At 35.8% G+C, this 57,671-nt stretch carries 49 protein-coding genes, 1 tRNA gene and 1 pseudogene (1 of these 51 running past the window's edge); 24 read left to right on the plus strand and 27 right to left on the minus strand.

Going from position 1 to position 57,671, the window contains the following annotated elements; translation table 11 throughout:
• Positions 1-93: 93 nt before the first annotated feature.
• Complete coding sequence (locus BHE19_RS06680; protein WP_070906427.1) at positions 94-495, minus strand: helix-turn-helix domain-containing protein; 402 nt, start codon at positions 493-495, stop codon at positions 94-96.
• Positions 496-798: 303 nt separating this feature from the next.
• Here BHE19_RS06680 and BHE19_RS06685 point away from each other — a divergent pair, with 303 nt between their 5' ends.
• From BHE19_RS06685 to BHE19_RS06700, 4 genes are read left to right on the plus strand one after another with little or no spacing between them, the layout of a single operon-like run.
• Positions 799-2,154: a polymer-forming cytoskeletal protein gene (locus BHE19_RS06685; protein WP_070906428.1), complete on the plus strand. Its 1,356-nt coding sequence runs from the start codon at positions 799-801 to the stop codon at positions 2,152-2,154.
• Between the two features lie 30 nt (positions 2,155-2,184).
• Positions 2,185-2,562, plus strand: coding sequence for a nuclear transport factor 2-like protein (locus BHE19_RS06690; protein ID WP_070906429.1), 378 nt, complete (start codon positions 2,185-2,187; stop codon positions 2,560-2,562).
• 43 nt (positions 2,563-2,605) lie between these two features.
• On the plus strand, positions 2,606-3,217 hold the full coding sequence (locus BHE19_RS06695; RefSeq protein WP_070906430.1) for a hypothetical protein: 612 nt from the start codon (positions 2,606-2,608) through the stop codon (positions 3,215-3,217).
• 6 nt (positions 3,218-3,223) lie between these two features.
• Positions 3,224-3,661 (plus strand): GNAT family N-acetyltransferase, encoded by a 438-nt coding sequence (locus tag BHE19_RS06700; protein ID WP_070906431.1) that lies wholly within the window; start codon positions 3,224-3,226, stop codon positions 3,659-3,661.
• Positions 3,662-3,743: 82 nt separating this feature from the next.
• On the opposite strand, the gene BHE19_RS06705 is transcribed toward BHE19_RS06700, so the two are convergent.
• Positions 3,744-3,926 (minus strand): bacteriocin-like protein, encoded by a 183-nt coding sequence (locus tag BHE19_RS06705; protein ID WP_070906432.1) that lies wholly within the window; start codon positions 3,924-3,926, stop codon positions 3,744-3,746.
• Positions 3,927-4,110: 184 nt separating this feature from the next.
• On the opposite strand from BHE19_RS06705, the gene BHE19_RS06710 reads away from it, so the two are divergent.
• The 7 genes from BHE19_RS06710 (at position 4,111) to BHE19_RS06740 (ending at position 9,423) form a co-directional block, all read left to right on the plus strand.
• Entirely contained in the window at positions 4,111-4,851 is a 741-nt protein-coding gene (locus BHE19_RS06710; RefSeq protein ID WP_070906433.1) for a LytTR family DNA-binding domain-containing protein, read from the plus strand.
• 102 nt (positions 4,852-4,953) lie between these two features.
• Entirely contained in the window at positions 4,954-5,514 is a 561-nt protein-coding gene (locus BHE19_RS06715; protein ID WP_070906434.1) for a hypothetical protein, read from the plus strand.
• 76 nt (positions 5,515-5,590) lie between these two features.
• Positions 5,591-6,040, plus strand: a complete 450-nt coding sequence (locus BHE19_RS06720) for a GNAT family N-acetyltransferase (RefSeq protein WP_070906435.1) — start codon at positions 5,591-5,593, stop codon at positions 6,038-6,040.
• 15 nt (positions 6,041-6,055) lie between these two features.
• On the plus strand, positions 6,056-6,427 hold the full coding sequence (locus BHE19_RS06725; protein WP_070906436.1) for a hypothetical protein: 372 nt from the start codon (positions 6,056-6,058) through the stop codon (positions 6,425-6,427).
• Between the two features lie 77 nt (positions 6,428-6,504).
• Positions 6,505-6,684: a hypothetical protein gene (locus BHE19_RS06730; protein ID WP_017497703.1), complete on the plus strand. Its 180-nt coding sequence runs from the start codon at positions 6,505-6,507 to the stop codon at positions 6,682-6,684.
• A 127-nt stretch (positions 6,685-6,811) separates the two neighbouring features.
• Entirely contained in the window at positions 6,812-8,071 is a 1,260-nt protein-coding gene (locus BHE19_RS06735) for an MFS transporter (RefSeq protein WP_123923402.1), read from the plus strand.
• Positions 8,068-9,423 carry a hypothetical protein gene (locus BHE19_RS06740; RefSeq protein WP_070906438.1) on the plus strand — a complete coding sequence of 452 codons (1,356 nt, stop codon included), beginning with the start codon at positions 8,068-8,070 and terminating at the stop codon, positions 9,421-9,423. Before BHE19_RS06735 ends, BHE19_RS06740 begins: the two co-directional genes overlap by 4 nt.
• 261 nt (positions 9,424-9,684) lie before the next feature.
• Here the strand turns inward: BHE19_RS06740 and BHE19_RS06750 are convergent, their stop codons facing one another.
• The gene (locus tag BHE19_RS06750; RefSeq protein ID WP_070906591.1) at positions 9,685-11,046 is read right to left on the minus strand and encodes a hydroxymethylglutaryl-CoA synthase family protein; all 1,362 of its coding nucleotides are present in this window, start codon (positions 11,044-11,046) and stop codon (positions 9,685-9,687) included.
• 321 nt (positions 11,047-11,367) lie between these two features.
• Between BHE19_RS06750 and BHE19_RS06755 the strand changes: the two genes are divergently transcribed.
• From BHE19_RS06755 to BHE19_RS06770, 4 genes are all read left to right on the plus strand, one after another.
• On the plus strand, positions 11,368-12,033 hold the full coding sequence (locus BHE19_RS06755) for a succinate dehydrogenase cytochrome b subunit (protein ID WP_017497708.1): 666 nt from the start codon (positions 11,368-11,370) through the stop codon (positions 12,031-12,033).
• Between the two features lie 11 nt (positions 12,034-12,044).
• Positions 12,045-14,045 (plus strand): fumarate reductase/succinate dehydrogenase flavoprotein subunit, encoded by a 2,001-nt coding sequence (locus tag BHE19_RS06760; RefSeq protein ID WP_017497709.1) that lies wholly within the window; start codon positions 12,045-12,047, stop codon positions 14,043-14,045.
• Positions 14,046-14,143: 98 nt separating this feature from the next.
• Positions 14,144-14,890, plus strand: coding sequence for a succinate dehydrogenase/fumarate reductase iron-sulfur subunit (locus tag BHE19_RS06765; protein ID WP_017497710.1), 747 nt, complete (start codon positions 14,144-14,146; stop codon positions 14,888-14,890).
• A 114-nt stretch (positions 14,891-15,004) separates the two neighbouring features.
• A complete protein-coding gene (locus tag BHE19_RS06770) occupies positions 15,005-16,030 on the plus strand; it encodes a hypothetical protein (protein ID WP_070906440.1) in 1,026 nt (341 codons plus the stop codon).
• Positions 16,031-16,074: 44 nt separating this feature from the next.
• Here BHE19_RS06770 and BHE19_RS06775 read toward each other — a convergent pair whose 3' ends face one another.
• Complete coding sequence (locus BHE19_RS06775) at positions 16,075-18,378, minus strand: family 20 glycosylhydrolase (RefSeq protein WP_070906441.1); 2,304 nt, start codon at positions 18,376-18,378, stop codon at positions 16,075-16,077.
• A gap of 189 nt (positions 18,379-18,567) precedes the next feature.
• On the opposite strand from BHE19_RS06775, the gene BHE19_RS06780 reads away from it, so the two are divergent.
• Positions 18,568-19,344, plus strand: coding sequence for a DeoR/GlpR family DNA-binding transcription regulator (locus BHE19_RS06780; RefSeq protein WP_017497712.1), 777 nt, complete (start codon positions 18,568-18,570; stop codon positions 19,342-19,344).
• Here the strand turns inward: BHE19_RS06780 and BHE19_RS06785 are convergent.
• From BHE19_RS06785 to BHE19_RS23025, 11 genes are all read right to left on the minus strand, one after another.
• A complete protein-coding gene (locus tag BHE19_RS06785) occupies positions 19,341-20,411 on the minus strand; it encodes a dipeptidase (RefSeq protein WP_070906442.1) in 1,071 nt (356 codons plus the stop codon). The two genes, BHE19_RS06780 and BHE19_RS06785, sit on opposite strands and share 4 nt — an antisense overlap.
• 123 nt (positions 20,412-20,534) lie before the next feature.
• On the minus strand, positions 20,535-21,650 hold the full coding sequence (locus tag BHE19_RS06790; RefSeq protein WP_070906443.1) for a D-TA family PLP-dependent enzyme: 1,116 nt from the start codon (positions 21,648-21,650) through the stop codon (positions 20,535-20,537).
• Positions 21,651-21,653: 3 nt separating this feature from the next.
• Positions 21,654-22,301, minus strand: coding sequence for a bifunctional 4-hydroxy-2-oxoglutarate aldolase/2-dehydro-3-deoxy-phosphogluconate aldolase (locus BHE19_RS06795; RefSeq protein WP_070906444.1), 648 nt, complete (start codon positions 22,299-22,301; stop codon positions 21,654-21,656).
• Between the two features lie 9 nt (positions 22,302-22,310).
• The gene (locus tag BHE19_RS06800; RefSeq protein WP_070906445.1) at positions 22,311-23,342 is read right to left on the minus strand and encodes a sugar kinase; all 1,032 of its coding nucleotides are present in this window, start codon (positions 23,340-23,342) and stop codon (positions 22,311-22,313) included.
• 223 nt (positions 23,343-23,565) lie between these two features.
• Positions 23,566-24,033, minus strand: coding sequence for a RidA family protein (locus tag BHE19_RS06805; protein ID WP_017497717.1), 468 nt, complete (start codon positions 24,031-24,033; stop codon positions 23,566-23,568).
• Between the two features lie 4 nt (positions 24,034-24,037).
• Entirely contained in the window at positions 24,038-25,357 is a 1,320-nt protein-coding gene (locus BHE19_RS06810) for a GntP family permease (protein ID WP_070906446.1), read from the minus strand.
• Between the two features lie 155 nt (positions 25,358-25,512).
• The gene (locus BHE19_RS06815) at positions 25,513-27,042 is read right to left on the minus strand and encodes a SusD/RagB family nutrient-binding outer membrane lipoprotein (RefSeq protein WP_070906447.1); all 1,530 of its coding nucleotides are present in this window, start codon (positions 27,040-27,042) and stop codon (positions 25,513-25,515) included.
• A gap of 11 nt (positions 27,043-27,053) precedes the next feature.
• Positions 27,054-30,209, minus strand: coding sequence for a SusC/RagA family TonB-linked outer membrane protein (locus BHE19_RS06820; RefSeq protein ID WP_070906448.1), 3,156 nt, complete (start codon positions 30,207-30,209; stop codon positions 27,054-27,056).
• Positions 30,210-30,573: 364 nt separating this feature from the next.
• Entirely contained in the window at positions 30,574-32,073 is a 1,500-nt protein-coding gene (locus tag BHE19_RS06825; RefSeq protein WP_070906449.1) for a SusD/RagB family nutrient-binding outer membrane lipoprotein, read from the minus strand.
• An 18-nt stretch (positions 32,074-32,091) separates the two neighbouring features.
• Positions 32,092-35,328 carry a SusC/RagA family TonB-linked outer membrane protein gene (locus tag BHE19_RS06830; protein ID WP_083342479.1) on the minus strand — a complete coding sequence of 1,079 codons (3,237 nt, stop codon included), beginning with the start codon at positions 35,326-35,328 and terminating at the stop codon, positions 32,092-32,094.
• 161 nt (positions 35,329-35,489) lie between these two features.
• Positions 35,490-35,618 carry a hypothetical protein gene (locus BHE19_RS23025; RefSeq protein WP_262487639.1) on the minus strand — a complete coding sequence of 43 codons (129 nt, stop codon included), beginning with the start codon at positions 35,616-35,618 and terminating at the stop codon, positions 35,490-35,492.
• Positions 35,619-35,858: 240 nt separating this feature from the next.
• On the opposite strand from BHE19_RS23025, the gene BHE19_RS06835 reads away from it, so the two are divergent.
• Positions 35,859-36,626 carry a nitrilase family protein gene (locus BHE19_RS06835; protein WP_070906450.1) on the plus strand — a complete coding sequence of 256 codons (768 nt, stop codon included), beginning with the start codon at positions 35,859-35,861 and terminating at the stop codon, positions 36,624-36,626.
• Between the two features lie 15 nt (positions 36,627-36,641).
• Here the strand turns inward: BHE19_RS06835 and BHE19_RS06840 are convergent, their stop codons facing one another.
• Positions 36,642-37,085 carry a cytochrome c oxidase assembly factor Coa1 family protein gene (locus BHE19_RS06840; protein ID WP_070906451.1) on the minus strand — a complete coding sequence of 148 codons (444 nt, stop codon included), beginning with the start codon at positions 37,083-37,085 and terminating at the stop codon, positions 36,642-36,644.
• Positions 37,086-37,108: 23 nt separating this feature from the next.
• Positions 37,109-38,803, minus strand: a complete 1,695-nt coding sequence (locus BHE19_RS06845) for an Ig-like domain-containing protein (RefSeq protein WP_070906452.1) — start codon at positions 38,801-38,803, stop codon at positions 37,109-37,111.
• A 174-nt stretch (positions 38,804-38,977) separates the two neighbouring features.
• On the opposite strand from BHE19_RS06845, the gene BHE19_RS06850 reads away from it, so the two are divergent.
• The 4 genes from BHE19_RS06850 (at position 38,978) to BHE19_RS06865 (ending at position 42,941) form a co-directional block, all read left to right on the plus strand.
• A complete protein-coding gene (locus BHE19_RS06850) occupies positions 38,978-39,982 on the plus strand; it encodes a hypothetical protein (RefSeq protein WP_083342480.1) in 1,005 nt (334 codons plus the stop codon).
• The gene (locus tag BHE19_RS06855) at positions 39,942-42,299 is read left to right on the plus strand and encodes a hypothetical protein (RefSeq protein ID WP_070906453.1); all 2,358 of its coding nucleotides are present in this window, start codon (positions 39,942-39,944) and stop codon (positions 42,297-42,299) included. Before BHE19_RS06850 ends, BHE19_RS06855 begins: the two co-directional genes overlap by 41 nt.
• Positions 42,300-42,315: 16 nt before the next feature.
• Complete coding sequence (gene mce, locus BHE19_RS06860; protein WP_017497728.1) at positions 42,316-42,720, plus strand: methylmalonyl-CoA epimerase; 405 nt, start codon at positions 42,316-42,318, stop codon at positions 42,718-42,720.
• A gap of 147 nt (positions 42,721-42,867) precedes the next feature.
• Positions 42,868-42,941 (plus strand) — tRNA-Ile (locus BHE19_RS06865).
• Between the two features lie 209 nt (positions 42,942-43,150).
• On the opposite strand, the gene BHE19_RS06870 is transcribed toward BHE19_RS06865, so the two are convergent.
• From BHE19_RS06870 to BHE19_RS06880, 3 genes are read right to left on the minus strand one after another with little or no spacing between them, the layout of a single operon-like run.
• Complete coding sequence (locus BHE19_RS06870; protein WP_070906454.1) at positions 43,151-45,646, minus strand: TonB-dependent receptor; 2,496 nt, start codon at positions 45,644-45,646, stop codon at positions 43,151-43,153.
• Positions 45,636-46,592, minus strand: a complete 957-nt coding sequence (locus BHE19_RS06875; protein WP_070906455.1) for a FecR family protein — start codon at positions 46,590-46,592, stop codon at positions 45,636-45,638. The genes BHE19_RS06870 and BHE19_RS06875 overlap by 11 nt, the downstream gene beginning before the upstream one ends.
• Before the next feature lie 2 nt (positions 46,593-46,594).
• Positions 46,595-47,176: an RNA polymerase sigma-70 factor gene (locus BHE19_RS06880; protein ID WP_070906456.1), complete on the minus strand. Its 582-nt coding sequence runs from the start codon at positions 47,174-47,176 to the stop codon at positions 46,595-46,597.
• A 126-nt stretch (positions 47,177-47,302) separates the two neighbouring features.
• On the opposite strand from BHE19_RS06880, the gene BHE19_RS06885 reads away from it, so the two are divergent.
• Positions 47,303-47,875: a hypothetical protein gene (locus tag BHE19_RS06885; protein WP_070906457.1), complete on the plus strand. Its 573-nt coding sequence runs from the start codon at positions 47,303-47,305 to the stop codon at positions 47,873-47,875.
• A gap of 222 nt (positions 47,876-48,097) precedes the next feature.
• Here BHE19_RS06885 and BHE19_RS06890 read toward each other — a convergent pair whose 3' ends face one another.
• From BHE19_RS06890 to BHE19_RS06910, 5 genes are all read right to left on the minus strand, one after another.
• Complete coding sequence (locus tag BHE19_RS06890) at positions 48,098-48,568, minus strand: hypothetical protein (protein WP_123923405.1); 471 nt, start codon at positions 48,566-48,568, stop codon at positions 48,098-48,100.
• Between the two features lie 12 nt (positions 48,569-48,580).
• Positions 48,581-48,895 (minus strand): hypothetical protein, encoded by a 315-nt coding sequence (locus BHE19_RS06895; RefSeq protein ID WP_070906459.1) that lies wholly within the window; start codon positions 48,893-48,895, stop codon positions 48,581-48,583.
• Positions 48,896-49,117: 222 nt separating this feature from the next.
• Positions 49,118-49,582: a hypothetical protein gene (locus BHE19_RS06900; RefSeq protein ID WP_070906460.1), complete on the minus strand. Its 465-nt coding sequence runs from the start codon at positions 49,580-49,582 to the stop codon at positions 49,118-49,120.
• A gap of 15 nt (positions 49,583-49,597) precedes the next feature.
• On the minus strand, positions 49,598-51,373 hold the full coding sequence (locus BHE19_RS06905; RefSeq protein WP_070906461.1) for a hypothetical protein: 1,776 nt from the start codon (positions 51,371-51,373) through the stop codon (positions 49,598-49,600).
• Between the two features lie 222 nt (positions 51,374-51,595).
• Positions 51,596-51,892, minus strand: a complete 297-nt coding sequence (locus tag BHE19_RS06910) for a hypothetical protein (protein WP_070906462.1) — start codon at positions 51,890-51,892, stop codon at positions 51,596-51,598.
• 142 nt (positions 51,893-52,034) lie between these two features.
• On the opposite strand from BHE19_RS06910, the gene BHE19_RS06915 reads away from it, so the two are divergent.
• A complete protein-coding gene (locus BHE19_RS06915) occupies positions 52,035-52,304 on the plus strand; it encodes a helix-turn-helix domain-containing protein (RefSeq protein WP_233430734.1) in 270 nt (89 codons plus the stop codon).
• Positions 52,305-52,329: 25 nt separating this feature from the next.
• Positions 52,330-52,428, plus strand: a pseudogene (locus BHE19_RS22580) (transcriptional regulator); the annotation flags it as partial.
• A 122-nt stretch (positions 52,429-52,550) separates the two neighbouring features.
• Here BHE19_RS22580 and BHE19_RS06920 read toward each other — a convergent pair.
• Both BHE19_RS06920 and BHE19_RS06925 read right to left on the minus strand, forming a co-directional pair.
• Positions 52,551-54,734 carry a TonB-dependent receptor plug domain-containing protein gene (locus BHE19_RS06920; protein ID WP_070906464.1) on the minus strand — a complete coding sequence of 728 codons (2,184 nt, stop codon included), beginning with the start codon at positions 54,732-54,734 and terminating at the stop codon, positions 52,551-52,553.
• Positions 54,735-54,877: 143 nt separating this feature from the next.
• A protein-coding gene (locus BHE19_RS06925; RefSeq protein ID WP_070906465.1) for an Ig-like domain-containing protein crosses the window boundary here: on the minus strand, positions 54,878-57,671 show its final stretch. It continues 3,521 nt past the right edge of the window; only the last 2,794 of its 6,315 coding nucleotides appear in the window; the start codon falls outside the window, past its right edge; its stop codon occupies positions 54,878-54,880.

Below are 57,671 nucleotides of genomic sequence, written 5' to 3' on the forward strand. Positions count from 1 at the left end.
TTTGCAGATTTTTCTTCGTTGAATAGAGTAACTTTTTTACACAAAAAAACCGAAGCTAATCCAGCTTCGGTTTTTTCATTTATGAATAAGTTTCTATTTCAACAGTTTTTCCAAAAGAACCACTTTCTCCCTTTCCGCTTCAACTAATCTTTCGTAAAGTTTTTTATTCTCTTCGTAAGATTCAATGAGTTTATCAAGCGGATTAAAGGTGCAATTGTTGTTTTTTATAGAAGAAGCATCATTATGATAAGTGTTCCCAATAATATTAAAAACAGCTTCTTCTGTAAAATTCTTAATTACTTCGGCAGGCACACCTAAAGCTTCAGCGATTTTTTTTAGTTTTTCGTCGTCAACACTTTCGCTTCCTTCAATAATAGAGATCGATTGCTGAGTGGTGCCAATTGCTTGCGCAAGAGCTTCCTGTTTCATATCTCTCAATTCTCTAATTCGGCTTATGTTTCGGCCGATATGTCTGGGTTTTGGTGCTGTGCTCATAATTCAAAGATATTTAAAATTCTTTTACATTTTTTGGTTTTGGTCGAAAACAAGTATTCACTTGTGAGATACATTTTGTAAATTGTTTTCCAATGTTGTAAATATATAACTTTTCTTACTGTTTTTTGATTATGAAGAAATGCGATCCTTGTCATCTCGACGCAGGAGAGATCACATTAGAAATTCCGCAATCAAGGTCGCCAATCTTTGCCGATCAACGTGTGTGATTTCTCCTTCGTCGAAAGGACAATATTGCGTAATATTGTATAATCGAGTGTAAATAATAGCCCAATAAAGTATAAAATGCATCACCCAGGTTTCAAATTAATAACAATCAAAGAAGTCAAATCGCAATATCCATTTTTAACCGATCGAGAAGGTTTCGATTATTTTGAGGAATGGGAAGAGGAGGATTTCTTTTTGGTTGCATCCGAAAGTGTAAATTTTGAAGGCCACTTTTATTTCGATCTTTATGAGAATAGAGAGAAAAAATGGCTTGCCGGGGTATTAAATCTTCCCTTAAAAGAAATGGAAGATCTTAGAATTGAAGGAGTCTTAATAAATGGAAATCTTTCTGTAAACGGAACGATTATAAATGCTGAAGGCGATTACGGACCTTATGTTCTTATTAAAGGAGATGTAAGTTGTCAAAGCATGTTATTGGGAGGTTCGTATGTCGAAATTGAAGGCAATGTTACAGCCAAAGAAGTAGTGATGACTTCTTATAATCATGGTAATTTTAAATGTTCAGGCTGTATTGAAGCTCCGGTTTTTATAGTCGAAGATCATTATACCACAGTTGCGGATCGTAAAAATGACTTGTTTTATTATAATGATAAAACAGACGACATGGATCCTGAAAATGAATCGGAATATGATGAGGAAACTGACGAAGAAGTTATTTCAGCCGAATTGCGAAAACACCTTAATAATCCTCTAATAACCACTTTTGAAGAACTGAAAAGAGAGTTGGAGGAGGGTGAGTTGGTTTTAAAAGAAAGTAATCCGTTGCCGAAAAACCAGGAATACTGGAAAAAGAGAGTTTTGTCAAATTACAGAGATTTAAAAATAGTTTCGCTCCAGTTTAAAACAGCAGCATTGTGTGAGATGGCATTAAATATGACCCATCATGCGTTACCGTTTGTGGAAGAAGATTTTATTACGCCTGAAATTTGCGAGAAATTAGTAAGTAAAGATGGTTTTGCGCTTCAGGTAATTCCTGATCCATTTATAACCGAAGAACTTTGCTGGAAAGCGGCTCAAAGCGGAACATTGGTTTCATTGATTCCGGAGCGTTTTTATTCGGAAGAATTAATTATTACGACTTTTAAAAAGGGTAAACACGAACCCAATATCAATGATGTTCCTGCGGAATTTATCACCGATAGTTTGCTCTCCGCATATGCGAAAATTGGTAAAGGATTGTGGCTCGACAAGATTTGCAAAGAAAACGGAAAGGATAAATTAGCCATTTTAAAAAGTGTCATCGATTCCGGAATACAGCATCTTGACACTATTTTTGGGAATCACTTTAGTAAAGAAGTTGTTGATTATGCGGCTTCTATTTACGATAACGAAGAAAATAAACCGGAATGGGATAACTATGTTCAAAAATATAAGGTTAAATTCGAGCGTCTTGGGTTGAATCAGTTTTTTTAATCAAGCTTTAAGTATAAAATAACACAGATTATGATTGATAGAGAAAGAATAATTAAGAATTACGTTGAAGGTTACAATCAATTTGATATTGATAAAATGACAACTGATTTTAGTCGGGATATTGTTTTCGAAAACATTCAGAACGGTGAAGTAAATATGACTTTAAACGGACTAAATGAATTTAAAGAACAAGCCGAAAATGCGAAAGCCTACTTTTCCGCCAGATCACAAGTAATTACTGTATTGAATCATTTTGAGTCTAAAACAGAGATTGAAATTGATTACCATGCTGTTTTGGCGATAGATTTTCCTAACGGAATGAAAGCGGGAGAAGAATTAAACTTGAAGGGGAAATCTGTTTTTGAATTTTTAGATAATAAAATTCTAAAATTGAGAGATATTAGCTAATTCTAAAACTGGAGAAAAGAATTCAAGAGATTAGATTTATATTATGGACAATGAAAAACTAAAAATACTAAGAAATGAAATTTCAATTCCATTAAACCAGGCGATTAGACTTCTTAAAAAAAATAATGATGACATTGAATTATGTGAGCGAGAATTTCATAATGATAATGTCAAGACAATCAGTATAAAAACAGAGTGTGATTATGATGTTGCAAAAGAGAATTATGAGTTATGTAATTACGATGTTGTAAAAACAGTCGAAAGAATTAATCAAAAACCAATTATCATAACAACAGGAAAAGCAACAGATTCTAAAATAGGCTTTGTTTTATGGCCCGAAAATGGAAAAGGTGAATTCTATAAAACTGTTAAGCGAAATGATGCTTTTATTCCAACAGAAGATTTTGATCTTTTTTTGAAAGAGTTTCAATCTGTTTTCCCCTTGCGAAATCCGTGGAATGATATAATTGAAGATGAGTTTGATAAAACTGGTCATAATTTTTTTGATCATAAAACGATCAGATTGATTGTTGAAAAAATAAAACTTATAGAAAATGAAAATGAAAAGGAGAATGCTTTTTTATTGGAAACAATAAATTGGTTAAACGATAAATTAGTTTATGCTGAATATATTGTGGTTTACGGTAATTTATAGAAGACGATGAAATCAAATACTAAAATCAGAAAAGTAGAAAAACAGGATTTAGATTTTGTTTACCAAGCGATAAACGAACTCGAAAATGAAGTTTTAGATTTTGAAATTTTTAAGGAAATATTCAATGAAAACATTTCAAATCCTAGAAATGTCTATCTAATTGCTGAAAACGAAAATGAAGGTTTAGGATTTATTAGCTTTCACACCCAAAATCTTTTGCATCATTGCGGTTTGGTAGGTGAAATTCAAGAGTTTTTTATTCATCAAAATTATCGCGGAAAAGGCATTGGAAGGCAACTAATAAATGAGATTTTGCAATATGCCGATCGGAATAATTTGAAAAGTATTGAAGTTACGACCAATAAAAGACGGGTTGAAAACGTGTTGATTTACGAAAATCTTGGTTTTGGTTTAACGCACAATAAGTTTACGATTTATAAGTAAGCATTTTGGCGATGAAAAAGACTGAGTATAAAAAAACTGCTATTTTGTTGATAGCAGTTTTAATAAATTGAGGAGTATGTTGTTAGGATAGTCCGTATTCCATACAAGTGCTGTTTGATACTGTTTTATATAAATACCAGCCACATGAGTTTTGTCCGATAGGAGTAACTTGTTCACCGTTGCATAAAGGATATGCTATACATTTTCCGGTACCGGCATTAATGGATTTTAATTCTTCTTTGGTTAATTTTTGGAAGTTTTTCATAAATGGTTTTTTGTTTTTTTGATTTTCCTACTCTATAAGTTTTTCGGATACCACTTTGATAAAAATATGAATTATTTTTAAATAAATACTTACAAAGGGAAGTTTTCGATTCGGAGTGATTTTTATTTGATGAAAGTTGGGTAAAAGTTTAATATTGTAAATTAATAATTTGCCTAAAGAAAAAATGCAGCAATTAAATACGTCCATAAAACATCATTTGATAGTTGGCGCACTAATTAGTGTTTGGCTGTTTGTTTTTGCTTTCATCATCAGACCATTTGACGACGGAACGATAAATTTTAAATCATGGCTTTTAATTAGTTTAGGTTTTAGTGTTTTGGCATTTTTATGTTATTCAATTGTTGGATTTGTTCAAAAGAGTATTTACAAGAAGATATCCAAATGGAGCGTTAGTTTAGAAATCGCAAGTATAGTTTTCTTTTATTTGATTTATCTTTTTGGAACTTACACCTATTATAAAAGTCCAATTTTGAACGGAGGATATACTTTTACAGCATTTTTCTCGATTATTTTTATCAAAGTCGCCCTGATTTTAACTCCTGTAATTGTTTTGGTAAGACGTTATTTGCTTAAACTGATTCCGATAAAAGAGGATTTTTTGGTTATTAAAGGAGAAAACAAATTAGATGTTTTAAAAATCAAAAAAGCAGATTTGGTTTGTATTTCAAATGCTCAGAATTATGTAGAGATTTTTTATTTGGAAAACAATCAGCTTCGGGCAAAATTGATTCGTTCTTCACTCAAAAAAGTGCAGGAAGATTTTGATTTTTTGCTTCAAATTCATCGTTCGCATTTAATAAATCCATTGCATTTTAAATCCTGGAGCGATCAAAATACGATTGTACTAACCCAAATTGAACTTCCGGTTTCTAAGAGTTTTAAAGGAAATTTATTAGCCTTGTAAATTTCGTACCTAAAACGCTATGTTTTGTACCTAAGTCAGTAAAATAGGTGTTTAAGCTGGTTTTTCGTTTTAGTTTTGTTTTCTCAATTTTTACAATAAATTATGAAAACAAAACATTTTTGCCTCATTGGACTGCTCTTTTTCGGGAGTAGTTATGTACTATTTTCTAAAGTTTTGCCAGACATTCAAAGTCCAATCGATTTTGCACATTGGTTCAATCTTATCGGAGCTTGTTTTTTAGTCTCATTCAATAAGGTGTTTCCTAGAAACAAGTTGAATACTGCAGCCTCTTTTATAACAACGTTGGGAGTTATTGCACACATTGGCCTATGTACGATTGATTTTATAATGTCTAGTTTTGGGGATAACGATGCCGCCAGAGAAGTATTAAGTACCCATATTAGTAATACACCTTTGGTTTTATATCCGTTTATTATTATTGGACCTTCGTTGCTTTTTATAGGTTTGGCGATTCACTCTTTAAATTTTATAAGAACTCATTTGATCTTTGTTTTAATGGTTGTTCTTGCTGCACCTACAGTTGGTTTTTCATTTTTCGTTTTAAAAAATGGCGTTTGTATGTTGTTGAGTTGTATTGTTTTTCTGTTAGGATTAGGTTTGCTTCTTTATAGAAAAGAAAATCCAGAAACAAATGGAGTATAAGACAATTGGGAAAGAGTCTTCTGGTAGATTAGAACTTCTGTTTTAATTCATATCTTCGCTTTCATCTTGTATAAAAATGAGGATAGAAAAAGCAAATACAACCGATAGCGAAATTCTAACACAAATAACCAAAAAGTCAAAAGCTTATTGGGGATATTCGGCAGAACAAATTCAAAAGTGGGAGGTGAATCTTACTATTTCTCCAGATTATATAAAAGAGCATGATGTGTTCAAATTGGTAAAGGATAAGGTAATAATTGGTTATTATTCTTATCTTTTTGAAGATGAAAAGAATGTAAAAATGGATAATTTATTTATCTTGCCTGAATATATAGGGAAAGGTTTTGGAAAATACCTGTTTCTCGATTTTTTAAATCGAATGAAAGAGGTTGAAATTCAAACCATTCAACTCGATTCAGAACCAAATGCTGAAGGTTTCTACTTAAAAATGGGGTTTGTAAAAATCGGAGCATTCGAAACTTCGATAAAAGACAGGTTTATGCCCATTATGAAAATGAAATTATAATAAATCAAATTAAAATTGAAAAACTATACAAAATACCTGCTTTCGCTCTTTCTGGCTTTTGTCGTGATTGTGAATGATGGTGTTTTAGTTTCTCCCTCAAAATCGGCAGATTATTATCAATCTTCGTTTGTAATTCTGAGAGCTGAGTTAGATTTTTCTAATTCTCGTTTATATAAATTTATTCCATCTGCTTCACGGGTAAGGACGCAGTTTTCGGTTGTTTTAAAGTATCTCGATTTAAGAGATGTTTTTAGTCTTCAAATTAGAGGAGCTCTCAATCTTCAACTATTTCTTTTTCAAAAAGTAAGTTCGTTTATAAAGCAGTCTGTTTTTGTAAATGAAATGATGGCTTCGGGCAACTTCAGAGGAAGTTTAGACATTATTTAAGGAATTTATTTTCTGAGTTTTTATGCTGATTAAGGCGTTAAACGACTCAAAATGTCTAATCATTTATTATTTACCAAATGTATAAACCTAATAAAACACGTTTAGAGCCATCTAAGCGACCACTTCTTTATGGGGTAAAGAGAAAACTAATTTTAATAATGACCGCTTTCATGCTCGGAATGGCAAACGGAATGCATAGCGAAGATTCTCAACTAAAAGGCAATCAGAATTATACGGAACAGCATAAGAAGGATTGATTGTTGACTTTTTATTTTTAACTTAAAATACCGTGTGTTTTCTTGGAAAAAAATAAAAAAACACACGGTAAATGTTAATTTTTTTAATAGTTTTGGGCAAATTCCTACACAATTTTTAACTCCGTTTATGAATAAAAAGACCAAGTTTTTTAAAAACGTATTATTACTTCAGTTTATCCCCGTTTTTTTATTAGGTATTTTTATACTCTCTAATCCGAAAAGTCAAAAAGTAATCAGAATTAGAGAAATTCATCCTTATGAGTTTAATTATGGTGAATTGCTGCCTTTAATTTCTTTTGCTGTCTGCTGTATCGTTGCCCTTTTTACTTTGTTTCCAAAAACTCCAGAAGATGATGAAGAAATTGTAAAAAGAAAGCGTAAACAGAACTTTTGGAAATTTGCTTTCTATTGCAACGTTTTTTTATTGTTGGTCATTGGTATATTTTCAGTATTGGTTTTTCAAAAGGATGCTTTAATTATAGATCAGCCGGTTCATTTTTATGCAATTATATTTTCTAGATTCCTGCTTGTTATTGTAATTAGTTTGGTTGTTGCCTCTTTTTTATTAGCGGCTGGTATTTATTGGAAAACAAATAAATCATTAGCTACGGCTATTTTGGTATTTAGTTTCTTAATTCTAACCGTTTCGAGTGTTTTTGAATTGGCATTTGTTTCAGTATTTATAGAAAATTCAGAAAGACATTTTATTGCTAAAGGACAAAAACAAACAGGAAATCAAGAAGAAGTTTATGAAGATTATGGCGAGAGCGACGAAGGTGACGACGAAAGCGAAGACACTGCAGTTTTGTTGTATGATTCATGGATTTCTTTAATTGAGAATTGGGGCGGAACAAAAGGAGAGCATAATTTTTTTGGTGTTAGACAATCGATAGATTATAGTATGCAAAATCATATTGCAGAAAATGAAAATTATTATCTCGTACAATTCATTGATAGTTTAAGAAATAAGCCAGATAAGCTTTATTCTGAATTTGAAATGTATAAACGAGTATTTTATAGTGCTGTATCGGATGAAACTTATCAAGAAGCTAATTTTGATAAAATAGTAAATGGATTATTATTAGCCTATGAGGATATTGGAAGTCAAAAAGATAAATTGATTGAAATATATCGAGTTATGGGAACTGAGCAAAAAAATGGTCCGTATCAAGAAGAATATTTTTTAAAATTTGAAAGCTATTTTTCTCAGGAAACCATTCAAAAGATTAAAGATTTAAAAACTTCTGCAGATCAAGATGATTATACTAAAGCAGATTTGATGTGGTTCTATGGTTTTTGGGTCAGAAGAAATAATGAAGGGAATTTAAAAGAAGTAGCCTTGATTTTAAAAGAAATAAAAGAACATTATGAAAATTCTGAAGAATGATAAAATCTTATAAAATAATTTTAATCGTTCAGTTTTTTGTACTTATCGCATTAGGTTTTACCTTTTCTAAGGTAGAGTATGGGGAGTTTTTTCCTATAATTACAAAAATTCCATTATTCTTAATTGGCTTTTTTCCTCTTATTTTATTGGGAGTTTCTATTCTAGTACAGCGATTAGTAATAACAGTTATTTATTCGGACTTATCAAAAAATCATTCTGAAAAAGAAGGTGAAGATAAATTTTGGACCATTTCTTTTTTTACCTATGTAATTTTTGCGAGTTTTATGTTTTTAACTTCTCTCATTTGTATTGCTTTAAGTTTCAGAAGTGCAGCAGAAGAGTATAAAGTTTTTATTTTAAAGCTCTGTATTTTCGTAGTTCTTTTAATGGTAGTAAGCTTAATTATTGGTCTTTTTTTTAAGGTAAAAGAAAAGGTTAATGAAGTAAGTAAAATGCTTAGTTCTTTAATGGTTTTTCTTTCGCTAATTCTTTTTGGAGGAGCTTTCTTTATTGGGGTTGGAAGCATGGCTACTCCGGAATGCTATTTAAATGTAATGTTTGACGCTATAAAAGTAATGCCGTTAGTAGATGAAAGACTGGCTTTAGTTGATAGCAGTACTGTAGAGGAAACTGAAGTAATTGGAAATGGAGTGAAATATGTAGAGGATTATTATGGTTTTATAGATATGAATACCTCTAATGTAAAATCTACTGGATTTTTGAGGAATCGATATGATGAAGAATATAGCGATTCTAGAATAAGTAACGAGATAAAATTTTTCTTCAGAGATTTTTTGTATTTAAGGAAAAATCAGTCTTTAACAGGTTATAGAAATGAAACTAAAATTGGGTTACATATTGATGAATATGTATATGAAACTAAGCTTCTCACGGATAAGTTAAGAGAGAATCCTGATGAACTTAGAGATGCATATGAAAGTTATAGACCGATTTTGTTTGCGCTCTTATCAAGAAATATATACAACGATTCAAATCTAGATTTACTTATAGAGGTCTTGATCTCGAGCAGAGATGATATTTCTCGTGCTGAAAATGAAAATAAGGGTGAAATTGAAGTAATAGATATGATTTATAAAACAATGATTTATGGTGCTGAAAAAGAGTTTCCAAATCATCATTTTAATGAAATCAGCCCTTTTGTTTCAAAAAAAACGTGGGGTTTGATTACTAGAAATTCTAAGCAAAATACAAAAACTGACTACAAAAATAAAGCGACAGCAGTTTGGATTTACAGCTTTTGGGCAAGAAGAAGTCAGGAAGGAAACATGGATGTCGTTTATGCAATATTGAAAGATGTTAAACAGCATTATCAAGTTTTTGATTCTCAATGATTTTTATAAAAGACTGCTCCACGTAGTTAAAAAGGTTTCTGTAGCTTTTGACAAAGTTTTTAGCGCAATCTTGTCATTTCGACCGAAAGGAGAAATCTTCGCGAGTAATTCTACAAAGATTGGTAACATTCTAATCGCAGCTATTTGCGAAGATTTCTCCCTCGTCGAAATGAGAAACTATCTGTATAAAACCAAAAAACCGAAGCAAAAGTTTCGGTTTTTTTATTGGAGTTTGGAATTTCTTTATTAGAATTTAAAAAATTAATCAACCCACTTATAATATCTCGCCCCAATCAAATTTGGGATCTCTTTTTCGATTCGGTCTAGAGTCCATTCGTTTTTTGGAGTTCTGACGCTTTGTTTTTGTTCTTTTTTGTGAAGGCTTTCGTAAATATTGAAATCAATTTCTACACTTTCTTCCAGATTTTCAAAAAGCTTCACGTTTGCCAGTGCAGCTTTCCATTCCGGCTGGATTGTACCTTCAAAAACTTTCGATTTCGATCCGCTTCCGTAAGCTAAGAATCCAAATTGAGTTCCGGCGATTTCTTTATTGGTGTCATAAAAATGAGCCAAAGTCGATAACAATCCCATGAAAATAGAACCCGTATAAAGATTACCAATTAAAGACGAAGCCAATTCAGCAGGTTGTAATTTCTCGGTGACAAAATTTCTATATTCTTCAGATTTTGCAACTTCCTTAATTTTAAGCTGATAATCTGCAGACTCAATGTTTTCTGAAATGATTTTTTCGGCACTGTCTAAAGCGTAAATTTCAGATAACATACGTCGTCCCTGAAAAGAATAGGGAAGGTGCATGATGATGCTGTTCCAGGAATTGTATAAAGTTTCTGTAGTATTTTTTAGTTTCTTGAAGGAGAAATAAGCATTACGGGTACGATCCATATAACATTGGTTGGAGTACTGGCCGTCGAAAACCGGTTGGTCTTTATGGATTTCTATTTCGGCTTCTAAATTATCAAACCAAAGATCGTTGTTGGTGTTTTTGGTGATTTCTTCTTTAGAGAGGGTTCGGTACGGTTTAAAGAAGTCAAAAACTCCTTTTGTGCTGGTTGCCCAGTTTTCGTCAAAAGCGATAATTCTGGGGTTAGAAGTCACTAACATTGCAACTGCTCCGGCACCCTGGGTATATTCTCCGGTAGAGTTTAAATCGTATTTGGCAAAATCAGTTGTTACGACAATTGCTTTTTTGGCCGGATTCAATTTTACGAAGTCAATACAATTTTGCAAAGCGTCGACACCGCCAATACAGGCAAAAGTAAAATCGACTACATCACATTCCGCCAAAGTATTTTCTCTAAATTTTTGCTCCATCAAACTAATTAAAAAAGAACTGATCGGTTTAGAGCTGTCGATACTGCTTTCTGTTCCAACATAGATCCTGCTAATTTCGTTTAGGTTGATATTGTGATCCAGAATAAGTTTCGTTAAAGCATTGGCTCCAAAAACTACCGGATCCTGATGAACATCGGGTAAAGTCATTTTAATTAGTCCAAGGCCTTTTTCTAATTTTTCGGGTTCAATATTTCTGGCAGTCGCCAAAGTTTTTATAGGTAAATGTATGTTGGCTACATCAAAAGAAATAGCGTCAATTCCTGTTTTCATTGTCATTTTTTTTGAAGCCGATAAAGGTAAAATTATGCTCTTAAAATTCCCTTGTTTTCATTCAATAAAATTCGGGCTCGCTTTACTTTTGAGGAAAACAGAGCAAAATGGGGTGAAAAATAACAATTTGGTAATTATATAAAAACTAGGAATTCGTTAAAATCACTTGCGAAAAATTTCTATTTTCTTGTTTTTAAATAATTTGCAATAATATCACCGAAAGCTCTTTAAAATCATTATAAATAACAACGAAATGGTTGTAGTTCATGTCTAATTGCTTTATTTTTGTCTAATTTTTTAAAACAAACTACTTTAACACTTATGGCACAATCTGCACTATTGAATGCTTCCATCTTAAAGAAAGTGGCTATGGCTCTTTCGGGAATATTCTTAATCACGTTTTTAGCGCTGCATGTTTCCTTAAATTTTATTTCTATTATTAGTGAAGATGTTTTTAACGAAGCTTCTCACTTTATGGGATACAATCCGCTGATTCAATATGTAATGCAACCTGTTTTGGCAATCGGAGTAATTTTCCATTTCGTAATGGGATTTGTATTGACTGCTCAAAATAGCGCAGCAAGACCAATTGCTTATGCAAAATACAACGGAGCTGCTAATGCTTCTTGGACTTCGAGAAACATGATTATCTCAGGCTTAGTTATTTTGGCTTTCTTAGGATTGCATTTCTATGATTTTTGGTTTCCTGAAGTTACTTACAAATATATTGCAGGTACAGCACCGGACGCGACAAGATATTATGGAGAGCTAGTGCATAAGTTTCATGATCCAATCCGCACAGGTATTTACTGTATCTCATTTGTGTTATTAGGATTTCACCTTTGGCACGGATTCAGTTCATCTCTTCAATCCGTTGGGATGCACAATAAGTATTCTCGATTCTTAAGTAAAGTTGGTTATGGATTTGCGGTTGTAGTACCGGCACTTTTCGTTATCATCGCATTATTTCATCATTTCAATAATTAATATCAATTATAATGGCATTAGATTCAAAAATTCCAAATGGTCCAATATCGGACAAATGGACAAATTATAAAGATCATATTAATTTAGTAAACCCTGCTAACAAACGTAATTTAGATATTATTATCGTTGGAACAGGTTTGGCTGGAGGTTCTGCTGCGGCTACTTTGGCTGAGTTAGGATATAACGTAAAAGCTTTCTGTTTTCAGGATTCACCACGTCGTGCGCACTCTATTGCTGCGCAAGGTGGTATCAATGCTGCAAAAAATTATAAAGGTGACGGTGACTCTGTTTACAGATTATTTTATGATACTGTAAAAGGAGGTGACTACCGTGCACGTGAGGCAAACGTTCATCGTTTGGCTGAAGTTTCTGCTAATATTATCGACCAGTGTGTGGCTCAAGGGGTACCATTGGCTCGTGAATATGGTGGATTATTGGACAACCGTTCTTTTGGAGGAACTTTGGTTTCCCGTACTTTTTACGCACAAGGACAAACCGGACAACAATTATTGTTAGGAGCTTATTCTGCAATGAACCGTCAGATTGGTCGTGGAAAAGTAAAAATGTACAATCGTCACGAAATGCTTGACATTGTAATTGTTGACGGAAAAGCGAGAGGTATTATCGCTCGTAACCTTATCACAGGAGAAATTGAAAGACACTCTGCTCACGCGGTAGTAGTAGGTTCAGGAGGATACGGAAACGTGTTTTTCTTATCTACAAATGCTATGGGAAGTAACGCAACAGCAGCTTGGAAAATACATAAAAAAGGAGCGTTTTTCGCGAATCCTTGTTACACACAAATTCACCCAACTTGTATTCCGGTTTCAGGAGATCACCAGTCAAAATTGACTTTGATGTCTGAATCGTTACGTAATGACGGTCGTATTTGGGTTCCTGCAAAATTAGAAGATGCGAAAGCAATTCGTGAAGGAAAGAAAAAAGCAACTGATTTATCTGAAGACGAAAGAGATTATTTCTTAGAAAGAAGATATCCTGCTTTTGGTAACTTAGTACCTCGTGACGTTGCGTCTCGTGCTGCAAAAGAAAGATGTGATGCCGGTTTTGGTGTGAACAAAACAGGAGAAGCGGTTTACTTAGATTTCGCCGCTGCTATTAAACGTTACGGTGCTGAGGCTGCTCACGTAAAAGGATTGAATGAAAATGACAGTGCTTTAGTAACTAAATTAGGAACGGATATCGTAAAAAGTAAGTACGGAAACTTATTCCAGATGTACTTGAAAATTGTTGACGAAGATCCTTATGTAACGCCAATGATGATTTACCCTGCGGTTCACTACACTATGGGTGGTACCTGGGTTGATTATAACTTAATGACTACCATTCCGGGATGTTTCTCAATCGGAGAATCGAACTTCTCTGATCACGGAGCAAACAGACTTGGAGCTTCTGCCTTAATGCAAGGTTTAGCAGATGGTTATTTCGTATTGCCTTATACTATCGGAGATTATTTGGCTCCGGATATTAAAATGGGACCTATTTCTACAGATTTGCCAGAATTCGTAGAAGCAGAAAAAGGAGTAAAAGATCAAATCGAGAAATTTATCAATAATAAAGGAACTCATTCTGTAGATTATTTCCATAAGAAATTAGGGAAAATCATGTGGGATAAAGTAGGTATGGCTCGTAATGCAAAAGGTTTAGCCGAAGCTATCGAAGAAATTGCCGCTTTACGTGAGGAGTTTTATAAAGACGTAAAAGTACCTGGAAGTGCTAACGAATTTAACCAGGAATTAGAAAAAGCAACTCGTGTTGCCGATTTCTTAGAATTGGGAGAGTTGTTCGCAAAAGATGCTTTACACCGTAACGAATCTTGTGGAGGTCACTTCCGTGAAGAGTATCAAACAGAAGAAGGTGAAGCACTTCGTGATGATGAGAACTTTGCATACGTTGCAGCTTGGGAATACAAAGGAAAACCAAGTGACGCAGTATTACACAAAGAACCTCTGGTTTACGAAAACATCAAATTAGTACAACGTAGTTATAAATAGGGTTTAGTCCAAAGTCCTAAGTCCAAAGTCTTAAAGTATTAAGCTTTCGATTTTTGACTTTATGACTTTAGACTTTAAGACTTTTAAACTTATAGAAAATGAAACTTACATTAAAAATATGGCGTCAGAAAAACGCCCAAGATAAAGGAGGGATTGTTGAATATCCTATTGACGGAATTGAACCGGATATGTCTTTCCTTGAAATGCTTGACGTTCTTAACGAACAATTGATCAATAAAGGAGACGAACCGGTAGCATTTGACCACGATTGTCGCGAAGGAATTTGCGGAATGTGTTCTTTGTTTATCAATGGAGAAGCACATGGACCAGACAGAGGAGTTACTACTTGTCAGTTGCACATGCGTATGTTCAAAGATGGTGATACGATTTTTATCGAGCCATTTAGAGCAAAAGCTTTCCCGGTAATTAAAGATTTAGTAGTTGATAGAAGTTCTTTTGACAGAATTCAACATGCAGGAGGATTTATCTCTGTAAATACTTCAGGAAATACAATTGATGCGAATACAATTCCTATCAACAAAGACGATGCAGATAAATCTTTTGATGCTGCAGCTTGTATTGGTTGTGGAGCTTGTGTTGCAACTTGTAAAAACTCATCAGCAATGTTGTTCGTTTCTGCAAAAGTATCTCAATATGCTTTATTACCGCAAGGTAAAGTTGAAGCAGTTGACCGTGTTTTAAATATGGTTCACCAAATGGATGCTGAAGGTTTTGGTAACTGTACAAATACCGGAGCTTGCGAGGTAGAATGTCCTAAAGGAATCTCTCTTGAAAATATCGCACGTATGAACCGTGAGTATTTAGCAGCAAGTTTGAAAGGATAATTTAAAACGTATCTTTTTAGTTATATAAAAAAGCATCCGCTATATGGCGGATGCTTTTTTTTTGTACTATTTTCACATCATATTAATATATAATACTTATAACAAAATTATTAAATGAAAAGAATTTTACTGTTTATTATGCTGGCTTTCAGTGTTGAAAATTATGCGCAGGTTGCTGTTTCTCCATCTTATAGAGGGGCAGATGAAGAATTTGAGAATGGAGAATTGGAGAAATTTAAGAGTACAACGACGATTTTTGTTTTGCCTCAGTTAAATAGCAAAGAATCATATGAAAAAATTTTAAAAGAAGTTTGGACAGTTACCCCTTTTAAAGTGGTGGAGTATAAAGACTTTAAAGAGTTAGATTACCTGGATGGAACTTATTCATTTGCAAAGCTGGAAGGAGATGTAAAAGTAAGTTCAAAGGGAGGTGTATTTGTTCATACTAATTTAGGATTAAAAATTTTTGATAAAGAAAAATTTGATAAAGGGTTTAAAAAGATAAAACCTGATGCTAAAAATTACGATATAAAAGTGAATGGTGTTTATGAGGGGGCTACAAGCTACATCGCAAAATTTCCCCTTTCTGTTAAGCCTGCTTTTCTGCTTGACGCCATGAAAGCACTAACTAGTGAAAAAGCAGCTATTATTTATAACCGAATGTATACTGAAAGCAGTTTTACTAATACTAACCTTGGAATGTTGAAGAATTATTTTCAGAACATTAATGAGATGATTGGTAAAGGAGGGCATTGTGGACTTTATGATGATTATGTAAATCCAGAGGTGAAAAATTTAAAAGAAAGTACCCTTTATATTCCTGAAGCATATATGATGGAATTTAATTCTTGGAAAGGTACAGAAAAACTTAGAGACGAAAAAGATCTTAAAGAGTTGGTAGAAGATTATAAATATAAATTTCAGTTTATAAGAGACGAGGATCTGGAGAAAAAGATTTTGAATAATGAGGAGATTTATTATTTGAGATATGTAAGTATGAATGCAAACAAATATCTGCAAGTTGTAAATGCCAAAACAGGTTTGCCGGCCTATTATTTTTATGGTATTGCGACCTATAATTTAAAGGATAATGATTTTGAGAGAATCAGTAAGGCTGTTTCCAAATATAGTTCGAAATAATACAAAAATGCATCCGTCCAATGGCGGATGCATTTTTTATATCCTTATTCGTAATAGAATTGCGAAGCGCTTATTTCCTGTTTTTCTTTTCCTTCGGGCTGGATGAAACAGTTTAAAGTGGTTCCGCCTACCTGATCAAAATAGCTGATGTTGAACTTGTGAAACCCTTTTTCAAGTTTTACGGCTCCGTAGGCCTCGTTGAGCCAATGTATTCCGTCGTTATTTACGATCAGTTCATTGTCGATAAAAAGCTTTGACCCGTCGTCTGAGAGCGTTGAAAAGGTATAATTTGCAGTTTCCGGTACGTAAATATATCCGTCGAATTTTAGGCCAATATAGCGCTCTTTTTTCGTTTTCCACTTTTCACTGCTCACAGTGCCTTCAAAGATCCCCGAATTCACAGGTTTTGCTAATTCTAAGTCCTGAACCTGCTGAAATAAGGTTCCGATAAAGTATTCGTATTTTAAACCTTGTTTGGTTGGTTTTACCGCTAAAGCAGGTTTTAAATCCGGATTTCGAATTATTATCTTGTTGATAGAACTTTTTCTTCCACCTGGGCTAATCTGAACTGTTTTTACGGTTCTGAATTCTCCTTTTGGAATGTGTATCGTGACAGGTTTTTCATAAAGGTTTGCGGTTTCATCCGGATTATAGCCATCAATCGTGTAGAAAATCTGTCCATTTTTAATGGTAGGTTTTAGATCCAGTACATATTCGGAGGCAATTAGAGCCGTTTCATTTGCTCCAAACGGTGTTGGGACTTTGTATAATCTTTTCTGTAATTCCAGTTTTTCTAAATGATGAGGCATGCGATTCAGAACAAAATTATCGTAATTTTTATTTTGTGGTGCTGTCCAGGCAGTTTCTGCCAAAGCAAACATTCGGGGATAAAGTTGATAATTTAGTTTGGCAGGGCTCGTTAAATATTCTGACCATAAATTAGACTGTACACCCATGATGTATTTTTGTTCGTCAATCGTTAAACTGTCCACCGGAGTCGGGTTGTAGTTGTACATTTTTTCGACCGTGACTAATCTTCCCACTGTTAAAGGTTCATTTGGAGAATACGCCTGATTGTAATCCAGATACAAAATGTGCTCCGGATTCATGATGACAAAGTGTTTTTGTTTGGCAGCGGCAATTCCGCCCGATTCTCCGCGCCAGGACATTACTGCTGCGTTTGGAGTTAATCCGCCTTCGAGCATTTCGTCCCAACCAAGAATTTGTCTTCCATTATTGTTCAGGAATTTTTCTATTCTGGTGGTAAGATAAGTTTGTAATTCATGTTCGTTTTTCAATCCTAATTCTTTGATCTTTTTTTGACAGTTTGGACATTCTTTCCATCTGGCTTTTGGGCATTCGTCACCACCAATGTGAATGTATTTGCTAGGGAATAACGCCATGACTTCGGTTAAAACATCTTCCAGAAAAGTAAAGGTTTCTTCTTTTCCTGCACAGAAGATATCTTCAAACACTCCCCAGTATTCAATAACTTTATAAGGACGATCGGGAAAACAGGATAAATTTGGATAAGCGGTAACGGCTGCAGTGGCATGTCCCGGCATTTCGATTTCGGGGATCACATTGACATAATGTTCTTCAGCAAATTTTACCACGTCCTTGATTTCTTCCTGAGTATAAAAACCTCCATACGGATTTCCGTCAAAAAAATAAGGGAATCTTTCGAACTTGTTTCCTACTAAAGTCTGGGCTCTTTTGGAGCCTACTTCAGTTAGCTTCGGGTATTTTTTAATTTCAATTCTCCAGCCCTGATCGTCAGTTAAATGCCAATGGAAATTATTTAATTTATAACTGGACATCTGAGCGATAAAATCTTTTATAACGTCAACACTAAAAAAGTGACGGCAAACGTCTAAATGCAGGCCTCGGTAATCGTATCTCGGTTCGTCTTCTATTGTAACACAAGGAAGTTTTATTTCCTGATTTTTAGGTTTGTTCGGGAGCATGTGCAGTAAACTCTGAACTGCATAAAATAGACCCTCTTCACTTCCGGTAACGGTTATTTTTTTTGGAGTGATGACAATTTTGTATCCTTCTTTTTTTAGAGAGGAAGCAGGATTTTGTGTTATGAATAAAACATCGATAGTGCTTTTTTTCTTTGAGGTGTTAGCATTTATGGCAGACTCCAACAGCTTTGCCGTTTTTTGTTCTTTAGCGCTGTATTTATTCTTTTCAAACAGTACTTTAATTTGTCCGTTGAAACGAATACTGTCTCCGGTTGCCTTATAAAAATTGGGAGCCGGAATGATTGAATTATTAGTTGAGGAAGTTTGAGCACTTCCAAAAGAATAACAAAATAGTAAAAGAAGAAAAACACTTTTTTGCATGGTTACTTTTTGAGTTTGTTAAACAAATATAAGGTTTGTTGGTTGAGTTGCATTTTTTTTGCAAAATCGATTTGCATTTAAAAGTCTTTATAATAGATGAATTAACTTTTTTATTACATTGTATTGTAATTTGTTTCGCAATAATATTGCATTAATTGTTTACATTTGCTTTACTAAAAATGAACTTGCATGAATAATGATAATGAAGTGGTTAATTACACCAAGGAAGAACGTAAAAATCTTATTTTAAAAGAGATTAACCTGCACACCCGTGTAAGTTTTGAAACCCTTTCGGCTAAATTATTTGTTTCAGAAGATACTGTGAGACGAGATATTAATGAACTTGAATCAGAATCTTTATTGATAAAAGTAAAAGGTGGTGCGATGACAAAAGCCTATCACCATTCTTCTTCCAATCAGACTTATGCAGGTGAAGCAAAACAAACCATTGCACAGAAAACTTTAGGTTTACTTCGTGATGGTATGGTTTTATTGCTTGGTGGAGGAACAACCATCAGAGAGTTTATCCGATTGATTCCCGACACTTTAAATCTGACTATTTTTACCGTTACTGTTTTATCAGCGGTGGAACTTCTGGACAAACCCAATGTTAAAATTATCATGATTGGCGGCAGCATTTCGTCGTACAGCCAAATGTGTGTGAGCGGCGATGTTTACAATCAACTGGCTAATATTAAAGTCGATTTGTTAATATTAGGAACCAATGCCTTAGACATCGAAGGCGGCTTTTCGGATTCTGACTGGGAAACAGTCCAGGTTAAAAAAGCAATGATTCAGGCTTCTGAAAAAACAGCCATTCTTACGATTTCTGAAAAACTGGATACGGTTTTAAAAATGAAAATTGCCAACTTATCCGAAGTTGATTATGTGGTGACGGAAGTAGATCCCGATCACGAAAAACTACAGGCGTATAAGAAGGCAGTTCCCAGTTTAGTCTTTGTTTAATCCCAGTTTTTTAGTAAAAAGTTGATCCAGTTTTGATGAAAGATTTTGTTTAAATCTTCGTCAGTATACCCATGCTTTTTAAAGATCAGAACTAGTTTCTGCAAATCGGCAATAGTGTTTAAGTCGTGCGGAGATTGCTCTGTACCAAAAGCACCATCAAGATCAGAACCTACACCAATATGATTGGCATTTCCGGCCAATTGGCAAATGTGATCCATGTGTTTGAAAACAGTTTCGAGATTGCAGTTGGTTTCCTGTGGGGTCGAAACTCCTCTCTCCCAATTCGGAACCAGCATCCAGGCATCTAAAGCACCTCCAATAACTGCTCCACGCGAAATCAAGGCCTTGATCATTTCGTCGCTGTACTGACGGTTGTGATCTACCAGACTTCGGCAATTGTTGTGGCTTGCCCAAACAGGTCCGTTGTAGTGGTCTAATGCCTGCCAGAAAGCATCATCACACAAATGAGTGGCATCCAGAATAATGTTCAAGCGTTCCATTTCTTTGAGTAAATCAAGTCCGTTTTGCTGCATTTTTCCGGTGGTATCCGTTCCGTTTGCGTATCGGCCGGGGCCATAATGTGCGGGTCCGATAGCGCGTAATCCGTACTGATATGCTTTTTCCAAGTAAGAAATATCAATAATAGAATCAGCGCCTTCTAAACTTAAAATATAGCCAATCGGCTTTTTATCATTTGGGGTTCCGTCATTCCATAAATCGATCTGCTGCAGTAATGATTTTTTGTCTGTAATGGGGGTTATTTCTCCGGCTTCTTCCATGGCTTTGTACCAGGCGAGCTGCCCTTGTGTTTGTGCCCACGCCTGATCAGCAGAGTTCCACCCGGGAATAAGGCTGTCGGGTTTTACAAATCGTGCAATTTGAGTGGCAACTACAATTCCAATATTTCCTTTTCGCAAATCAGGAAAAGAAACAGTGGCACGTTCGCGATCGGGTTTGTCTGTCATGCCTTTTTCTAAATGGCGTAAAGTGGGAACATCGTTTCGTAGGTCTCTGTTCCATTCCATCGCATTCATGCTAAGGTCTAAATGGGCGTCTATTATAAACATAGTATTTTAAGGTTCTGAGGTTCTAAGGTTCTGAGGTTTTCTACAAGGTCTATAGTCTTTTTTCTTTTCTCTTGGTTCTATTCTCTTTCCGCTTCGTTCTATTTTCTATTCTTTTTTCTGCGACTAGATGTTAATTTTTCTACTGCGGGCTGTAATGAGCCACTGATCACAAATATGCTGTTCGCTATTGACTACCTGAACGGAATCATACAATGCACAAGTGGGACAAACGTGGTAGGGCTGCGCATAAATGGTATCCCCAATCGCATAGTTGTTTTCACCACGATTTTCGATGACCAAATGCTCTTCAGAATGTGAAATTGGGATTAGGTTGTCATCATTTAAAATGACCAGTCTTTTATCGATAGGGTTTTCAGAAGCGACTGCTTTGTACCCAATGTCGATACAAAAAGTAGTATTGGTTGGTTTTGAGATGATGGTTCCAACGATTACCAAAGCCGGTTCGAAATTTTGCTCCGGTAAGTTAATTTGATAGTTGGAATCCCAGAAGACAAAAGTTCCCGGACTACATTCTACATTTTTCTGTGTGGCGTAAAAAGGAAAGGTGTTAGATCCTCCGGCTACAATTTTTAATTCATAACCCAGTTTTTTCTGTAGAGCTTCGATTTCTTCGTTTATGCTAAAGAAGATATTTGAGGCGACCGAATTTCGATGTTCAACATCTCCTTTCAGATGACCATCATACAGATGAATACCTGCAAAATGAATATTTTTAAGCTTGATAATTTCATCAATCAGCGCTTCCCAGTTTTTAGAAATTGAAATTCCGGTTCTGTTCATCCCGGAGTTCAGATCCAGGTAAAGGGTAAGTTTTAGGTTGTTTTTGTGTGCAGCGATATCCAGTGCTTTTGCCGATTCGTAATTGTCAACAATGGTTGAAAAAGTGGTAGCAGGATATTTTTTAAGTAACGAAATCCATCGCTCTTTTTTATTGCCTACAGGCTGATAGGCGAGAAGTACGTCTGCAATTTCGTGTATGGCAGCAAGCTCTGCTTCGGCAATGGTCGCACATTTAACTTTGTTGATGTTATAGGTTTTAAACAAGTCCAGAATCTCTCCAATTTTATGGGTTTTGATGTGTGGCCTTAATTTCTGAGTATCGCCGTTCACAGATTCTATCAGACGTTCAATGTTGGTCTGAATACGATCTTCGTAAACGGCCAAAAATGGGGTGTCTACACGGATTTCGGAGCTAATTTTCCACCAATTGTTTTGCATAACTTAGTTTCTTGTTTTTTTGACAACTTCAATTAAATTCTGAAAAGCCTGAAGCGACTGCTCATAATTTAAATCGAGCATCATTTCTTTTGTAAATAAGTTAGAACCAATTCCAACGCAAACCACTCCCGATTTGAACCATGATTTCAGGTTGCTTTCTTCTAAGGTTACGCCGCCGGTCGGCATTATTTTTAAATTTGGAAAAGGGGCTCTGATGGCTTTTACATATCCGGGACCACCAATTTTATCGGCTGGAAAAAGTTTTACAATTTCGGCACCTAATTTATTGGCGTGGAGTATTTCGTTTAAGGTCGCGGCTCCGGGAATCCAGTAAATATTGTTTTTGAAACAGTAGTTCCCAATTTCCGGATCGGTATGTGGACAAACGATACAATCTGCTCCTAACTGATGAAAGGTTTCGGCATCCTGAACGCTTAATATTGATCCAACGGCTATCTTAACCTCTAAATTATTTGCTTTTTTAAAATGGATCATTTGGCTAAAAACTTCTTTAGCATCAGTTGCACGAGCAGCAAACTCGATAATTTTTATGCCAGCATCAGCCGCCGATTGCAAAACTATTTGGGCTGTTTCAATGTTGATTTGTGTCACTAACGGAAGTACACCTTGCGTTTTTAATATGCTGTACATGTTTTTGTTTTATCTGTTAATTCTGTTACTTGAGCCATTTTTAATAAAATGATTTACTTCATCAGGAGTGCTTATCGCGAAATCTCCATGAATACTTTGTTTGATGACACCACAGGCAGTTGCCCACTCGATGCAATCCTGACCGGATAATTTATGAGTCAGTCCGTATAATAATCCTGCGTTGAAGGCATCACCGGAACCTATCTGATCTGTTACCGCATGAATTTTATGTTCAGATGTCTGATAGAAATTGCCTTCATGAATGAGTAATCCTTTGTATAAATGTGCCGGCCCGTCAGACTTTCTGAAACTCATGGCGAGTGTTTTTAGAAAAGGCATTTTTGCTTTTAACAATTCGAATGTTTTCTGAAAACGATCGGCATCCGATTCTTTCGCATCGGTTTTGATTCCGAAATAAATTTCAATCGCATCTAAATCGGCGACTGTAATGGTGCTGTATTGAAGCAGATCAGGCATGACTTCTGACGGATGTTTTCCGTATTGCCATAATTTGGAACGGTAGTTAAAGTCGGAAGAAATAGGGAGGCCTTTTTGATGTGCCGCGAGAATAGCTTCTTTACAAACCAGAGTTGCTTCATGCGAAACTCCCGGACTTATTCCGGACCAATGAAAATGGGTTACATCGGCCAAAGCCAGGTCCCAGTTAATCTGATCTTTTTGTATGGTTGCAAAGGACGAATTGCTTCGGTCGTAAATCACTTGTGATTGTCGGATTTGATTTCCGGCTTCGACAAAATATAAACCTAAACGGTCTCCGCCATAAACACATTTGGAGGTGTTTACTTTGTATTTCTGAAGTTCGTTTACAGCCAATTGCGCTAAGTCATTTTGAGGTAATCGGGTAATGTAATCGGTAGGTATTCCAAGTTGGGAAAGCAAAACACAAACATTTGCCTCGGCACCGCCCACGTAAACTTTTATTTCGTTGGCTTGTGTAAATCGATTTCCGTTGGCAACATTCATCCGGAGTAATAATTCACCGAAAGTTGCGATTTTTGTTTGTGAGGTATTTGTATTCATGTTTTTTGTTTTTTTGCCACAGATTATATGGATTTCAAGGATTTATTAAAGGTACGGCTAATTTTTTTTAGCCCACTACTCGAGCGATAGCGGACAGGCGAAGCAATTCACGAATTTTTAATTTACTGCCGTAGTGGTGAAATTCATAAATTGTTTCGTTTGTTCGTCACAACGGACGGAAAAATAATCCTTTTTAATCCTGTAATCTGTGGCATAACTTTTTTTAATATAATTCGAAAACGGCTTCAACCTCAACAGGAATATTGTCCGGTAAAGAGCCCATTCCTACAGCGCTTCGTACTCCAATTCCGTTTTCGGGTCCCCAAACTTCAGCAAATAATTCACTGCAGCCGTTTATAACGTACGGATGTCTTAAGAACTCGCCATTGCAGTTTACCATTCCGAGTACTTTTATCACTTTTTTTACTTTGTTCAGGCTTCCAAAATTGGTTACAATTGTAGAAAGCATGGTTAATCCGACTTGCCTTGCTGCTAATTTTCCTTCTTCGATGTCCATGTCATCGCCAATTCGGCCAATGATTAAGGATTTGTCGTCTCTAACTGGCCCGTGACCTGAAAGGTATAAATATTTACCATCAACTAAATAGGGTTTGTATATTCCTAAAGGCTGTGGTGCCGGAGGAAGAGACAATCCAAGGGTTTCAAATTTTTCTTGTGGTAATAAATTCATGATATTAATGTATTATAGAGTTTAAAATAAAAACGAAAATGATTCCTAAAACAGATACTAAGGATTCCATAACGGTCCATGATTTGAAAGTATCTTTCAGGCTGATGTTAAAATATTCTTTGAACATCCAGAAGCTTGGGTCGTTTACGTGAGAGCACATTAAACTTCCTGCTCCAACAGACAGTACTAACAGGTTAGGATCAAGTCCGGCAGTTTGTAATAAAGGCAATAGAACCGTGGCGGTCATTAATCCGGCCGCTGTTGCTGAACCTACGCAAACACGAATAATTGCTGCCATCATCCATGCCAATAGATAAGGATGAATGTTTATTTGTGTTAAAGCTGTAACGATGGTTTCGTTTACGCCACTTACAATCATGACTTCTTTCAGACCGCCGGCTCCTCCAACAATTAAAACGATTAAGGCAACATCTTTTATCGCAACAGCATAGTCTTCCATTACAGAGGTGATGCTGCGGTTCATTCTGACACCTAAAGTATAAGTACAGATCAGTAACGAGATCAGCATGATCATGCTAGGTTCACCAATTGTTTTGCAGATATCAGCCAGAGTTTCATTTTTAGAAATCATAGGTGCTATCGAAGTCACTGTTAATCCGAAAACCGGAAATAAAGCAGAAAACAAACTCAGAGAAAAACTCGGAAGTTTGCCTTCGTTTACAACTTCTTCAACATTTAAGATCTCGTGATCCGATTCGGTTTTGATGTTTTTGAGTAAATTCGAAAACAATAAACCTGCAATAAAAATGGTTGGTATGGCAATGATAATTCCATAAACTAAAACGAGTCCAAGATCGGCATTAAAAATACTGCTTAATGCCATGGGTGACGGATGTGGGGGTAAGAAACCGTGTGCTACTGAAAGCGACGCCAGCATTGGAATACCTAGATATACTTTTGACAGCTTAAATTGATGGGCTACTGAGAAGATTAAGGGTACTAACAAAACAAAACCAACACTATAAAATAGAGGTATCCCAACAATAAATCCGGTAATCATTAAGCCAAGGCGAACGTATTTTTTACCCGTCCATCCCATAACCGTTTTGGCAATGACATTGGCGGCGCCTGATGAAACGGTAAGTTTACCAATACAGGTTCCGAAAACAATAATCAGCGTAATAGATCCTAACATTTCGCCCAAACCTTTTTGTACAGTTTGCGATAAAGTGTTTATTGGCAGGCCTAAAAAAAGGCCCGCTAATAAAGCTGTTATGATAAAGGCAATAAACGGATTGATTTTAAGCCAGGCGATCTGGATGATTAAAAACGCAATGCATGCCGTAAGAATTAAAATGCTCATTTATCTATTTGTATTATTAACTCCGTTGCGAGTATTTCGTATACATTTTATCAAACACATAGTGACCAGGTGTTACTGCAAGTGGAACTCCTTTTCAGGATTGCAGGAGCTATGGCTCTATGTGTTTAAATCAATTGTATCAACGGTTATTGTTTTTATTTATCCCACCAGATTCTTGTTGTAAAAGCATCAGCTCCCTGACGTTTTACCGCATCAGCTAAGTTACTTGAATTCACCGAATATTCACTTACCGGGTATTTGATACGTCTCGGAATGGTTCCGTTTGTAACATTTCCGGGAAAGTTTATCGGCACTAATGCCGGGTATCCGGTTCTTCTCCAGTTGGCATAAATTTCCTGCTCGTCTACAAACAATGCAATCCAGATCTGGCTGTGTATCTGACTCATTTTTTGATCAAAAGTTCCCGCCACATTATAAGGATTCAACGTTAGGTAAGGAGTTGCGTCGGTAATGGCATAAGCCGCACCGTAAATTCCCATGTTCAGGAAAGATGCTTTTACCGCTTTTTCGTATAGATCTTTATCGGTTTCAGCGGTGTACCATCCTCTTATGGCTGCTTCGGCCAGGTAAAGATTAGTCTCGGCATTGCTCAGGATCATCATCGGAGCATCGTATCGGAACACAGTACTTTGGTTTGGTTCAGAATAAGTGCCTTGTTCCGCTGGTGACGGAGCAGTTTTAGTTCCGTTAGGAAAACCTTTTTGTACAGCAGGATCTGTATTTTGTACCGTTCCCTGCCAAACACCAGAATAAACACTAAGTCTTGGGTCAGCTGTAGTTTTTAGTACATCGATGAAAGTTTTGGCCAGTTTTCCGCCTTCTGTGTTTTTTTGTCCGAAGGAGTCCTTGGCAAAATCAAGACTTCTGGAGTCAATACCGGCAGGATTCCTGTTGAAATCATTTGGGCCATCTGTGTATTTAATCAGTGCATTGTCAGCTGCGTTTACGATTACTCCGCCGGTAATGGCTTTTGTTACCCAGGTTTTGGATAATGCAGGATCAACTTTTGAAAGTCGTAAACCAAGACGAAGTATTAAAGAGTAAGAAAACTTCTTCCATTTGGCGATATTGCCTTCATAAATAAAATCGGCTTTACCAAAACTTGCTTTGGCTGGATCTAAGGCTGCTGCCGCTTCATCAAGTTCTTTTAGTAAGTCCTTGTAGATGAATTCCTGACTGTCATATTTTGGAAGAAAATGTTCGTTAGTATAAGCTTTTGATGCCTCGGTATAAGGAATGTCTCCATATAAATCGGTCATACGGTGGTAGATATAGGCTTTCCAGATTCTTGCGATATTGAGTTTGTTGCTCTCGACCGGATTATCTTTTAAAGTGTTAATTACCGTTTGGATTTCATTGACTGCAGTTGGATAACCTCTGTTGAAGTAAGCAGAATAGTAAGACTCGTTGTTTAAGTACTTGTCTCCCACACCTGATGCTTCTTTATAGGTCGCATAATGTTGCAGCATACCACCGCATTGCAGCACATTTGTAAAGAAGTAATTGTTGTTTAAACCATCAAGCTGTGACTGACTAAAAATAAAAGTCGCATTTGGTACTTCAACAGAATTGGGGTTGGTGTTGATTTCTTCAAAATCTTTGGTACAGGCTGTCATACTTCCTAAAAGTATACCTGCCATATATAAAATGGTTCTCTTTTTCATGGTTTTGTTCTTTAAAATTTAACATTTAAACTTAGTCCGAAACTTCTTGTTCTAGGTACTCCAAATTGTTCTATACCCTGAGCATTTCCTGCACTAAACACAGATTCAGGATCCACATTTGGAGTTTTCTTGTAAAGAATGAACAGGTTTCTTGCAATAAAAGAAACTGAGGCTCCCTGAAGTTTGGATAAAAAACCGAATTTTTCAATTGGCAGTTGATAGCCAATAATCACTTGTCTTAGTTTTATGAAACTGGCATCGTAAACGAAATAAGAAGATATGTTTCTTAAACCGTCATAATAAGTTCTTAGATCTGCCGGCGCAATAACCATATTTACAGGATTCCCTTTAGGATCAACACCTGAAATTGGCAATCCGTTCTCACGACCTTCCAGTGTCATTTTGGTCAACCCCATACGGGTTCCGTACAAGTCTGTTCCGGAGTATAAATCTCCACCAAATTTACCGTCAATTAAAAAGCTGAACGATACTGATTTGTATTTAAATTCATTACTGATACCTGCCGACCAGGGATGAACACCCTGACCCAATTCTTCAAGAGGACCTTGTGCGACAGTTGCGGTATTGCCGCTTACATTATACACTGTGTTGCCATTGGCATCTTTAAGAGGTTTGTAACCTTTTATAGTACTGTAAGGACGGCCAACGTCGCTGTTCACGGTGACATATCCGTTTACAGAAGTTGCCATAGTAAGCGAATTTAATTGACCTGTAAGTGATTCAACGGTGTTCTTGTTATAAGATCCGTTGATGCTCGCTTCCCATGAAAAGTTATCGTTGTTAATGATTTTTCCGCTCAGTAAAAGTTCCACTCCGGTATTTTTCATTTTTCCAAGATTCAGTAAAGCGGTTCTTGCTCCTGAGGCGTTGGAGATGGTAGTTTCTACAATGTCATTTGTGGTTTCACGGTTGTACCAGGCAAAATCAAGATTTAAGCGATTGTTGAAGAATCCCATGTCTGTTCCAACCTCCACAGTTGTTGAAGTTAATGGACTTAGTGTCGAATTTGGAACTCTTGAACCTGTTGTACTTTGTAAGTATTGACCGTTATGTCCGCCCTGAATCATAGAGTAGGATTGGTTTAAGGCGTATGGGTCCGGAGTAGCTCCACCAACTTGTGCCCAGGAAGCTCTTACTTTGCTAAATGAAATCCATTCCGGCATTTTTACAATGTCTGAAAGAATTACGCTTGTTCCTACTGACGGATAGAATATCTTATTGTTGTCTTTTGAAAGGGTAGAAAACCAGTCCTGACGACCTGTGAAGTTTAGGAAAACCACATTTTTGTAATCTAAATCTGCGGCAGCGTACACAGAATTTGTTTTGGTTTTTCCGTAAGGATAGGCATAGGTTATGGTGGCTAAGTTGGTTAAAGAGTAGAAGTCGTCTAATACAAAATTTGATCCGTCTATTCTCACTTCATCTCTTACATTGGTACGGGAGTTAACTCCAAGCAAAGCATTCAAAGAGAAATCTTTGTATATGTTTTTCTTAGTGTAGTTCAGAATGGCTTCAGAGTTTAAATTGGATAATTTAACTTTTGATCCCTGTCCGTATCCAACAGGATTGTTTAAACTTGTTTTAGGAATATAGGCGTAAAAATCGTAATTCGTATAGTCTTGTCCAATTCTTCCCTGAAGGAATAATTCAGGAGTAAAGTTCACTTTTACGTTTAGCATACCGATAAAGCGGTTTTTAGTATCGCTGTTTTTAATTTTATTAACGGCGAAGTAAGGGTTGGTAGCCACTGCAACGGGATTCCAGGCTATCTCTCTGCCATTCGCATCATAACCCGGAGAAAGATTTCTAATGTCGACTGTATTGCCGATCATATAAGTTGCCCAGTTCGGATTTGCTTCTGCATCAGATACTGTAGTTCTGTTCTCTGTTTTGTCGATATTGTATTGTGCGACAACGTCAAATTTTAACCAGTTTGTTACGTTAACATTACTTGCTATGTTGACACTTTTTCGATTAAAAGAAGTATTAGGTACAATACCCTGATTGTCCATATTCATAAAAGAAAGACGTCCGGATGCTTTGTCGGTTCCTCCTGATAAAGCAAGTGAGTTGATAAAAGTAGTTCCGGTTTGGTAGAAGTTTTTAATGTTATCTTTTTGAGGAGAGTAAGGTCTTTTTACACCGTCGAACTGAATTACGTCTGTCCCGTCCATTTTAGCTCCCCACGACCAGCGTCCGTATTCTATAGCCTTTGCTTGAGTTAATGGCTTTTGTCCTGCATCTCCGGATCCGTATTCATATTGCCAGTCCGGTTTAATAGCTGGAGTTTCAAAAGTAAAGGAAGTGTTGTATTCTGCACCAATTCCTTTTTGAGCTGATCCTCTTTTAGTCTGAATTAAGATCACACCGTTTGCAGCATTTGCACCATACAGTGCGGCAGCGGTTCCTCCTTTTAGTACCGTGATGCTTTTGATGTCATCTGGATTGATAACAGAAGTACCATCACCACGGTCTACGTTAATTCTTGGTGATCCCGGTGCATTTCCGGTACCCGGTAAGTTTAATTGTGTATTGTCTATTGGCAGGTCGTTTACAACGTACATCGGTTGATTGTTTCCGTTTAAGGAACCATTTCCACGAATTACAACTCTGGTTGATCCGGTTGGCCCTGTTGCAGTACCACTCACGTTTACACCGGCAATTTTTCCTGCAAGGGCACTGGTGATATTCGTTTCTTTGGCTTTTGTAAATTCAGTTCCTTTAAGTTCGGTTACAGCATAAGAAATTGCTTTTGTACTTTTTTTAACTCCCAGTGCAGTTACTAAAACCTGTTCGAGTACATTTTCGGCAGGTTTTAAACTTATAACTACATCTGTGATCTTATCTAGTTTATACTCTAAAGTTCCGTAACCCATGTAAGAAATGATGATGTGAGTTTCATTTTCCGGAACATTTAGTTTAAATTTTCCTGTTTCATCGGTTATAGTAGCTGTTTTCGTATTGCCTTTGGCGTAAATAGTAGCTCCGGCAATTGGCATTCCATCGTCCTGACCAATGACTTGGCCCGAAATTTCAATCTGACTGCTTTTTTGTTCAAAGAGATGCGTTTTAATTGCAGTCTCTTTTGCATTTACTGAGAAGATTACTCCCCCAATAAATACTAATGAAATTAGCTTTGCTTTCATAATACTTTGGTTTTCATGTTTTATTTTGGTTTTTATTGGCGATCAAATATATAGATAATTTCTATTAATTTGCATTTTTTTTGCACAAAGTGCATTTTTTTTGCAATATTTTTTTCTGAAGTGTTTTTATAATCCAAAAGAAATGAGGTTTCTAAAGGTGTTCTGAGAAAATTTTGCAGAATGAGTTTTTTTGGAAAGAATTTATTTTAATCTTAAAATTCGTATTTTTAGAATAAGCAGTTTGGGGAATTCGGTTCGTTTTGGATCGCGGTAGCCTAAAAAAATACCATCCATAATTCAAGATGAATTACGAATGGTATTAGGATCAACATGAAAGGATTTGTGTTTGATGTTATTTAGTAGTTTAATCTACATCCCACCAAACTTTAGCAAGCCAGCTGTTATTGTTGTATTTGGCACCTGCCGCTAAATAATTCTCCTTGTTACTTGTGGATTCTTCAGGAGGATAAGGCATTCTGGTAGGCATAACTCCGTTTGTGGTTGATCCTACATTTGTTATTTTGACCAAAACCGGAAAGTTTGTTCGCCTGTGATTGCTGTAAGCTTCCATTCCGTTTAAAAATAAAGTGAGCCATTGTTGGGTTGCAATTTCCTCCAGTTCTTTTCCAGGAGTCAGGTTTTTTGTCGCTAAGAAGGCGGTAATGGCATTGTTGTCGATAATGGAAGCGTCTTTAAAAATAACCCATTGTCTGATTCCGGCTTCCATTCCTTTTTTATAAAGATTTTTGGTGTCGCCTGTATAGAGATTTCTAAAAGAAGCTTCTGCTAAAAGCAGTTGTGTTTCTGAATAAGTAAGATGCAGGTATGGAGCGCTGTTTTCGTATAAATAGGGCTGCAATCTTGAAATATTGCTGCCACCGCCCGGGAAATTGTAGCCGTACATGTTCGGATTAATAGCCACATAATTACCGTTAGGAGCAGGTAAGAACCATATTTTTTTTCTCGGATCGTCTCCCAATGCATCAAATAGGGTGGTAGTAGGACGGTCTGTTAGTTCGTTACCTTTTAAGGCATGAGACAGTCCGTTGCCGTTGTTCACCGCTCCAACTGTTTCCGGAAGAGTGGCGTCGTGTTTCATGTAGCAATTATCATCGTTGCTTGTGAAAATACCATTTGCAACTGCTTTTTGAATTTGCTCTTTGGCGAGGGCAGGATCTACTTTTGAAATTCGCATCGCGCAGCGCAGTCTTAAGGAGCTGATCATTTTTTTCCATTTAGATACATCCCCTGCATAAAATATATCTCCTTTTATGGGATCGGTTCCAGATTGTATCTGGTTGTAAGCCTCATCTAAAACTTTAAAAAAGTCAGTGTAAATATCTTTTTGACTGTCGTATTTCGGATAGAAGATATTTTTGTAGTACCCCAAACCGGCTTCAGAGTAAGGAACATCTCCGTATAAATCTGTCAGACGTTGAAAAGCCATAACTTTCAATGTTTTTGCGACCGCATTTAAGTTGGTGAATTCTGCTTTTCCATTGGTTCTTTCATTGAGATCTATAACGTTGCGTATCAGTCCGCCGCCATAATTTGCATTCCAAAGCGCTCCCTGGTATTCGGTACTGCTTGCGTAGAAAGAGCCAAAAGTTGCTGTTGCCCAGGCAGCTCCAAGATGCTGAATGAAGCCTTCTCCGTAAATAAGATTGGCTCTCCATTGTTCGAAGATTGCGCCTGAGAAGGAAGCTTCAACACCGGTTAATTGTGCTGAAGGAGCTATGGTTACGAATGATTCAGGATTGGTATTGGTTTCCCTGAAAAGTTCATCGTCGGCACAATTAGTTGTGCTAAGGAGTACTATGGCACCGAGCGTATATTTTGCTAATTGTATTATATATTTTTTCATTTGAATCAAATTTGAGGGTTAGAAGGATAATTGTAGATTAAAACCATAAGATCTTCGATAAGGCAAAGAACCGTATTCAAAGCCTTGTCCATTTCCGTTAGTGTAAGTAGATTCCGGATCGATGTTTGGAACTTTAGAATAGATATTCCACAGATTTCTACCAATTACCGAAAATTTAAATCGGTCAAGTCCGGTTCCTTTTAACCACTTTTTAGGAAAATCGTAACCTATAGAGGCTTCTCTAAGTTTAACGTAAGAAGCATCGTAAACAAAAGGTTCTGGTGTAGTATTATCTCCATACAGACTTCTCCAATATGTTTGAGGGTTAACATAACGTGTGTTGTTCTGGTATCCGGTTACATTACCGCTACCGTCCTTGATTTCAGTTACACCTTCTACAATAAGTCCGGCAGTTGGGGTTAATTGCCCTATTTCATTTAGTGTTTTTCCGGCTGCAAGTTGTGCGGCAACCCAGGCATTATATCCGTCTCGGCCTTCAATGGTTTCGTCTGATAGTCCATTGTAAGCTGCATAAGCATTCGTCATAGAGTATACTTTACCTCCAAATTTCATGTCGAAATTGGCTCTAAGGCTAATTCCTTTGTAAGAAAACTCATTGGTAACGCCTCCAATCCAGTCCGGAGCAGTTTTTCCTAAGCTTTCATAACCATCGGTTAACAGTGGAAGTCCGTTTGCTCCTATGATTATTTGGCCATCAGGCGATCTTTGGAATTTTCTTCCGTAGATTTCCGTAGAACTTTCTCCTACTTTGGCCACAATTTGTGCTCCGGCCCATCGTGCATTCGAGATCACCTGAAGGTCGGTTTTGTCGGTTAATTCCAGTAGTTTGTTTTCGTTTTTCGCAAAGTTTAAGGTAATGTCCCAATTGAATCCATCAGGATTTCTGAAAATTCCGGCGGTTATTAAGGCTTCGAAACCTTTGTTTTCAACGGTACCTGCATTGGCATTGGCACCCACAAAACCTGACGTTTGTGAAGTATTTAATACAATTAACTGGTTTTTTGTTTTGGTATAATAATAAGATAAATCAAGTTGTAAACGGTTTTTAAAAAAACCTAAGTCAATTCCCGCTTCGTAGCTTGTAGTGAATTCTGGCTTTAAGGTGTTGTTTGGAATGATACTGTTGGCTACTGAACCAATGGGATTTCCTAACAGCGGTTTCGTTTGTATGTTATAGTTAAGTGCTGTACTGTATGGTGCTTCCAGGGCTTTTGCAGTTCCTGCCCAGGAAGCTCTGATTTTTCCAAAAGTTAAAACATCACTTTTAATGTCGAAACCATCCGTAAAGATAAAGCTGGAGGATACCGAAGGATAAAAGTAGGAATAATTATTGTTGTTAGAGGAGCTCACGGCCGAGGCTAAGGTTGAATTCCAGTCATTACGCCCAGTGAAATCTAAAAATAAATAATTTTTGTAATTGGTTCTTAAGTACGAGTATACGGAACGTACCAGAATTTCGTCGTTTGTTTTCGGATTTAGAATGCTGGACTGGAAGTTGGCTTGTTTGTTGATTCCGTTAGTAATCATATCCGTAAGCGCAACTCCGGAAACGATTCTTTGAGAATTTCTTTGATTGGCTCCAACACCAAAGGTTACGTTAAAATCGCCAAATGATTTCTGGGCATTCAATAAGGCTTCTGTATTGTATTCCTGAAAGGTGGTGTTGCTGTTTATTAAAGATCCATTTTGTCTGGACAACCAGGTGCTTCCGGCGTTGACAAAATCGGAACTTTCAAATGTAAAACGGTCAATTCCGGCTCTTGCGGTAGCGCTTAACCAGCTGGTAAGGGTATAAGTAGCACTGAAATTACCTAATATTCTGTTCTTTTTGGTTTCATTTTTATTTTCGTTTATAACAAAATAAGGATTTAACCTGTTGGCGTCTGCGTTCCATGGGTAATATACGCCATTTGGATCTTCATAATTTTTTAACCAGGCCTGATCAATATTTGGGGCTATTGCAGCTACAGATAATCCGAGATTTCCGGCATCGTCTGATAAAGAAGGCCTGTTGTCTGTGTTTTCTGTAATATAGCTAAATTTAGCATCTAATGTTAGTTTTTGTATCTGAGAGTTAACCCCTAACGTGAAAGTGTTTCTTTTCAGACCGCTTTTAGGAACGATGTCAGTGGCATCAAGATTAGAGTAATTTAATCTAAAGCTGGTGTTGTCACCTCCTCCTGATAAACTAAAGCTGTTGTTTACGCTTACTCCGGTTCTGAAAAAATCTTTAATGTTGTCTTTTACATTTTCATAAGGTTTGTAAGAGCCGTCAAAAATTCTTGTTGTAGTGTTGCCGGCCGACCCGAATTTTGGTCCCCAGGCACTGGTAGTGGCATTTTTTCCATTCGCAATGTCATTTGGATTTGGAAGTACTCCGTTGGATCCTGTACCGTATTCTCTTTGGAAATCTTTATAAGTTGTGTTGATTTGGTCAAAGGTAGTTGTGCCGTTATATTCGGCTTTTAAAGAGCTTCTTTTCCCCTTTTTGGTGGTAATAACGATAACTCCATTGGCGCCACGTTCGCCGTAAAGCGCACTGGCTGCTCCTCCTTTCAGAACCGAAATGTTTTCGATATCATCCATGTTTAAACTCGATAGCCCGTCTCCATTGTCTGCCCCTTCTGAATATCGTCCCGATTTAGAATCGGTTATTGCGGCCAGTCCTGTATTTCCTAAAGTAACACCGTCAACCACAAATAAAGGCTGATTGTCACCGCTAATCGATCGGTTTCCTCTGATCACAATACGGGAACTACCTCCAAAACCTCCTGTGGTTTGAGAAATGTTAACCCCTGCTACTTTTCCGTATAAAGATTGAGCGACACTTAGGGTAGGATTGTCTGCCAGATCTTTTCCTTTTACGTCCTGAAAAGAATAACCAAGTTCTTTTCTTTCTCTTTTGATGCCTAATGCAGTAACGACTACTCCCGAAAGGGCTGTTGCGGCAGCTTCTTTTAGTTTTATGTTGAGGTTGTTAGAATTGCCTATTAGGATATTTTGTGGTTCTAATCCTAAAAAAGAAATCGTAAGTGTTTTTCCTTCCTGTACGTCGATAGAGAATTTACCGTCAAAATCGGTTGTGGTACCTCTTTTTTCTTCTTTTATGCTTATGGATGCTCCCGGTATCGAGATGCCATTAGTATCGGTCACCGTTCCTTTGATGGTTTTTACTTGCGCCTGGGTGACCTGTATCGCAAAAAAGAACATAAATAATAAAATAGTTTGTTTCATTCTTTGGGTTTTTAGTTAGTTGAGGTTTATTGATTGATTGTTGTTTTTTTGTTTCACTGGTGAGGTGAAAGAATTTCTTAATTCGTTTCCTGAAGACGAATTATTACAAATAGAATCCTGTTGCTTTTACTACAGTTTTGGTCTTTACTGTAGCTTTAGTATTATGCTTTAAAGAACAAGGAGCCTACTTGTGGTATTTTAGCGCTTTGCTTTTTTATTGCAAATGATTCATGACTGTTTGTAAGAATCATTGTTGGCGGTGCGCCCTTTAAAATTGGGTGTTTTTTCATAATTAAGTGTTTTTTAAGATGTTGTGTTTTTTAATCAGCGGTCAAATATATATAAATTATATTCATTGTTAGCAATATTTTCGCATAAATTATGCAAGATTTTTGCATAATTTTTTCAGATAATGTTTTTTTATTCTGAAAAATCCGATATTTACTAGGCTTGTGGCTCTTTGTAAGAGGGTTTGTAAAACTCAAATCTTGTTTAGGCTTTTTGTTTTAAAAAAAAGGTATTTTTACCATATGAAAATCGCACTTATACAATCAAATCTTTACTGGGAGAATGCTTTAGAGAATAGAAAGCAATTTGAGGCCAAAATCAATTTAATCGATGCTGACGTTAATTTGATCGTGTTGCCGGAAATGTTTTCAACGGGATTTACGATGAATGCCGCAGCTGTTGCCGAAACGATGCAAGGGGAGACTATCTCCTGGATACAGTCTTTGGCGAAACAAAAAAATGCAGCTATTGTGGGCAGTCTTGTTATTGTTGAAAACGAGAAGTATTACAATCGAATGGTATTTGTTTTTCCGTCAGGTGAAATTCAATATTACAACAAGCGCCATTTGTTTTCGCTTGCAGGAGAAGATCAGTTTTATACCAGAGGAGATGAAAAAGTAATTGTGAATTATCTGAATTGGAAGATTTGCCTGCAGGTTTGTTATGACTTGAGATTTCCTGTTTTTGCCAGAAATGTCGAAAACTATGATTTACTGCTGTATGTGGCCAACTGGCCAAAAGTAAGAACCAACGCCTGGGATGCTTTGCTTAAAGCCCGTGCGATCGAAAACCTCAGTTATGTGATTGGGGTTAACAGGGTAGGGCTGGACGCCAATAATTTTGAACATACTGGCCATTCGCAAGCGGTGGATTTTTTAGGAAATTATATTCTGGAACCACAGGAAACGGAAGATACTTTTGTGGTGGAATTGGATGAAAATTCGATGTTAGAAACCCGAAAAAAACTTGATTTTTTAAGCGATAAAGATGTGTTTAGAATTGATTTTTGATTCTAATTCGAAAGCTTATTTTTGAGGTTCTTCTAAGACGATAATTTCGTTCTTAGGATTTTTGGTACGGACAGCAATTTTTTGGTACACCCATTCTGTTCCTTTTTTGAAAGCAGAAATGTTTAGTTTACCCTTTTTTTTGGCTCCGTTGACTCTCACGGATAAATTAACGGTATTGTGATTGTTGGAATACATAACGTTTCCTTCCAGAATAGCCAGTTTGTCGATAGGTTCAATTGTGCCAATATTTTCAAGTATGCTTGGGTTTTTATTCGCTTTTTCAATTGCTTTTTCAAAAAGCAGCTCGTCTGAATAAGCTTTGGCGATATCAGTAATGCTATCTTGAGAGGTTGATGCAGCTAAAATTCCAATTAAAAATAGACATAGGAAGGCGGAAGGTAAAAACCATTTCCAGTTTCTTTTGAACCAGCTTTCTTTTTCAACCAAATCATTTTCCATAGCGCTTGTTTAGGAATTAAAATTTAGAAGGCTTTCCTTTTTTTCTCCTCGTCTTTTTTCTTTTTTTCTGCTTGTTTTTTCTCTACTTCAGGATTGAACGGAATACTTAAATCAATAGCCTGATCGACATCCCAATTGGTGCGGACATCTACTGGGGTTTGGTAATAAAATACTTCTTCGGCGTACTTTTTATTCAGGAAGTCTCCTGAATCATAAATTTTGTTCTTATTGTCGTCGTAGATTATTCGAATCGTAAATTTATCAGGAACTAATAAATTGAATTCAATTTTAGTCTTGCCTTCAGAATAATCACTGGCGTATACAACATCTCCTTTTGCGTTAGTCACTTCAACAATAATTGGAAAACGTTTTACATTTTTTAGGTTAAGAACCAGGTTTCCATAATCGGCAGGTTCTTTTGTGCTTAGTTTAATAGCCAGAGTGTCATTGGTTTTTTCGTAAAAATCAGTCAGTGCACCCGGAAAAAATGTTATGCTGTATTTTTCAACAGGCTCTTTTTTGAAATCAACATAGAGTTTTTGCTCAAATTCATCGTATTCTGTAGTAAAATCTACGGCAGTTGAATCTTTGTTAACCAATCGAATTTTTGATTTGTCAAATTTTACCAGCGGGGTAGTTGATTCTAAGGTAAATCGATCACGGAAATTGATGGTTCCGTTTTGAACAGCAGTTATGTTTAAAGTGTCTTTCTTTTGGTCTTTAATTTTTACACTAAATCTTTTGTTGTATTTTTCTTTACTAACCTCTACTGCCAACGAATCTGCTTTAACTTTTAGAGGTTTGTACCAAATTTGCAGAGAATCCTTTTTAGGAAATGCGGTAACAATTGTTTCCATGGTGTCGTTCCCGTGTTTCAGGACCACTTTAGGTTTCGAAAGTTTAAAGTTTTGCTTGCTTTCATAAGGAAGGTATAGTCTGTTTCCTGAGGCTTGTACAGGTTTTACAGCTTTAAACGGAAGAACTTCTTTGAATAATTCCAATTCAAAAACAGTATCGTTCGGAACGGTAATGTAGTGTTTGATAAAACCGATTTTATCATCTTTAGGGTTGTATCTGTTGTTGCTTCCTTTGTCTTTCAGGGCCATCAACAGGTATTTTCCGGCCTTTAAATTTTCTAATTTGAAAGTACGTAAACTGTCCAGCGTATTGGTAATGTAGCGCGGACTTTGCTTGTAAATTAAAGAATCCTGGTAGGTATCGTTTATTTCATAAAGCATTACCGAAACAAAATTATCTACATTTTTCTCATAAGCATCTTTAATTTGTCCGCTTATCGAAAGCGAATCAATAGAAGAACCTGTTGAAAAAACATATTTGAACTGGTTTATCGAGTTTCCTTCGTTGTTGTCTGCTATACTTTGCCCAAAGTTAAAACTGTAGGTAGTGTTCGGCAGCAAAGTGTCTTTTATTTTAATCGTGATCACTTTACTCGGTGTCGTAGGTAAAATCAACGGCTCATGTTTCATTGGCGGCGAAACAATAAGCTGCTTGTTGAGGTTTTTAAGTTTTACATACTCGTCAAAACCCAGAATAATTTCGTTGCCTTTAAAATCAGTACTGAAATTTTTAGGCGAGCTGTATTTTAAAACCGGAGCCAGTGTGTCTTTTAGTCCGCCGGTAATGCTGCCGCGTTTGGCACAGCTTAACATAAAAAAGACCAGTAAAAATGCAATATATCTAAAGTTGTTTTTCAACATAACGGTTTCTGAATTTGATTGCACAAAATAACAATTATATTTGCTTTAATTGAAACTTTTTAGCCATTTATTAGGATTTACAGCTTTTGCAAATTGCTGTTTTTTTTAAAATTGAAAACCATAACAGCGAAGAATTTCTTACTTTTGGGTTTAAAATGTAATTTTTCCTAAGTTTTGATCAAAAGATTTTTTATTGGTTTCTTAATTCTTTTCCTGATTTCCTGTAGTAAGAATGAAAAGCCGGTTGTTGCTTTTTATTACTGGAAAACCATTTTGAGATTATCTGAAACGGAGAAGCTTGCTTTGAAGGACAATGAAGTCACGAAGCTTTATATCAGGTATTTTGATATTGGCCAGCATCCCCAGACCAAAGAACCCATTCCGCTTAGTCCGATTCGTTTTCAGGATGCCGTAACCAAGTTCGAAATTGTACCCGTAGTATTTATTCAAAACAAAGTGATGCTGTCTTCTTCTCTTGATGTGGAGGATCTGGCACAGAAAACAGTTCGTTTGATTGAAGAAATCAGCACGAAGAACAAAATTAAATCTCAGGAAATTCAGATCGATTGCGACTGGACCCTTAAAAGTAAAGACAACTATCTTAAATTTATTGAGAGCGTTAAAAAGCTTTCCGGAAAAAAACTTTCCGCAACAATTCGCTTGCATCAGGTGAAATATTTTAAGAAAACTAAAATTCCGAACGTAGATTCCGGAGTTTTGATGTACTACAATATGGGGTCAATTGCTCCTGATTCTTTAAATTCGATATACGATCAGAAAATTGCAGAACGCTATTTAAAAAGTCTGAAAAAATATCCGATGCATCTCGATTTTGCCTTGCCTATATATTCGTGGGGAATTCATATCCGAAACCAAAAAGTGATTGGTTTGCGCTCTAAAATGAATGTAGCTGAACTCAAAAAGGATCCGAATTTTCAACAACTGAGCGGGATCTTTTTTAAAGCAAAAAAATCCAATTATAAGAATGGCGTTTTTTACGAAGAAAATGACCTCTTAAAAATGGAGACAATTACGGCAGAAGATTTAAAACAAATGGCGGAAGAACTGGGCGAGAATACCGCGCAGCAGCCAAAAGAAATTATATTTTACGATTTAGACGAATTCAATTTAAAAAACTATGAAAAGAATATTTTTGAACAAGTTATTTCTTGTTTCTAGTGCGGTTTTACTTTTTGCATACGGAGTAATTTATGCCTGTGCAGATGGCGATTGGGATTATTTTGGATCGTACAGTTCTAATTTTACTCCCGAAACTTTTGCAGACAATTCGTATAGACCGCTTTTCCTGTCGGGTGGGATTTTCTACGGAATTGGTTTTGATACCGAGCACAATTCCCGTTTCAATAAAGATATTAAGTCCGATTGGGGAACGTATCTTAAAGGGAAAATCGATACCACTACCGTAAATTATTTTTTAATTGGAGACGAAAAACCGGATTATTACTCGGAGAATAAAAGTGCGATAAAAAACAAGGAAGAAATTAAAGATCTTCATACGTTTTATAAAAGCAAAAAGGAAAATAAATCCTCTTTGAAATGGGGGAAAAAGATCTCCCTGAAGGATGATAAAGTAAAAAGCTTTGTCGAGTTTTTGTATCTGGCGCAAAAAATAGAAACCGTTTCTATTAACAGAGATTATTGGAGTTACGATCCGGTGGAGGCAAAAACGTTCAACGATGCCAAAATGATTCAGTCGATCGAGAATGTGTACAACACGACTTCGGATCCTTTTATGAAAAACAGATATTGGTTTTTGACCATGAAAGCTCGTTTTTACAGCAACAACAAACAAAAAGCCGTTGATTTTTTTAATAAAACAGAAAAATCGGTTCCTAAAAATGTGCTGTATTACCGAGCACTTTCCTACGTGGCAGGAGTGAATCACAAGCAAAATAAATTTGCAGCTTCAAACTATTTGTATGCACAGGTTTTTGATAAATGCCCAGAATTGAGAACCGTTACGGCTTATTGTTTTAGTCCGAAAAATGAAACCGACTGGAATAAAGCGTTGACGATGGCTAAAAATAATAAGGAAAAAGCAGCGCTTTGGGCTGTTCGTGGTTACTACAAAGACGAAAAACAGTCCATTGAAAAAATCTATGAATTAGATCCTAAAAGCGAACATCTGAATTATCTGGCAACACGATTAGTGAACAGACAAGAGGAGGCGATAAACAATTCGTTTCAGAAGGATGGAGGAGAAAATCAGTCTATGAAAAAACTTAGTGTGGCTGAAAACAAAACTGAAAACCAGGTGAAGGTGGATCAAAAAACATTGGATTTAATTGCTAAAATTTCAGCAGCAGGAAATACAGACCGACCTTACTTGTGGGATTTGTCTCTGGGGTATTTGCAGACTTTAAAAGGAGATTATGCCAATGCAGATAAGAATTTTGATAAGGCGGTGAAAACGCTTCCTAAAACAGAACTGGCAGGAATGCAGCTTCGTTTGCTTCGTTTTGTAAATAATTTGAGCAAAATAGATAAACTTACGGATAAAAACGAAAAAACAATTCTCGCCGATTTAAACTGGCTGTATTTTGAGCTTCCAAAGAATTACAAAGGGCAGGAATTTCGTTATCAGAATGCTTCTTCCTGGAGCAGAAGTTATTTGTCAACGCTTTACAGAGAAAAGGGGAATCCGGTAATGGCTGAAATTTATGGCGAATCGCGTTACAGTTATTGGAACGATGGAAATTCATTTTACGACAATGAAAAAGTTCTATTAGACATGAAAGCTTTTTTGTCTAAATCCAATAAATCTGAAATTGAAAGTATCGGAGCAGGAATTTATAGTTTGAAACTAAAAGATATCAATAATTTTCAGGCGGTTCAGGCAACCTTTAAAAATAAAATTCCGGAAGCTATTGAGTATATGAAACAAACCGATTCGGTTCAATACAGCAAGTTTTTGGGGAATCCGTTTAACGGAAATATAAAGGACTGTCACGATTGCGATCACACGGCGTATCAAAAAAGAAAATATACTTTTATGGATTTCCTGACAACCATAAAGGAAATGCAGGGTAAACTGGCTCAAAAAGAAGACGTGTACACGAATAGCTTATTGTTGGGTAATGCCTTTTATAATATTACACATTTCGGAAACGGAAGAACTTTTTATGAAATCACGATTATAGGTTACGGTTCAAGTCCGTATTCGTTTAGAGATTCGATGAAGCGAATGATAACCAATTGTGATATTCCTAGAATGTACTACCAAAAAGCGTTGGAAGCGGCCACAACAAAAGAGCAAAAAGCGAAATGCATTTATATGCTGGCCAAATGCGAACGAAACGAATATTACAATAATAAGTACAACAATCTTAAAAACTGGTGGGAAGCTGACGACGATAAAATTAATTTTATTGCCTGGAGTGGTTTTAAAGCGCTGCAGAAAGACTATTCGGATACGAAGTATTATCAGGATGTTATTGCCGAGTGCGGTTACTTTAATACGTATGTAAATCAATAATTAAAATTTAGAGGTTATGGTAAATAAAATTGAGCATATCGGAATTGCCGTGAAGAATATGGAGGACGCGAATGTGCTGTTCGAAAAATTATTGGGCGTTCCGTCCTATAAAATGGAGTCGGTAGAAAGCGAAGGAGTTTTAACCTCGTTCTTTCAAACCGGAACCAATAAGATCGAACTTTTGGTGGCAACAAATCCCGAAAGCCCTATCGCAAAGTTTTTGGAAAAAAAGGGAGAAGGGATTCACCATATCGCTTTTGATGTCGAAGACATTCATGCCGAAATTGCCCGTTTGAAAAACGAAGGTTTTGTGTTGATTAATGACGTTCCTAAAAAAGGTGCCGATAATAAATTAGTGGTTTTTTTACATCCAAAGAACACAAATGGTGTTTTGGTCGAGCTTTGTCAGGAAATTAAATAAAAATTTTTCTTTTTCTGATTCGAAATAAGCGGTTGAAAATCAATTGTGTTTTAAGAAACACTGGGTATTGTTTGAAATTAAATGCAAATCATCTTCCAAAATATTTGGAGTGAATGAAAAATAGTAGTAATATTGCATCCTCAAACCGGTCCTATAGCTCAGCTGGTTAGAGCACCTGACTCATAATCAGGTGGTCCCTGGTTCGAGCCCAGGTGGGACCACTACAGGAATAAAGCCTTTACAGCAATGTAGAGGCTTTTTTGTTTTATCAATTAATTAGGATCAATATTACAAACCGGACAGGTTTTTAAAATCTGTCCGGTTTATTTGTTTATAAGGAGAGAAAATGTATTGGTTCATTTCAAGGGCTGCTATCAAAAAAAGAGATTGTAGATTTTATTTATGCCTTGTTTTTTAAAGATTCCGGAAATTAGTTTAATTTTTCTTTACCCGTTCCAAAAGTATAAGTATATCCAACGTAAGGAAAATATTTAAACATTCTGGCCTGTTCTAAATTAAAGGTGCCATTACTTAAACTGGTTTCAATGATAAACGGTGGAGATTGTCCTACGAGATTGTTAACTCCAAAATATAATCTGGATTGGTTGCCGGATTTCGTTTTTTTTGTTTTTGAAACGCCAATATCGACATTGTAATTTCTCGGTAAACGGTAGTTATTAGGTCTTGATATTTCATTGCTTTGGTTGGGATCTACTGGGTACGAGTCTTTTTTGTCATTATAGGAAAAAGAGTCTGGTGCCGAGATTAAAACACCGGAACTATAATTGAACATAGTGGATAGGACCCAGGATTGATTAATATTCCAGGTAACAGCTCCTTTTATTTGATTGGTTATATCGTTTGGAGAATTAAATGTCTGACCATTATTTATTGCTGGAAATCTCAATGTCGATTTGCTTAGGGTGTAAGCTGCCTGTACATCAAACTTTTTGAACTGCTTAGAAAATTCAAGTTCCAAGCCTCTTGAATTGCCAAACCCGATTAGTGGGGATTGTGTTTTGTCCTGATCTGAAACATCATAAAGGGGGCGGTACATTAAAATATTGGATACTTTTTTTTCGTAAAGCTGTAGTCGGATATATCCTTTGTCTAAAGTTTTTTCATAGCCGGCCTCATAGATAAAAGCCTTTTCCGGAGGTAACTGATTTGTACTCGGCATGCGCAAATCTGAGGGTAAAGCATAGGTGTTCTGGGCAATTTGATGATAAAATTGCTCCATTATGGCATAGGAGGCAAAGAGGCTATTAGAATTGCTGTACTTGTAAACAAAATTGGTACGGGGCTGAAAAGAATTATAAACCTTGTTTTTAGTTAAAAAAGTTGCATAATGAAGACCCGCTTTTATTCGAACTTTATCAGACAGCGTTATATCATTGTCCCAATAGGTTTTGAAATGTAATGACTTTATCAATTGATCACGGTCAATAGTGTTGTTAGAAAAATGGGTCATATTTATTCGTAAGCCTATCGCGCTATTTAGGAATGACGACCAGTGATAATTAAGATTGTTTTCGATACCTATATCGGTAATACGGAATTTTCTGGTTCCATCCTCATCTGCATTAGCAAACAGGTTGTTATAGTTGCTTAACAATAGAACCGAATTCTGAAACAGTCTGGGATTATATACCCTGTTCCAGCGCAAAGAAAGTGTTCTGTTGTTCCAGGTAAGCTGAGGTGCTTCGGAAGAAAAGAAATTTACACGAATAAGATCTCCGCCGGTATAAGCACCGAGGTACAATCGGTTGGACGAATCAATAAAGTAGTTAATCTTAAAATAGGCATCATACATCCGGTATTTAAAATTAATATCCTGATCAAAAATCGCTTCGGTCAAAGCATCAATCCAGCTTCTTCTCGCACTAATCATAAAAGACATCTTGTCTTTTATGATAGGTCCTTCAATCATCGCAGAACCCGTTAGTAAACCAATATTAGCGGCCCCATGGTAGGACTGCATGTCGCCATCTTTTGTTTTAACATCTATGACTGACGAAAGTCTTCCTTCGTAACGAGCCGGAAAGCCGCCTTTGAAAAAACTTATTTGTTTGATGGCCTGCGAATCGAAAATAGATAGCAAACTCGTAAAATGATTGTAATTGTAAATAGGAACACCATCTAATAAAACCAGATTCTGATCAGTTGAGCCTCCTCTTACATTTAAAGAAGTGCCATAGGTGCCCGGTTTTAAGGTAAGAAGTTTTAGCGGGTCTGATTGCCCCATTAGAAAGGGAAGAGTGTTAACATGCTGCGTATCGACGATACTGGAAATCTCATTTAAAGGTTTTTTGGATGACCTGATCTCAACCGGAGCAAGGGATAGTCCCATTTCAAGATTGAAGTTTTTTTTAATGGTTTTGTTTACCAGTATCGTATCTGTTTGTGAAGTAAAACCGGTATAACTCGCATTTATGATGTACTTGTTTTCGGGTAATGTTAGCGTATAATAGCCATAATCATTACAATTAACAGCAATGTTTGTGTTTAAAACTCGTACGGTAGCATAGGGTAGCGCTTCTTTACTGTCGCCTGCATAAACAAACCCGCTAATAGTAAATGGGTCAGGAGCTCGTGAAACCGTGTAGATAATTATTTTATTGTCTTTTTCGAGAAATTTTACTGATTCTGTTTCAAAAAGAAGATGTAGAAGCGTTTTTAATTTATAAGTTCCTTTGTCGATCTTTATCTTTTTGTCAAGATTGAGCTTGTTGTTGCTTAGGGATAAATTTACGCCTTGTGTTATTATGGTGGAAATATAAGCTCCGATACTATCATTTTCTATTTGGATAGTGATCTTTTTTTCCAGCAAGCTTGTTTTTTGTGCTTGTAAAGATCCGGCACAAAAGAAAAGTACAAAATAGAATGAAGTTGTTAACCAGTTATTTATAAAAGAATTACTTTTCACAGGATATGTTTTTCACCCAAACAGTATTGCCTTTTTGTGTATAACTAAGCCCAAACAATAAACGGAATTCTTCCAATATTTCTTTTATGGATTCGTTCTTGAAATTTGTGGTAACGGTGCAGGAATCAGAGATTTTGCCTTCTACCTGTATTTTAATATGATAACAATCTTCAATATCCTGAAAAGCTTTTTGAAGTGGAGTATTTTCGAAAGAAAGAGACTTTGTTTTCCAGGAAAGTAAGTTTTTGTCGGCTGTGTCACTTTTAATTAATCTGCCGGAAGCGTAATGAACCGCTTGTTTTTTCTCCAAAATGACAGTTTGATTAGTAGGAGTGGCGGTAACCTTGACTTTTCCTGTAATCACGTCTACTGATTTTTCTTTTTCTGTTGTTGTTACAACAAAGGAGGTTCCTAAAACTTTTACGGATAGAGTACCCGTATTTACAGAAAAAGGTCTGCTCTCGTCATGTTTTACTTCAAAAAAAGCTTCTCCATTTAAGCTGACAGTACGATTGTTCCATAGAAATCTTTTATAAGTAATACTCGAGTTATCGTTCAGCGTAACTAAAGAACCATCACTCAATTCGATACTTTTTACCTGCCCATCAGCTGTTTGAACGGTTATCTCGGTATTTGCATACAAGAAAGCGAACGTACTTATTAAAATGAAAACGGCTGCAACTGCTGTTGCGTAGATGTATTTTTTGTACAACTGAAATACGGTTGTCTTCGTGGAGGATAAATTTGGCGCTATGCGGTTCCAGGCATTAGCTGTTTCAAATAACTGAGGAGAATCTAATGGCTGACTTTCTGCAAAAAAAATCTTAAGCGAGAGGTATTCATCAGGATTGTTTTTTATCCAATTCATTAACACAGCTTCTTCCTCAGGTTTCGTTTCTCCTGAAAAATGCTTTGCTAATAATACATTAATATCTTGGCTGTCCATGGTTATACCTCTTTTAAATAAAACACAAATTCTTTTAAAACCCCCACTATATAATAACTAAAATACCATATTTTAAAGAAAATAATTAAGTTGGGATGTTGTTTAACAAACTCCCGTATATGTTTGATGGCTTTTCCCATCTGGTTTTCTACTGTTTTTACTGATATTTCCAATTTTTCTGCAATTTGCTTATAGCTTAATTTTTCAAGACGACTTAGTTTGAAAATTTCGAGACATTTTGGAGAAATTCCTTTAAATGCATCTTCTATAAGCTGGTTAGCATCTGTTAAGGGCTTCGTTTCGGGGATTTCTTCGGCAATATCGGCAGACATTTCGTCAACGTCAAACATATAGATTTTTTTTCTCAGAATGGATATACACCGATTCTTAACAGCTATATAGAGGTAATATTTAAGGCTCTTTTCAGAAAGTAAATCCTTGCGGGTTTCCCATATTTTAATCATTAGTTCCTGCACCACATCTTCACTTTCATCCCTATCCTGAAGATACTTATAGGCATGATTACATAAGGGCTGATAAAGCTCGTTGAACAATTGTTTAAAATGCTTCAGATCCTCATTCATATCATAAAAAGTAGGGAAATTTTAAAATTTTATTGCAGCGTAATAGGGGTATTTTATTTTTTGACGTATTAGTAATAGGGCAATAAAGAGTTCTTGCCACGAATTTAACTATAATTATTATAACAGATGAAAAAGTCAATTATTGTAAGCGCAATTTTTTTAACCTTCAGTACACTTGTAGTAAACGCACAAGAAAGGGGTAAACATGAGATTAATCTAACCTATAGTGACGGTGCAACAATGACCGTTATAAATGGTCTTGCAGATGCATTTGCTTCAGCACTTACGTTCCAAAAAGAAGGAAGTAAGATTACCTCTTTTGGAAATTTGGGGTTAGGTTATAGAAATCAAATCACTGAGCGAATAAAAGTAGGTGGTGATATTGCTTTTCAGCAGGTACAAGCCAAGAAAAACGACAATAAGAGGACCGATCTCTATTTTATGGTCATGCCAACGTTATCCTTTAGTTACATAAAAACAGAGTGGTTAGATTTTTATGGTTCAGCTGCTGCAGGTGTTATTCTGGATAAATATACAGAAACAGAACCTAACAAGCCAGCCGTTAAAGACAATACTATAGATTTTGCTTTTCAGGTTAATCCGGCGGGCCTTCGTATAGGTAAAAAACTTGGCGGATTTGTGGAAGCAGGATTTGGACATAGAGGAATTATCAGTGCAGGGCTAAACTATAGATTTTAAACGGTAGTTTACTAGAAAAAACAAATTGCCATAACCTATTCATAAATGGCTAAGTATTAAAAAGGACTTAGCCATTTACTTTTACAAAAAGATAGTTATGTATGCATTCGTGTAAAATGTTCTTTTTGATTAGTGGTTATGTTAAAAGGGAAGAGATTATTAATTATGATACTTAACTCTTGAACTAAAGATTGTTCTGTATATATCTATTTAAAACTTTACTTATTCAATAGCATCACATGAAAATGATGGAGTTGTCTCATATAAAATCAATTTCCCTTTTTTTCTTTCATTAAAATCAATAATATAAACTACTTTATTATAAAATATTTCTCTTAAGGTACACACGTCATGATTTTTGAAAAAATCAATTCCCACTATTTGTTTTTTATGTTTTTTTAAAAAGAGTTTGTTTTCAGTTCGTACATCTGATTTTGTTTTTTTGTCTCTTTTTTCAGGGCTTGTGTATTCTTGAAAATAGAATCTTATAAATTTTTTTTCATAACTATTTCCTAAAGTAATCGTATACCACCTTTTTTGAACACCGAAGCTATCAATTGGAAATACGGTTTTAGATTGAAGTTTATTTCTTTTGAAATGAACAAAAATGGTGTCCTGAGAGTCTAAATTCAAAGTGCTTTGAGAATAGATACTGCATACAAATAATAATAGAAATAAAGGTAAGCTTTTCATGTTTTTTGTTTTTTATCTATCTAATTCTATACTTCCAGCATCAATATATTGTTTGTATAAAGAATATTTGTCAGAAGGATATTGAAAATCCTGAGTAAAACAATATGTACTTTGCAATCCGTTCAAACTTAGATAGAAATAAAAATTAAACCAACTAAATGTTGTAGTTGTTAAAGGCTTTAGTGTTGGATGTAATATGTATTGCTCAATATTAGCTCTTTTTGTTGCGGTTGTTACTAAATCCCTAATTTCAGAAAGTACTTTTTGCATAGTAGGAATCATTTTGTCGTACATAAAATCATGCTGTTCGCTAACAGTAGGATACATTGTATTCAGGATTTTTACAAAATCTGCGCCAATGGCAGGATTACTTGCTTTTATAAAAAGATAGGCATGTATGCATTCGTGTAAAATGTTCTTTTTGATTAGTGGTTATGTTAAAAGGGAAGAGATTATTAATTATGATACTTAACTCCTGAACTAAAGATTGTTCTGTATATGTCTATTTAAAACTTTACTTATTCAATGGCGTCACATAATTTGTTTAAATTATTCGCTTATAGGGCAATAGTTTAACAAAAAGACACGATATATTTTTGTATTTCCTTTTTTCGACTCACTAAAATCAACAATATAAAATATTTGTGATCTTGAAAACAGTTCACAAACAATATATTCTTCTTTAAATTTTTTTAAGAAATCGACACCAATAATGTTATGACTATGTTTTTTTAAAAAAGATTTATTTTCAATTTTAGCATCAATTACCAGGTTATTTTTGTCAGTTAAAGAGTTTTTTCGATCTGGTTTGCTAAATATTAAATGCTCTACTTGATTGTTCTTTTTTGAATCTAAAGAGAAAATATATTCTCTAAAATTATCTGTGTAAATGTTTTTTTTTGTGTTTTTTGCTTTCTTAAATGCAATATAAACAGTATCTGACTTTTTGATGTTCTCAACTTCTTGACAGAAGACAAAATTTGAAATAAAGAACAGAATTAAAATTGTTTTCATTTTTAGCTTAATTATTTATTGGATTAACTCCTTATGTCCGTATTCTATATATTTTGCAAACAATTTCCATTGATCTGATTCTTTTGGAAAATCTACTTTGAAGCAATAAACTTCATCCAATCCTTTTAAGCTAATATACTTATAGTACTCATTCCAAATCCATGATGTTGATGTTAGTGGATTATTGGTTGGGTGCATTGTATATTGTGTTTCTAAAATAGCTCTTTTTGTTGCGGTTGTTACTAAATCCCTAATTTCAGAAAGTACTTTTTGCATAGTAGGAATCATTTTGTCGTACATAAAATCATGCTGTTCGTTAATAGTAGGATACATTGTATTCAGGATTTTTGCAAAATCTGCGTTAATGGCAGGATTACTTGCTTTTATAAAAAGATAGGCATGTATGCATTCGTGTAAAATGGTTTTTGCATTTTCTATGTTGGTCTGGCTTTTATCAGTGCCAGAAATTAATATCTGTTTATTTATTTTTATAACAATATTATTTGCACCAGAAAGTTGACTTGTGGTAGCATTTACTTCTTTTTTTGAAGGGTTATTGTCTTCATATACATGTTCTTCAATTTCAAACTTAACATTAAATCTACTGTTATTTTGAAATATATCGATAAATAGTTTTTTAAATTCAGGAGATGTTATTAATGCATTATAAATAGTATTAAATTTTTTGCCTTCAGGCGTATCATTCGTTATGGAGGATTTGTCAATATTCATTGGTGAGTTAGCAGAAGCAAGAATGTCAAAATGTAGGCTAGGATTTAGAATACTCTGATCTATTATTTCTTTACAAAAACTTTTAGCTTCTTCAGAGAAATTATTTGAATTCAAATAACTACCTATGATATTCATAGTGTCAGGACGATTTCTTAAAAAAGCGATTTGAGCTATAGATAGTTTTAATTGAGTGCCTAAAATTTTAATCAGTGGCATTGTATTTACGGGTACATATCCGGTTGGAGGAGTTACTTCAGGACATGGCCCGGCACTTTTTGAAGTATGAGGATGTGGTGGACGAACATCACCGGCATAATACCAATATTGTCCGTTGCTGCCATAACAGTTAGAATGATCATGACCGGAACTGCCATCACCGCCACCAGTATAACCACCACTGCTTGGAGGAGAATTGTACCCCGGAACGCTTGTGTTGAATCCTCCCGGTGCTGGGTTTCCTCCATTACCGCTTCCGCCACCTGCAGCCGGATTGCTTTTGGGATCTGAAGGTGAAGGAACAAAGATTTTATTGCATGGATCATCTCCCGCACTGGACTTCGAGGTGAATTTTCCTGAAGTAATGTAATTAACCTGACTTATTTCGGTGGTACCATCGAAATATTTAAAATCAAAACGGTGTGCTTTAAAATTTTCAAAATCCTCCGGGTTGCAAATATATTTAAAGATGTATTTTTTACTTTCTCCTGTTGGAAGTACATTTATGACCAGATTGTAATACACATTTTCTGGAGTGTCGGGATAAAAGAAGCTAATACTGTAATTGGTGATGTTTTTGTCATCGGTCATACTTACGATGTCATGCATCATAAATATTGGCTCGTTTAAAGTTTCAGCATTAGTGGATTTTGAACTGTTTTTTGTTCCATCAGTGTTGATGTATTGCTGAATGTCAGCCGGAAGTTCATTGGCATTTATAAGTTTCTTTTCAAAAGGAACTGCTGATTCTGTTTTGGTTTCATGTTGTTCATTTGAATCTTTTTCGCAACCTGTCAAGGCAAGAAAAACAAACGCTAAGGCGTACTTAAATAGCTTTTTCATGATTATTGGCTTATAATAGTTAGTAAATCGGAGTATATAGTGCGGTAAGTTTGTTTTTGCGAAGAACTCAAATATATAAAAATAAACTTACATTTTTAGCAGAAGACAGAAAATATTTATGTTTTAACTTGAAATACTTTTTATTATTGAAAACAGATATTGCTTTAGGTTTTCTAAGGAAACCTGTTTTGTAAAGTGTTCAGGCTTTATGTTGTCTTTAGTTTATAGTATTTTATTTAGCTCATCGAGCAATTCTATTTCGTCACTGGGTAATAGTTGTACTGCGATTTCAAGTAAGTTGATGATATCAATGTCAGTCTCCGATGGATCACTTTTAAGCGTTTGAATACAGGTTCGTAGTAAAGATGAAATAGTTGAATTTAACTCATTGTAACTGGCTATTTTGAAACAAGACACAACCGAATCATTCTGCTGTTCGGATTTCAGGTTTGTAAAAAAGTTCATTCTGGAGACTAGGTTTAAAAATTTGGTTATTTGTACTGTACGGTCTTCTTTCATGGTGTATAGTTTTTAAATTGATATAATACTCTTTTGACATCATTTATCATTTAAATGTTTAGCTGTTAATTGATTCAAGTTTTGCCATTTCATACAAATATAAACAAATTCGACTTATAAGTCGAATTTGTTTTAAAAAATCATGAGGTTACTTCTTTTTCTTTGTTTTATGAAAACGATTGATAAGTTAGAAGTTGAAATAGTCGATAGAATTTATAAGCTTTTTCTGGATAAATATTCGGGAAACAAAAGTAGTTTTGCTAAAGCAAGTAACTGCACTGAAACCACTGTGAGAAGAATTCTAAGAAATGAGCAAGGAATTACTGTAAATCTTCTGATTAGAATGGCAGATGCACTTGATACCACTTCCAGTGAACTTTTGAAAGATTTACATCTTAGAGATAAGGAATAAATATTGTTGTGTGGAGTTTTACGATTTTGTAGCTCTTGATAAAGTCGTCGAGCTTTACGAGCGTTTGCTTCAGGCCGAAAAAGAAAAAGTAGAATACTTGGAAATATTGGAAAAAGGGAAATAACCTTTTGATAAATTTCAAAAAGACCGTTTCGGATAACGAAACGGTCTTTTTGTATTTTACAACACATCCCTTTTGTAATGAAAGGAGTTTAGATTTGTAAAAATAGAAATGGGAATTTTATATTAGAAGCGGTATTTTGCTGCCACAGATATATTTCTGCCCGATGCATTGATACCCGACGCAAAAACACGGTACTGTAGGTCTAAAATATTCTCAATTCCGGCATAAAGTGAAATATTTTTATCAACCATAAAGGATGTTTTGAAATTAAAGGTTTGCCATGCTGGCATACCTTCTTTTGGGGCATATTTTTGGTTGTCCTCACCATTTGTAGAATAATCGCTTATATCTTTCTTGCCATTAAATAATGTATAGAAATCCAAAAGCATCACTTTATTTTCATATTTCAATCCTGCTTTTCCATACATTGGAGAGATATGATCTAATGGAGTGTTCCCCGCACGGTCCATTATTTCCCCTTTGGTAAAAGTTATCATACCATAAATTCCCAGTGGTTTTGTGATCGCCATTTTCAGGGTGGAAGAAAAACCGCCTATATAAGCATTCCCTTTATTTTGCATGGCAAAGACCTCGCTTTGTACTCCTTCGTAAATGACAGAACTTTGTCCATTATATAAAAAATGATCGGTAACAATGGCATCAAAAAGACGGGTATAATAAACCGTATTGTCAAACTGAACTCTCTTTCCTTGCCCAAATGCTACAGTAAAATCGGCTGTTACTGATTTCTCAGGAGCAATATTTCGATTAGGGACAATCAAGGTTCCGGGCACTGATTCGAAAAGCTTTCCTAAATCATCTACGTTTGGGACTCTGTAGCCCGAAGCCAAATTGAAAACCAATTTAGTACTCTGAATGTTCTTTGCAATTCCGGCAGTACCGCTATATGTGAAGTTACTCTGCTCGATGACATTATATGGAAGTCTGAAAAAAGAATTATTAGCAATAGTACTTTTTAAGGAAGAGTAACCTGTACGAATCCCCAAATTATAGAACGTAGTTTCGTTTATTTTTTCATTATAAGTTGCAAAAACATCTGCTCTAAAGGTATGATTTATGCCGTTTGGGTAACGAGTATCTGTTGGAGACACAATACCGGTGATGCGGTTTGAACTTGTGGCAGTCGAATTCAGATTATCATAAAAAAATTCGGTTCCGTAAAGAAAGTCACCCTTGCCTAGTTTCCTTCTGAAATCTGCGTTAAAAGCAAATACATTTACTTTTTCGACCTGACTTTTAGTTTTGTCATCGTTAAATTTTCTTGAGATTCTGCTTTCTTCAATGTTTTGATAGCTCACTCCAAGATTCATATCACTGTTGAACAAGGCCTTTTGTTTCGAAAATTTATAAGCCGAAAGGAATCTTTTTTGCGGACCATAATTCCAAACAGCATATTTCAGCCCCGAACCCGATGGATCTGTCAGACGATCATATCTTGGCACATCTGAAGAAGACGAATATTGAAGATTCAAGCTGTGCTGTGTATATTCATCCTGTTGAAAAAGTATCTTTTGCATGGCATTATATTGCTTATATCCGGAAAACTTCTGAATAAGCGGATTCTCATTCTGTATTAGATTATCTACATTGTTCGTAGTTTCAACATATTGAGGACGCTCGCCAAAAGATCCATTTTTTCCATTAGTATTGGCTCCCATTCTCAAATCACCGTAATTATTATACGAGAAAGAGGATAGAGAACTCCATCTTTTACCTGCAAAATTAATGTCAAAATACTGTGTTGATCCCTTATTGGCGCTGTTGTATCTTGACATTGCATTTCCTGAAAACATTTTGTTATCCGTTTGGGACAGAAACATAGGGTTTTTGGTTCTCATATTGATGGCACCACCCAACGCATCGCTCCCAAAAATAGTAGATGCAGGTCCGAAAAGAACATCAATCTGTTCCAGCGAATTTTCGTCAACCGTAATGATATTTTGTAGATGTCCCGCTCTGTAAATAAGGTTGTTCATTCTGATTCCATCGATCAAAAGTAAAATCTTATTGGATTCAAACCCTCTTAACACGGGACTTCCTCCACCTTGTTGCGATTTCTGAACAAATACGGAACCTGTGTTGGCTAGTAAATCGGCAGTATTTTGGCTTTTTTGAAATTCTATTTCCTTTTGCGAAATGTGTTTCATATCCTGCGTCGACTTGGAGTAACGTTCTGTAATGATATGTACTTCTTTTAGTTTTTTTGGTTCTGTAGTATCAGAAATCTGCTGTGAATAAGCTGCAATGACGCCAAAGAATGCTGTTAAAAAGTGTATTTTTTTCATGTAATAATAATTTAATTTAAAATTTTCTTCTGAATAGAAGAGTTGTTGATATGGTATTATAAAACGTTGGGATTACATAATTCCTAAAATCTATGAGTGTTAATTATGCTTTTCCATGTAACATAAAATGATAGTAAAAAGCATTATTTCTTTCTCTTATACATAGAAGGCTTTTCTATGATAATTATCTTTTCACTATATATCCTTTCATCTAAATGAATGTGTACTATGTATGTTCCGGAAGGTAATCCCTGAATGTTTACCTCTTTCTCAAATATGGCATTGTTGATGCTCTCGCTTTTTTGTTCTCTTAAGATTCTGCTGTTTACATCCATTATGCTATAGTAAAAACTCTTCCCTTCGCAATCCATAAATTTGATATTGAAATGTGTGGTGCATGGATTTGGGTATAACATATACTTAGGTTTAACTGCAGGAGGATTTTTAACTATCAAATTTTCACAAGTTCCTATATTAGACCAAGTGGATTGGTCCTGATTAGGTTGTTTATTTTTGTTAACTGCTAAAGCCCTGTAAATAATATTTTGATAGATTACCTGATCTCCAGTTAAATAATCAGTTGAAGTATTCCATTCTTTACTTTTGCAATTTTTACTTACTATATTTAAACTCGCAAATGTATATTTTGTACCATTTTTAAGAATAGCGATTGCCGTGAAATAGTGATCTCCGGGACTTATATCGGTAAGAACAAATGAATAAGAAGATTTATTTATTGTAGAAATTATTTCCCCGTTGTCTTTAATAATAATAGATGACAATACAGCATCAGGATCAGTCACATCGAAAGTGAATAAAATATCTTTCCCATTATCTATTACCTGATTATTTTCAGAAGAAGAAATCATACTAATAATTGGGCTGGCTTTTACAGCAATAATTACAGGAGTCGAGCTGGTGACGTTTCCGGTATTGTCTGTCGCTTTTGCTGTTATCTGATAAGTTCCCACAGTCACATTTTCCCAATTGTAGGTATACGGGCTGGTTGTTGAAGTCGATAATAAAGTTGCTCCGTTGTAGAATTCTACTTTAGAAATTGTTCCGTCAGAATCGGCTGCTTCGGCATCGATTGTAACAGTTGCAGGAGCAATGAATGTAGTATTATCAGTAGGAGCAGTAAGTCTTACTGTTGGGGCCTGATTGTTATTAACGACTACCTTTACCACAGCTGATGTTGCTGTTGCATTTGCATTATCATATGCTTTTACTGTTATGGCATAAGTTCCGGCAGTCACATTTTCCCAATTGTAGGTATAAGGACTGGTTGTTGAAGTCGACAACAAAGTTGCTCCGTTGTAGAATTCTACTTTAGAAATTGTTCCGTCAGAATCGGCTGCTTCAGCATCGATTGTAACAGTTGCGGGAACAATGAATGTAGTATTATCAGCAGGAGAAGTGACGTTTACTGATGGGGCATGATTATTATTAACGACCACATTTACCACGGCTGATGTTGCTGTTACATTTGCATTATCATATGATTTTACCGTTATGGCATAAGTTCCCACAGTCACATTTTTCCAATTGTAGGTATAGGGACTGGTTGTTGAAGTTGCTAATAAAGATACTCCGTTATAGAATTCTACTTTAGATATTGTTCCGTCAGAATCGGTTGCTACAGCATCGATAGTAATACTTGCAGGAGCTGTAAATACAGTATTATTGGCAGGAGCAGTAATGGCTGCTGAAGGTGATTGATTGACAGGTGTATTTACTGTAATTACAATTGCAGAAGAAGTGGTAACATCGTTGTCATTATCGTAAGCTTTAGCTGTTAACGTGTACGTTCCGGCAGCTACGTTTTTCCAATTGAAAGTATACGGACTTGCATTAACTACTCCTAAAAGTGTAGCACCATTATAGAATGCTACTTTGTCTATACTTCCGTCGGCATCTTTAGCTGTGGCGGATATATCAAAAGTGGCAGGAGCAACATAAATTGCATTGTCGGCCGGAGTGGTAATACTAACTGTGGGTGGCTGGTTTACTCTGACTGAAACTGCTGAAGAGGTGGTAACAGCTCCGTTATTATCGTAAGCTTTGGCCGTTAACGAATACGTTCCGGCAGCTATGTTTTTCCAATTGAAAGTATATGGACTTGCATTAACGGTTCCTAACAGGGTAGTGCCATTATAGAATTCTACTTTGCTAATATTTCCGTCGGTATCGTTCGCTGTGGCTGTTATAGCGAAAGTGGCAGGAGCCGTATAAATTGTCTTGTCGGTCGGAGCGTTAATACTTACTGTAGGAGGTTGGTTTACTCTCACTGAAACTGCGGAAGAACTGGTGGCAACTCCATTATTATCGTAAGCTTTGGCAGTTAAGGTGTACGTTCCGGCGGCTGCGTTTTTCCAATTGAAAGAATACGGACTTGTATTAACGGTTCCTAATAGTGTAGCGCCGTTATAGAATTCTACTTTGTCTATTTTTCCGTCGGTATCATTAGCTGTGGCTGCTATATCGAAAGTGGCCGGGGCAGTATACATTGCCTTGTCGGCCGGAGTGGTAATGCTTACTGTTGGAGCAATATTATTTCTGACAGTAAAGCTTACTGGAGCCGAAGAAGTAACCGCCCCCGTATTATCATAAGCCTTTGCTATCAGATTGTATGATCCGCTACTTATTCCTGTCCAGTTATAATTGTATGGACTGTTAGTGGATGTGCCAAGTATAGAAGCTCCTATATAGTATTCCACTTTGCTTACAGCGCCATTTACATCAGCGGCAATATTAATGGTTGCCGGAGCAATAAAAGTAGCAGCATTAGCAGGAGTACTAATACTTACCTTTGTATCGTTTAATCCGCAAAACTCAATTTCCGCTACATCACAATATCCATTCTTGGGAGATAAGTACCTGTAATACCTGTAGGCTTTACTGTTAGGTATACTAACCTCTTGCCAGGTATAACTTGGC

It is taken from the genome of Flavobacterium tructae (assembly GCF_001853485.1).
Lineage (GTDB): Bacteria > Bacteroidota > Bacteroidia > Flavobacteriales > Flavobacteriaceae > Flavobacterium > Flavobacterium tructae.

What these genes read in the sequence shown, in the direction of transcription:
- BHE19_RS06680 (WP_070906427.1), bottom strand. Translation starts at nt 495, where the DNA reads ATGAGCACAGCACCAAAACCCAGACATATCGGCCGAAACATAAGCCGA.
- BHE19_RS06685 (WP_070906428.1), top strand. Translation starts at nt 799, where the DNA reads ATGCATCACCCAGGTTTCAAATTAATAACAATCAAAGAAGTCAAATCG.
- BHE19_RS06690 (WP_070906429.1), top strand. Translation starts at nt 2,185, where the DNA reads ATGATTGATAGAGAAAGAATAATTAAGAATTACGTTGAAGGTTACAAT.
- BHE19_RS06695 (WP_070906430.1), top strand. Translation starts at nt 2,606, where the DNA reads ATGGACAATGAAAAACTAAAAATACTAAGAAATGAAATTTCAATTCCA.
- BHE19_RS06700 (WP_070906431.1), top strand. Translation starts at nt 3,224, where the DNA reads ATGAAATCAAATACTAAAATCAGAAAAGTAGAAAAACAGGATTTAGAT.
- BHE19_RS06705 (WP_070906432.1), bottom strand. Translation starts at nt 3,926, where the DNA reads ATGAAAAACTTCCAAAAATTAACCAAAGAAGAATTAAAATCCATTAAT.
- BHE19_RS06710 (WP_070906433.1), top strand. Translation starts at nt 4,111, where the DNA reads ATGCAGCAATTAAATACGTCCATAAAACATCATTTGATAGTTGGCGCA.
- BHE19_RS06715 (WP_070906434.1), top strand. Translation starts at nt 4,954, where the DNA reads ATGAAAACAAAACATTTTTGCCTCATTGGACTGCTCTTTTTCGGGAGT.
- BHE19_RS06720 (WP_070906435.1), top strand. Translation starts at nt 5,591, where the DNA reads ATGAGGATAGAAAAAGCAAATACAACCGATAGCGAAATTCTAACACAA.
- BHE19_RS06730 (WP_017497703.1), top strand. Translation starts at nt 6,505, where the DNA reads ATGTATAAACCTAATAAAACACGTTTAGAGCCATCTAAGCGACCACTT.
- BHE19_RS06735 (WP_123923402.1), top strand. Translation starts at nt 6,812, where the DNA reads ATGAATAAAAAGACCAAGTTTTTTAAAAACGTATTATTACTTCAGTTT.
- BHE19_RS06740 (WP_070906438.1), top strand. Translation starts at nt 8,068, where the DNA reads ATGATAAAATCTTATAAAATAATTTTAATCGTTCAGTTTTTTGTACTT.
- BHE19_RS06750 (WP_070906591.1), bottom strand. Translation starts at nt 11,046, where the DNA reads ATGAAAACAGGAATTGACGCTATTTCTTTTGATGTAGCCAACATACAT.
- BHE19_RS06755 (WP_017497708.1), top strand. Translation starts at nt 11,368, where the DNA reads ATGGCACAATCTGCACTATTGAATGCTTCCATCTTAAAGAAAGTGGCT.
- BHE19_RS06760 (WP_017497709.1), top strand. Translation starts at nt 12,045, where the DNA reads ATGGCATTAGATTCAAAAATTCCAAATGGTCCAATATCGGACAAATGG.
- BHE19_RS06765 (WP_017497710.1), top strand. Translation starts at nt 14,144, where the DNA reads ATGAAACTTACATTAAAAATATGGCGTCAGAAAAACGCCCAAGATAAA.
- BHE19_RS06770 (WP_070906440.1), top strand. Translation starts at nt 15,005, where the DNA reads ATGAAAAGAATTTTACTGTTTATTATGCTGGCTTTCAGTGTTGAAAAT.
- BHE19_RS06775 (WP_070906441.1), bottom strand. Translation starts at nt 18,378, where the DNA reads ATGCAAAAAAGTGTTTTTCTTCTTTTACTATTTTGTTATTCTTTTGGA.
- BHE19_RS06780 (WP_017497712.1), top strand. Translation starts at nt 18,568, where the DNA reads ATGAATAATGATAATGAAGTGGTTAATTACACCAAGGAAGAACGTAAA.
- BHE19_RS06785 (WP_070906442.1), bottom strand. Translation starts at nt 20,411, where the DNA reads ATGTTTATAATAGACGCCCATTTAGACCTTAGCATGAATGCGATGGAA.
- BHE19_RS06790 (WP_070906443.1), bottom strand. Translation starts at nt 21,650, where the DNA reads ATGCAAAACAATTGGTGGAAAATTAGCTCCGAAATCCGTGTAGACACC.
- BHE19_RS06795 (WP_070906444.1), bottom strand. Translation starts at nt 22,301, where the DNA reads ATGTACAGCATATTAAAAACGCAAGGTGTACTTCCGTTAGTGACACAA.
- BHE19_RS06800 (WP_070906445.1), bottom strand. Translation starts at nt 23,342, where the DNA reads ATGAATACAAATACCTCACAAACAAAAATCGCAACTTTCGGTGAATTA.
- BHE19_RS06805 (WP_017497717.1), bottom strand. Translation starts at nt 24,033, where the DNA reads ATGAATTTATTACCACAAGAAAAATTTGAAACCCTTGGATTGTCTCTT.
- BHE19_RS06810 (WP_070906446.1), bottom strand. Translation starts at nt 25,357, where the DNA reads ATGAGCATTTTAATTCTTACGGCATGCATTGCGTTTTTAATCATCCAG.
- BHE19_RS06815 (WP_070906447.1), bottom strand. Translation starts at nt 27,042, where the DNA reads ATGAAAAAGAGAACCATTTTATATATGGCAGGTATACTTTTAGGAAGT.
- BHE19_RS06820 (WP_070906448.1), bottom strand. Translation starts at nt 30,209, where the DNA reads ATGAAAGCAAAGCTAATTTCATTAGTATTTATTGGGGGAGTAATCTTC.
- BHE19_RS06825 (WP_070906449.1), bottom strand. Translation starts at nt 32,073, where the DNA reads ATGAAAAAATATATAATACAATTAGCAAAATATACGCTCGGTGCCATA.
- BHE19_RS06830 (WP_083342479.1), bottom strand. Translation starts at nt 35,328, where the DNA reads ATGAAACAAACTATTTTATTATTTATGTTCTTTTTTGCGATACAGGTC.
- BHE19_RS23025 (WP_262487639.1), bottom strand. Translation starts at nt 35,618, where the DNA reads ATGAAAAAACACCCAATTTTAAAGGGCGCACCGCCAACAATGATTCTT.
- BHE19_RS06835 (WP_070906450.1), top strand. Translation starts at nt 35,859, where the DNA reads ATGAAAATCGCACTTATACAATCAAATCTTTACTGGGAGAATGCTTTA.
- BHE19_RS06840 (WP_070906451.1), bottom strand. Translation starts at nt 37,085, where the DNA reads ATGGAAAATGATTTGGTTGAAAAAGAAAGCTGGTTCAAAAGAAACTGG.
- BHE19_RS06845 (WP_070906452.1), bottom strand. Translation starts at nt 38,803, where the DNA reads ATGTTGAAAAACAACTTTAGATATATTGCATTTTTACTGGTCTTTTTT.
- BHE19_RS06855 (WP_070906453.1), top strand. Translation starts at nt 39,942, where the DNA reads ATGAAAAGAATATTTTTGAACAAGTTATTTCTTGTTTCTAGTGCGGTT.
- mce (WP_017497728.1), top strand. Translation starts at nt 42,316, where the DNA reads ATGGTAAATAAAATTGAGCATATCGGAATTGCCGTGAAGAATATGGAG.
- BHE19_RS06875 (WP_070906455.1), bottom strand. Translation starts at nt 46,592, where the DNA reads ATGGACAGCCAAGATATTAATGTATTATTAGCAAAGCATTTTTCAGGA.
- BHE19_RS06880 (WP_070906456.1), bottom strand. Translation starts at nt 47,176, where the DNA reads ATGAATGAGGATCTGAAGCATTTTAAACAATTGTTCAACGAGCTTTAT.
- BHE19_RS06885 (WP_070906457.1), top strand. Translation starts at nt 47,303, where the DNA reads ATGAAAAAGTCAATTATTGTAAGCGCAATTTTTTTAACCTTCAGTACA.
- BHE19_RS06890 (WP_123923405.1), bottom strand. Translation starts at nt 48,568, where the DNA reads ATGAAAAGCTTACCTTTATTTCTATTATTATTTGTATGCAGTATCTAT.
- BHE19_RS06895 (WP_070906459.1), bottom strand. Translation starts at nt 48,895, where the DNA reads ATGTATCCTACTGTTAGCGAACAGCATGATTTTATGTACGACAAAATG.
- BHE19_RS06900 (WP_070906460.1), bottom strand. Translation starts at nt 49,582, where the DNA reads ATGAAAACAATTTTAATTCTGTTCTTTATTTCAAATTTTGTCTTCTGT.
- BHE19_RS06905 (WP_070906461.1), bottom strand. Translation starts at nt 51,373, where the DNA reads ATGAAAAAGCTATTTAAGTACGCCTTAGCGTTTGTTTTTCTTGCCTTG.
- BHE19_RS06910 (WP_070906462.1), bottom strand. Translation starts at nt 51,892, where the DNA reads ATGAAAGAAGACCGTACAGTACAAATAACCAAATTTTTAAACCTAGTC.
- BHE19_RS06915 (WP_233430734.1), top strand. Translation starts at nt 52,035, where the DNA reads ATGAGGTTACTTCTTTTTCTTTGTTTTATGAAAACGATTGATAAGTTA.
- BHE19_RS06920 (WP_070906464.1), bottom strand. Translation starts at nt 54,734, where the DNA reads ATGAAAAAAATACACTTTTTAACAGCATTCTTTGGCGTCATTGCAGCT.